Below are 57671 nucleotides of genomic sequence, written 5' to 3' on the forward strand. Positions count from 1 at the left end.
AAATGCCAATACATCAAGCAGAAAGTCACGTTAGCCGTGCTCATGAACATATAGCCCAGTTGAAAGAAAGATTCGATAATGTGAGTGATACCCGTGCTGACTTAACTCCCGTTTTTGAAGAATTCAAGACAGAAGTCTTTCTTGATGGTGACCAAAGTATCGTAGATATGGCTTTGGCTAACACCCGAGCGCGTTTACGAATGACTACATTATACTACTACGCAGGACTTTATAAGTTATTGGTAGCCGGAACAGGCAATAAAGTTGAAGATTTTGGAGTTGGTTTTTATACCAAATATGGCGATGGCGGGGTAGACCTTAGCCCTATTGCAGACTTACTAAAATCTGAAGTATACCAATTAGGAGATTATTTAAAAGTACCAGAATCTATTATGAAAGCGGCACCTAGTGATGGTTTATTCGGTGATGCCCGAAGTGATGAAGACCAAATTGGAGCTTCTTACCCTGAACTGGAATGGGCCATGCAAATGGATGAAGCGGGTAAAACAGAGGCAGATTTCACAGATCGAGAATTGGCCGTTTTTAAAATCTACAAAAGGTTTAATAATAGCAATAAGCACAAAATGATTCCTATACCAGTTTGCAATATTCCTAAAAATTTTAAGTAATCTTTGCAAAATATTCAGGAAACCATTACTTTTGTAGTTGCATATTCTCTCAAACTATAATTATCTCTCAAAAATAATTATGCAAAACAACCAAAATTATGATAAAGTTATTAATAGCAGACAATCATCCTATTACAAGGAAAGGGCTCGAGGTATTGTTCTCGGCCGCATCGAACATTAAAATTGTTGGAAGTGTTGAAGACGGCGATGCCGTTTTAGATTTCATCAAAAAAAATCCAGTTGACATTCTTTTAACTGAAGCAGACCTTCCTAAACTTAACGGTTTAACAATTTTAAGACATTTAAAAAATGAACATCCAGAAGTAAAAACCATTATCTTTAGTGGGCAACCAGAAGAGGTATATGCTATAAATGCCATAAAGGCAGGGGCTTCGGGTTACATTTCTAAAACTGTAAACGTTATTACCATAAATGAAGCCATCATGAAGGTATATGAGGGAGGTATTCATCTTAGCAATGAATTAACTCAACAATTAGCCTTTGGTAATCGCGTTGGAAAAAGCAGTGGTTCTTTCTACAAAAAATTATCAACTAGAGAAGCAGAAGTTCTCAAATTGTTAACTATTGGAAGAAAGAATAAAGAAATTTCTAAAGAGCTGGATATCAACGAAAAAACAGTTAGTACTTACAAGGCACGCTTAATGCGTAAATTAAAAGTAACTAATCTTGTTGATTTAGTAAACCAAGCTAAGCTTACAGAACAGTTATAAAACTCTATTGAGTTTTCTTGACAGTAACATTTTTAAGCCTGAATAGTCTTTTACTTCTTCGAGTATATCTTTATTTACAACAGTTTTGTTTTTTAAGGTTTCTTGTTGAAATCCTATAACCTTTTGGTCGATTAAAAAACAACGCAGGCTTAAAATTGTTTCACTGGTAAGCTGTGCTACACTATCTTCTTTATGCTTTGGATAGATATCTACTCTATTCCAGTCGGCTAAAGCATGTTTTTCATCCTCCATTAAAATAGTTGTTATTGCACCTGATGTTTCTTGATCTAGAGTATTTACAAATACTTTCAAATCAAAATCATCTTGCTGATTTAGTCGGTCTATTATAGTGTAATAAAGCGTTTTAAATTGGGAGTTAGAAAATTCCATTTCATCATCCTGAAGATCTAAAAACACCTTTTCGAAAACCTTAGCTTGTTGTATCACAGGCTCTAAAATCAATTCTCCATTATCATTTTCTTTTAAAACCAAATCCTCGAAATCTTCAGTTCGGTTACCGTATAACAATAAAATCTCAATAATTTTTCGCTCCAGAAGATATTGAACATTTACTTTCTCAACAGGTTCTTTACGTTGTACAACTTCAAAAGCTTTCTGTTGTTTTTTAAATTGCTTATTTTCCTCTTGGACTTCCTTTTTATTGATTTGCGCCAGAGTGCTAAAGAGCACTTCTTCGCTTATATCCATTATTCTAGCACATTCTTGTATATAGATCTCCTTTTTAATTTGGTCTGGAATTTTAGAAATACTATTTACAATGTCTCTTACTGTTTCGGCCTTTTTTATTGGATCTCCTTTAGTATCTTCGAATAATACAGAGGCCTTAAATTGAATAAAGTCTTGAGCGTTATCTTTTAAATAAATCGACAACTCTTCTAAAGTATTTTGTTTAGCAAAACTATCGGGGTCTTCGCCTTCTGGAAAAGAACAGACCTTAACATTCATACCTTGTTCCAAAATCAAATCAATCCCCCTTAGCGATGCTCTTATTCCAGCGGCATCGCCATCAAAAAGTACCGTAATATTTTTGGTAAGCCTGTTTATTAATCTTATTTGCTCTGATGTTAGTGCTGTTCCAGAAGATGATACAACATTTTTTATTCCCGTTTGATGAAATTGAATAACATCTGTATAGCCTTCAACCAAAAAACAATTATCTTCCTTGGCTATACTTTGCTTGGCATTGTATATACCATAAAGCACCTTACTTTTATGATAAATATCGCTCTCTGGAGAATTAAGGTATTTGGCAGCTTTTTTATCATTAATCAGAATCCGACCTCCAAAGCCTAAAACCCTACCGCTCATACTCTTTATAGGAAACATGACACGGCCTTTAAATCTATCGAAATGCTTCTCAGGTTTGACGATGGTTAGCCCCGTTTTTTCTAAATAATCGATATTGTAACCTTTTTTAAGAGCTTCGTCTGTAAAGGCTTGCCACTCGTCTAGCGAATATCCTAAATCAAATTTCTTAATGGTTTCATCTGTAAAACCACGTTCCTTGAAATAGCTAAGTCCGATAGACTTACCCTGATCTGTTTTATGAAGTATATTTTGAAAATAGGTGTTTGCAAATTCACTAACTAAATATAGACTTTCTCGTTCGTTGGCTGCTTCTTTTTGTTCGTTGCTCTGTTCGGTCTCTTCAATATCAATATTATACTTCTTAGCGAGGTACTTAATGGCCTCTGGATAGGTAAAGTGTTCGTGCTCCATTAAAAATGCCACAACATTGCCACCTTTTCCGGTACTAAAGTCTTTCCAAATTTGTTTTACAGGAGACACCATGAAGCTTGGTGTACGCTCATCGCTAAACGGACTTAATCCTTTAAAGTTACTCCCAGCCTTTTTTAAGTTTACAAAATCACCAATAACCTCCTCTACACGAGCAGTATCGAAAACTTGGTCTATGGATGATTGTGCTATCAATATGATTTGTAATTACTGCAAAAGCAGGGATTATCTTTATTTGCCTCAAAAATAATTTAAGAAATTCCCACTTTTGAGAGAATGAACTTGTAAATGTAATACTAATGAATTGAATACAAATATCAAAACCTAAAGGAATTATACAATTATAATAAACATTCTTAACAAACCTGATATTTCTCATTTGTTCAAACGTCCATTGACGATAGTTTTGCTCTCAAACAACAAGCAACTTTAAAATCGAAAATGAGCAATAACGGAAACAGCTCTTACAAGGAGCAAAGAAAAAAATCGAGTGAATTTGAAAAAAGAGAAGATTATCTTGAACACGAATTATCCATTATGCGGTTTAGGCGCTGGCGCGTGCATTTACCCTTCAGGGATTTTAATATTGAATTGGAAGATTGGGTTCCTGCCTTAGCTGCTACTATTGGAAAAGTAGTTATGGTTACCGCCATGGTTGCCGCCTTTGCAGCACAGTTCGGACTTTCTTCAGAATTTATCGCAGAAAATGTCAGATACGAGCTTTTAATAGCCGGAGGTATTTTTGTAATTATTTTTTCAGCAATACTTAATCCTCGAGCTAACTTAGCTGGTACTCACGGACCTATGATTCCACTAATTCCTATAATTGCCGCAGCTGGTGGTCACCCCTTGGCATTAGGTATTTTAATTGGTGTGTTTGGCCTCACTCTAAGTATAACAAAAGGAGGCTCAAAACTCATGGCGCTTACAGGTGTAGGAGTTCGTGGTGGCCTACTCATATATTTAGGAGCGGTTGGTCTTATAGGACAAATAACAAAACTGGAAACATGGGCTACCAACGTTGACAATAGCTCGGTATCTTTTGTAGTTATTGGAGTTACCATTATTATCTATGCTTATTTAGCAAGAATTAAGAAGCGGTGGTTAGCCATACCACTATGTTCTGCAATTGCTGGTATTATAGCTTTTTCTATGGGAGTTAACTTCGAATTCTCCACAAAACCAGGATTACCACACATGAATCCTTTATGGTGGTGGGGAGAAAACACTGGTTGGCAATTGGGCTGGCCCGATTTTGGTCATTTTGTTGCGGTTATACCTTTTGCGATTTTAGCAGTAGCTATGTGGTCTCCAGACTATTTAGGACATCGTGTTTTTCAGGAATTAAACTACCCCAAAAAAGCAAAAGATGTTTTGATGGATGTAGATGACACTATGACTGTAGCTTCCATTCGTCAGGTTGTTGGGACCTTTTTAGGAGGAGGCAATATCGCTTCTTCTTGGGGAACGTATATGATACCTGCTGCAATTGCTAAACGCCCCATACCGGGAGGCGCTGTATTAACGGCGCTCTTATGTGTATTGGCTGCTATATTTGGTTACCCTATGGATTTGGCCATGTGGGAACCTGTTTTAAGAGTAGCACTAATTGTCGGTGTCTTTTTACCTCTTTTAGAAGCGGGAATGCAAATGGTACGTGAGCACAACGACTCACTAAGTGCTGGTACTTGTATATTCGCTTGTGCATTTGTAAATCCCGTTTTTGGTTGGGCTTTAACCATGCTTCTTGACAATTTAGGGTTGATTGGTGATAGAGAACGAGCAAAAAAACTTTCGCTAAAAGAAAAGCTGATCATTCCTGGTATCATGTTTTTAGTTTGTATAATATCTTTGGCCCTGGTTGGGCAGCTACCTGGCATACCAGGAATATTCTAAAAAAATATAAGCCGTCTAGTGTAAACTTAGACGGTTTATTTTTTTTATTATACTACTTGAAAAAATAGGGCTTTTTGAGTAGTGCTCAGCTTAATTAAAATCTACTTTAAGGTGTAGAATTAGAAACTTGAAGTAATTTCCCGTTATAATATTTATTCCCGGTAAGTGAAAAATTGAAAATGTACTCTGCCATCTCTAATGCGGTTATTGGTGCCTTATAACCGGGAAAAGCTTCCTCTAACATTTCTGTTTGAACAGCTCCTAATGCTAGAACATTAAACGAAATACCCGTTTCTTTATACTCCTCTGCCAGTAATTCTGTTAATGTAATCACCGCTCCCTTACTAGAGCTGTAGGCCGCCAACCCTGGAAACTTCATGCTACCTTGAACACCTCCCATAGAACTTATGGTAACCACATGACTTTCTTTAGACATGAAAGGTAGACACGTGCGAATCATTTCAGAGACCCCAAAAACATTTGTTTTATAGACGTTTTCAAAGTCTTCCATACTTGTTTCAGTAAAAGGTTTGTTTAATAAAGTCCCTGCATTATTGATTAGAATATCGACTTGTTTAAATTTTAAGCTCAAAAAAGTTTCAACCCTCTTATAATCCAAAGGGTTGCTTAAATCGAAAGGCAAGGTAGAGACACCTTTTAAGCCTAGTTCAAAAACAGGCTTCTCGTTTCTCGATAAAGCTAGTACATTATGACCTTGTTTAGAAAACAGTTTAACAAGTTCGAAACCTATCCCTCTACTGGTTCCTGTAATTAGAATATTTTTACTCATTTTTTAAAAGAATTTCTTTCTCCGTAGTATTGGTCATTCCTTCCATTGCAGGAATTAAGGCCTTAATAAACGTTGTCATATGTTCATAATCCATTTTATCGGCTTCGTCATCAACATGATGATAATACTCGTAGTTAGTAAAATCGAAAGTAGATATGGCGTGTGCAGGAATACCAAATTGCTTATAAAATGGATAATTATCAGATCTTAGAAACAATTGATATGCTTTAGCCTGAGGCAAGAAGCCAATAACATCGAATCCTGCATAGATATTTAATTGTTCTGCTATGTTTGACTTATCATAACCTGTAATGTAACCAAGTGATTCACGCTCTTTCATGGGCACACCAATCATTTCAAAATTAATCATAGTGTACAACTCCAGATTTTCGTTCTTTAAACGCTCTGCTAAATGCTCTGAGCCTTTAAGCCCTATCTCTTCTGCTGAATATAAGGTAAACAACAAACTTCGCTTATTGCTTTTTACCTTAGCAAAATACTTTGCCATTTCCATGACCGCTACCGTACCAGAAGCGTCATCGTTAGCACCATTCGCGATTGAGTCACCATCAACCGCATTGGCCAGACCTATGTGATCATAGTGCGCCCCTAAGATTACAAACTCATTTTTAAGTCTCTTGTCATTTCCTGGAACATAACCAACCACATTATAACCTACTTTATCTTCTAAGTTGAAACTATCTCTGTAAGTTTTAAAATAAGGTTTCACCTTATTCTTCTTGAAAAAATCTTCGATAAATACCGCTGCCTTTTCTATTCCTTTAGAACCCGTATCTCGACCCTCCATTTCATCGGAGGCCAAACGCTCTAAACTTGACTTAATGCTTTCCTTTGAAATCAGATTTTGAGATAACGTTTTTTCAGAATTGTTTTCCTTGCAGGCGGTTAATAATACTAAAAATAAAAGAACAAATACCCTATACATAAAACTAGCCTTTGATAGTTAAAGATAAAAAAACCTGTTTCAAATGAAACAGGCTTTTAAATATATATCTTGAAAAGTATTCAATACGATATTACACCAACATGGTTACAGGGTTTTCAATATACCCTTTAAGTGTTTGAAGGAACTGCGCCCCGGTAGCCCCATCAACTGTTCTGTGATCACATGCCAAAGTCAGTTTCATAGTATTACCTACTACTATCTCTCCTTCTTTTACAACAGGTTTTTGAACAATAGCACCTACAGACAAAATAGCTGAGTTAGGTTGGTTGATAATAGATGTAAAATAATCTATACCAAACATACCTAAGTTAGATACCGTGAATGTACTACCAGACATTTCATCTGGAGTTAGTTTTTTATTTCTTGCTTTACCAGCCAATTCTTTAACCTCAGCACCAATTTGTGGTAAAGATTGCTCATTAGCGAAACGCACTACGGGAACTACTAAACCATCTGGCACTGCAACAGCCACACCAATGTGCACATGATTGTTTAAACGCATTTTATCATCGAACCACTGTGAATTTACTTGAGGATGCTCTTTTAAAGCTAAGGCACAAGCTTTCACAACCATATCGTTAAAAGAAATTTTAGTATCTGGAATAGAATTGAATTGTTTACGGAACGCTATAGCATTATCCATATCGAACTCAACAGCTAAATAATAGTGAGGTGCAGAGAATTTAGATTTCGTTAAAGACCTAGCAATTGCCTTACGCATTTGTGAATTAGGAACATCTTCGAAATCTTCTTGACCAGTTGGAACATATTTACCAACAGCTCCTGCTCCTGAACCTGGAACGAAATTCTCAATATCGAATTTTACGATACGTCCGTTCTCTCCTGTTCCTGTTATGTGAGCTAAGTTGATTCCTTTCTCTTCAGCCATCTTTTTAGCCAATGGAGATACAAATACACGCTCCCCTTTTACTGGCTTTTTTGGCTTAGATTCTTTTTTGGTTTCAGCTTTCGGGTCTTCTGCTTTAGGTGCATCAACGGCCTTTGGTGCTTCTGCTTTAGGAGCTTCAGCTGGAGCAGCAGCCACCTTAAAGTTTGCAGCAACACCAGACACGTCTGTTCCAGCAGGACCTATAATAGCTAACAACTCATCTACTTTCGCAGACTCTCCTTCGTCTAAGCCAATATGAAGCAGAGTTCCTGATTGAAAGGACTCGAACTCCATAGTAGCCTTGTCTGTTTCTATTTCGGCTAAAATATCACCTTCTTCAACTGCATCACCTACTTTCTTAATCCAAAGCGCTACGGTACCCTCTTCCATGGTATCGCTTAAACGTGGCATAGTAACTACTACAACACCTTCTGGTAATTCTTGTGTAGGAGCAGTTTCCTCTTGCTTTTCTTCAACAGCTGGAGTAGCTTCTGTAAAATCTACATCAGATACATCTTCATTGGTTTCTGCTGTTGCTGACGCTACACCTCCACTAAGGATTGCAGAAATATCTTCTCCTTCTTCACCTATAATGGCTAAAAGCTCGTCTACTTTTGTAGTTTCTCCTTCTTGAACACCTATATGAAGTAGTGTGCCTTCGTTAAAAGACTCAAACTCCATTGTGGCTTTATCTGTTTCAATTTCGGCTAAAATATCACCTTCTTCTACCTTATCTCCTACTTTTTTTAACCAACTCGCTACGGTACCTTCTTCCATGGTATCGCTTAAACGCGGCATATTTACTACTATTGCCATAGCTTATAATTTGTGTTGTATAAATGGATAATCGTCTTGTTCGTACACCATATCATATAATTGTTGTACTTCTGGGAATGGAGATTCTTCTGCAAATTTTTCGCATTCCAAAACTCTATCCTTAACACGTTTATCGATTACTTTTATTTCTTCTTCGGTTGCATATTTCTTTTCAAGAATAATGTCCTTTACTTGAGTAATAGGATCTATTTTCTTGTATTCTTCAACCTCATCTTTAGTTCTATAATGCTGAGCATCACTCATAGAGTGTCCTCTGTATCGGTAAGTCTTCAATTCTAAGAATGTTGGTCCTCCACCTTTTCTAGCTCTTTGAATTGCTTCATCGAACGCTTCTGCAACTTTTACAGGATTCATACCATCTACAGGAGCAGAAGGCATTTCGTAACCTAAACCTAACTTCCAAATATCGTCATGGTTAGCTGTTCTTTCTACCGACGTACCCATAGCATAACCATTGTTTTCACAAACAAAAACTACAGGTATATTCCAAAGCATTGCTAGGTTGAATGTTTCATGAAGTGAACCTTGTCTCGCCGCACCATCACCAAAGCAACATAAAGTCACAGCATCACTTCCGTGGTACTTATCACCAAATGCAATACCAGCCCCTAAAGGAATTTGCCCTCCAACGATACCGTGTCCTCCATAGAAACGATGTTCTTTAGAAAAGATGTGCATAGAGCCACCCATACCCTTAGAAGTACCTGTTGCTTTACCATACAACTCGGCCATAACGCGTCTAGGATCTTCTCCCATACCTATTGGCTGAACGTGATTCCTGTAAGCAGTAATCATTTTGTCTTTGGTCAAATCCATAGCATGTAAAGCACCAGCTAATACAGCCTCTTGACCGTTATATAAATGTAGAAATCCTCTAACTTTTTGTTGTATATAAACTGCTGCTAGTTTGTCTTCAAACTTTCTCCAGAACAGCATGTCCTCATACCATTTAAGATATGTTTCTTTAGTGATTTTTTGCATCGACTAATATATGGTTTTAATTATGCAGGATACAAAAGTAACACATTGTGTTTTATTGCAAAAACCTAATCTTAGGAAAGTCAAAAAAAATGTCAAAAAAAAGGCTCTAAACTTTGTCTATTGCTTATTTGTTAATTTTTTACGATTTATTGTATTAGATTCAAAATTCACCTTAACAGTAGGGTGATTACAATACAGATTTATCAAAAATAAGCGGTAGCAAATTGGCTAAAGAATTTGACTTGACCACTTTGCCTTTAAGCCCCATAAAATATATCTCGATAGGAGATTCTTGTTTTATCTCATATTCAGCTATGGCTTGTCTACAAGCTCCACAAGGAGGCACAGGTTGTTCTGTTAATTTGTTCTCTGAGCCAGCAATAATAGCCATTCTAAGGACCTTGGAATTTGGATATTGTGCACCTGCGTAGTATATCGCCGTTCGCTCGGCACATAAACCTGAAGGATAGGAAGCATTTTCTTGATTACTACCTGTTATAATTTCATCATTATCCAGAAGCAAGGCAGCACCAACTTTAAAATTAGAATATGGAGCATAGGCTTTTTCTCGTGCCTCTTTGGCTTTATTCATCAAATGGACAACATCTTGGGAAAGGGACTCTAGCCCATCGTAAACAAAAACGGTAGATTCTATTTTTATTTCCTTCATTCTTTTAATGCCCTTGAAAACTCTATTAGACAAAAAAACTATTGCCAAAGACAATAGTTTTCATTAAGCTGTTATTTATTTTTTTAATACTCATAATACTCACCCTCACCAATATTGAAGGTTAGGGAAAAACGCAACGTGTTCTCTAACGGACTCTGTACTTGGGACGCTGAGAACAAATATGATAAATCGATATTCACAACATTTGCCTTAAACCCTGCTCCCAAGGCTAAAAACTTCCTTGCTCCTTTGTCTTCACTTTCATTAAAATACCCAGCTCTAAAAGCAAAAGAGTCTTGATATAAATATTCAGCTCCTAAGGCCCAAGTGAATTCTTTTAGCTCTTCACTAAAACCATCAGGCGCATCTCCAAAGGACTGAAACATCCCACTTAAAAAGCTAACATCTGGATCTTTACCCTCTACGATAATTGTAGGTTCATCGGAATCTTGATTCCCATCTCCATCATTATCAATAAAACCTAAAACCGGAGGAGTAGGCACCAATAGTTTAGTCACTTCTGCCGTAACAGAAACCTTGTTATAATCATCAAATATAAAATCGAAACCTCCACCTAAACGTAAATTTGTGGGCTGAAAATTTTCTTGGCCTGCATCGTCATATTTAAAAGTTGGACCAATGTTTTGAATAGCAAAACCTGCACGCCACCTTCCGTTAAAGTCTGAATAGGCTTGTTCCTCTCCTTGATAGTACCCCGAAATATCAACTCCAAAAGTACTTGCAGCCGATATGTCTCCATCTACTCCTGTAAGCCTTAAATCAGACCTTAGATAACGCATGGCTACAGACATTCCAAACTGATCACTTAAACGTAAAGCATAAGAGGCATCTAGAGTTAACTCATTCGGTCTTTGAATTAAGGGTGAAGCAAATTCATCGGCAACAAACTCTATATCTCCGAGCGAGAAGTATTTTAAACTTACTGCGAATGCACTTTTCTCGTCTAGTCTATTAAAATAGGTTACGTTTCCTAGGAATATGTCATTAACCAATTTACTCAAATAAGGTGTGTAACTAACCCCAATACCAGATTTTGCTTCAGAAAACACATACTTTGCAGAATTCCATTGTTGTGAAAATGCGTCTACCGATGTTGCTACACCAATATCACCCATACCTGCCGCTCTGGCATCTGGAGCAATTAATAAAAATGGTACTCCTGTTGTGATTACACGTTTATCTTGATTAGGTAATATCACGGTTTCTTGGGCAGAAACCTTTAGTATAAAGGCTAGTGCTAAGACTAGAAATATTCGATTCTTCATGAAAATGTTTTTATTTAACAAATATAATTCTTTATTAGAGTATGACAAGTTTCTCTATTTTTTCTACTTTTTTATTCGATAAGCTGGAGCGTACCGTGAGTTTATAGACATATACACCTTTCCCTATTTTATCACCAAAATCATCTCTTCCATCCCAAACTAAATCCCTTGACAAGGAACTCGTTGTTTTGAATCCTCCAGAGGTTTGCCCATTTATCGTTTTGATAAGTTTACCTGATACTGTAAATATTTGTATTGAAACGTCTAAAGGCTCTGAACTATTGTGGTTGAACCAAAATTCTGTATAATCTACAAACGGATTGGGATAATTCAACACATTATTGATGACAAGTTCTTGATTTTGATTATGGACTACAAATTGAATTTCAGAAGTAGAGGAGTTATTATAAACATCCCATGCTCTCATTGACAACGTATGTAATCCAGGCTCAATATTCCTAAGGGGAAAACTTACCACACCTTTGGTATAGTCATCAACTTCTGCCTGGTAGTAATCATTCAAAACAATTGGATTGGTTTCATCACCATCAATAATAGCTAAAATATCATGCCCCACTCCACTAGATGTATTGATACCATTAGCATCTTCGAGCTTCGCCAACAACGTTGGTGATTCGTTGGTGATACCTCCCGACACAAAATTTTCGTCATTCATAAACAGATTAATGACAGGCCCTATGTTATCCTCTTCTGCATTATCATTAATCCCACCAATTCTTAACGTATTTAAACTAGCACCCGATTGGTTCTCTGATAAATCATCGTTTTGAGCATAAAAACTTATTTTTCCGAGTCCAACCGGAATACCGATATCTTTTGGCACTACAAATTCGAACTCAAAATCTCCATCGACCACAGATGCCTGACCTCTAAAAACAACCTCACCTAAAGTTCTAAAGTCTAACTTCACCACATTTCCACCAACACTAACACCATCATTGGCCAATGTTTGCCTCTCTAAAAATTTATCATATATAGTCGCCGAGAGCACACCGCTATAGTTATTTAATTTATTGCCAGAAAGATCTGCAACCTCACCTGTTAACTTCACTTTACTTAAAGCTTTTAACGTATCGGTAGACTGACCAATTGGGACATCATTAAGTCTTGTTAAGCGTATGTTAGGCTCAGGGAAGGCTAACTTCATTGCTGGATCACCAATAAAGAACACCAAACGTTTTTGAGGATTATTGGCAACAATAGGGTCGTTCTTAGCCAACCTCAAAGCCTCTGCCATTGAAGGGTATTCAAAATCTGAAAAATTATCGTTGTCGCTGTATGAAAAAAGATATTGCCCAAACTCTCTATTGAAATCTACCCCAAAATTAACAAAGACTTGTCTTGTTGTGGTTATGAGCGCTATTGCTCCTGCCTGTTTGTTCCAATACGTAAATTCTCCTGCAGTTTCCCTAAATGGATTATCGAAGCGTGTAAACTCACAGGTCACAGTTACAAAACAGTTGAGTTTGCAAAAATTCCGTAAACCATTAATATCGGTCTTAAGAAAAATTCTTTCAGCTGCTAGACCATCCTCTCCTCCATGTCCAAAGTAGTTAACCACCAAAGCACCACTATCTATGGCGTTGACTATTTCATTTGTAACCTCGGGATACCTATCTCCTCCTGCAGAGGTTTCTTGTTCAAAGGCATCAGAGTGTATCTTTTTCACATTGATAAAGGACTTTTCTTGTTCTACCCTATTACCAATTTCATCGGTAGTCTCCTGAAGACCTATGGGTATTTCGTTATCAGGGTCATCAGAAACAACTACAAAATTATTTCTCCAACTACCAAAGGATTCTTTGGAGTAATACGATTCTATTTTATCTACTAGTTCATTAGCTCTTTGAGGTGTATCGGCTAAAATTCTTCCAACTGCAATATCTAGCCTATCACTCGTTCGCATAGTCCCTTCATTTTCGTCCATCATACCATAGAAGTCATCAGACACAAAAGATGCAGCGAAGTTAAAACTATTATAGGAGTGCCAGGAAGGCACAATATTGGTGTTATTGGGAACGCGATTTTTGTAATCAAAAGAGCCATCACCAAATAAACAAAGATATTTTATCCTATTCTCAGGGCTACTCGCATTATCATATACATATTTAACCAAATTCCTTATTGCTCCTATATCCTGATTCCCAGTACTGAATTCATTATAAATTTCATCTAAACCCAGAACTTTCACATTTAAATCATACTGTTTTCTATTAATTGATGCTAAACGATTTGCTTGATTCAACATATTATTAGGCGCCACTATCAAATAATCTATATCACCAAATCCACCTTCTTCATCTTGAAAAATAGTGCCTTTTATATTTTGATTGGCTAAAGTTGTCTTCGAATCGAATTTAGGTGAATAAAAATCCTGAGGTGTTACCGCAACAAAAGTTTTAAGACTTCCTAATTCTGAAGTGAAATTAATTTCGCTGTTTGATTCACTATTAATGAAACTTGCAACATTATATATGTCTGTGACATCCCAAATTTCTGACACATCGGCGGTATTAGAAATATTATACTGCCCAATACCAGACGCTGTTACAACATTATTATTACTAAACTGAAACTGAGTACCACTAAAACGAAGTGCCCGCTCTACCTCTATGGATATGTAATCCAAGTACCCTATTGCACTTGGGTTCCCATTGTTATTGTAATTGAGGGTTATTTCCACTTTGGGGTTGTTAATTTGGATATCCCTATTTAAAAAAGCCTCTCCTCCAACGGTTAAATTTGTTGCACCAAACAATGTCAAATCGGCTATATTAGAACCATTAACAGACACTCCCACAGAACTGTTTGTAGATGAGGCAGCAGCAAAATACACCTTCAATCTTGCTGGTTGTGAAACTACGAGATCTGGGAAATTAAACTCGAACGTCTTAGTGTTATCCACATCAAATAAATCACCGAACCAGCGCCTTCCCAAGGAAGCTATGTTGTGTACATCTAATTCATGATATTTGTAATCATGAAATGTATCTATGTTTGAATCTATATTTCCTTGCGGCTGAGAAAAAGGTTGTATTCGCTTACCGGCACCTGAACTTACGTTAATAAAATAATATGTTCTATCTGTATATGCATTTATGTGCGTATTACTCTCTGCAGTAAAACCTTTTGGCCCACGACCATAGAACATTATATAATCGTCATTATCAAAAACACCATCTTCCTCTCCAATAAATTTTATGGCATTTTCCACAACATCAAAGGGATAAGGTTCCGAATTGGAATAAGGAATCATAGCTCCTCCATTACCATAAAGCTTTATAGTTCTTGGATCTACATTATTCACATTGACACCTAGTCTTTGTAAAAAACTCTTAGTTAATTTAAAAACACCCGTAGTATCAATGTAAAACCTATACCAGTTTCCAGAACTCAACACCGAATTAGAAACTACTTTAGAGGTCTTGAAATTTCTACTAGATTTTACACCCTTACCAGTTTTATTGGTAGTATATCTAATTTCAAAAGATTCAAGTTTTTTGTAAGCGCCATTAGAATCTTTGATAAATGGTGAAGTTTGAAAAAAAGCATATAACTTACTTCTTGTTTTCGAATTGGTTAGACTGTAGTTAAATTTATTGGGTATTTTAGAAGTATCTAAATCGAATAATTCAGTTTTCGAAATTGGAGTATAAACTATATTTTCGACCCGAACGCTACTTTCATTAATTGGTCCTACTACTTCCCATTGATCTACAAAAAGTAAGCCTTTTTCTGGAGTACAAACACCATATTGACCATCTAGTCCCGGAAATTTTAATTTTAGCTTTCCTGAGACCATAACTCTTGGCTCACCCCATTGTAGCTTGTAAGATTTTTGCTGAGAAAAACCAACAAATGTCGTGATTAAGCAAAGTAGCAATATTTTCTTTTTCATCAATACAGTAACGCCTCGAACTATCTGTATATTATAGTTTAAAGGGCAATTTTTCATATGCTCACAAAAATACAATAATAAATTAGTAAAACATACGTTATTACTTCACAAATAATAGGTTGAAAACCGCAAAATCATCGATAAAAAGCATCAAAAACAAGTTGAAATACACATTTTTTTGGTTAAAATGCAAAAAATAGCTTGCGTTATTGGGTTAAATTCTTATATTGCAGCTCCAAAATATTATTAGCTTACTTAAACTTATGTATATGAAAAAAGTAGTAGTATTCAAGATTTTGTTAGTTTCTGCACTAACAATTACTACAACTAGTTGTAAAAAATCTTCGAGTTCAAAAAATACTTCAAGAGCTACCGGATGGCAAATAAATTCCAGAGAAGGTGGCTTTCAGTACAATACTAACTTCAGTGAACAAGAAACCTCTCCTGGGCTTGTTTTCATTGAAGGAGGAACTTACACTAAAGGTAGAGTTCAGGATGATGTTATGCATGATTGGAACAATAGCCCAACACAGCAGCATGTACAATCTTTTTACATGGATGAAACTGAGGTTACCAATTTAATGTATGTTGAGTACCTAGATTATATGAAAAAATTATACCCACCTTCTGAAGATGGTTATCAAAACATATACACAGGTTGTCTCCCTGACACGCTTGTTTGGAGAAATCGTTTAGGTTACAACGAGGTTATGACAGAAAACTATCTGCGTCACCCAGCATATGCAGAATATCCTGTTGTTGGTGTTAGCTGGATACAAGCCACCGAATTTGCTAAATGGCGTACAGATAGAGTTGCGGAATTAAGCCTACAAAGAGAAGGCTTCAGAACCATAGACCCCAACAATACCGACCCAGACAGTAACTTTACGGTTAACAGATATGCACACGACCCAAGTTCTCTTGACAACAGCGATATTGAAGATGGAAGAGGTAGAACAAGAAGAAACACAAGAGTTGATGCCGACGGAAATGAAATAAATGTTTATGCTACTAAAGAATCTGGTATCATTGGCCCAAAGTATAGACTTCCCACAGAAACAGAGTGGGAATACGCTGCTTTAGGTTTAAGTGAATTAAGAAGCTATAATTTATACAGAGGTAGAAAAAAATACCCATGGGATGGTCAATACACACGTAACGGAAGCAGAAAGTATCGTGGAGACCAGTTGGCCAACTTCAAACAAGGAAAAGGTGATTATGGCGGAATCGCAGGATGGTCTGACGATGGTGCTGATATCACAAATGCTGTAAAATCTTACGCACCAAACGACTATGGTTTATATGATATGGCAGGAAATGTAGCAGAATGGGTAGCTGATGTATACAGACCTATTGTTGACGATGAATTTAATGACTTTAATTACTACCGTGGAAATGTTTACACCAAAAATGCTATCAACGATGACGGTTCTGTTAAAGTTGTAACTGTTGACGAGATTGTTTACGACACACTTTCTAACGGAAAAATAGTTGCCAGAAATTTACCTGGAGAAATTGCTCAAGTTCCAGTTGATGAAAACGAAACCTATCTTCGTACAAACTTTGATAGAAGTAACGAAATCAACTTTAGGGATGGTGATAGACGTTCATCACGTTACTACGAAAGCTTTAACGAAGAAGAAGGAGAAGACGGAACTAGCGGTTCTGCAACAAGAAAAATGTACAACTCTCCTAAACACACAATTACCAGAGATGAAGATGGTAATATTGTTAGAGAGTATGACAAGGACAATAACAGAACGTCTTTAATAAACGACAAAGTAAGAGTTTATAAAGGTGGCTCTTGGAAAGATAGAGAATACTGGCTAGACCCAGCTCAAAGACGCTATTTCCCACAAGATATGGCAACAGACTACATTGGGTTTAGATGTGCGATGTCTCGTGTTGGCTCTAAGAGTAAAGCTAAAAATAAAACCAAGAACTAGTTAATCGTTCTTCCTAATGATACAAATTAAAAGTCCTAGCTAGATGTTAGGACTTTTTTAATACATTTAACCGAAAACTCTTTTACATTAAACACATTGAATACAGAACAATTACATCAGCTTTTTTTAACATGTCGCACAGCTTGTACAGATACACGAAAAATCCAAGCAAACGATATGTTTTTCGCCTTAAAAGGTGATAATTTTAACGGTAATACGTATGCTGCTCAAGCTATTGAGAAGGGTGCTAAATATGCTATTGTTGATGAAGAAGAATTTGTAACTCAAGAAAATATTATTCTATGCGATAATGTTCTGGACTCACTCCAAAAACTCGCCTCTTTTCACAGAGTTTATTTAAAGACTCCCATTATTGCTCTTACTGGCAGTAATGGCAAAACTACTACCAAAGAACTCATTAATGCTGTACTATCCCAAAAATTCAAAACTACTGCCACAATTGGTAATTTAAACAATCATATTGGCGTGCCTTTAACATTACTTTCTATGAATAAAGAAACAGAAATTGGCATAGTTGAAATGGGAGCAAACCATCAAAAGGAAATAGAATTTCTATGTAATATTGCTAAGCCAGATTATGGACTCATCACCAACTTCGGGAAAGCCCACTTAGAGGGTTTTGGTGGTGTTGAAGGTGTTATAAAAGGAAAAAGCGAAATGTACGGCCATATTATAGCAAACGATAAACTGTTGTTCGTTAATGCTGAAGACAAAATTCAATTAGAAAAATCTCAACATGGCAATAAGTTCACCTTTGGAAAAGACAACCAGGATGTAAACATCGAAATATCAAGCACCAATCCGTTTGTAAACTTGACTTACCACAATCTACAAATAAAAAGTCAATTAATCGGCGATTACAATTTTACAAATATTGCTTTCGCTATTAGTATTGGCAATTATTTTAAAGTTGAAGACACAACAATTAAATCGGCCATAGAGAATTATATCCCCAGCAATAACAGATCGCAAATTATAGAAAAAGAGAATATTAAAATCATTTTAGACGCTTATAATGCTAATCCAACAAGCATGAAAGCAGCACTTTCTACTTTTGAAAAGTATTCAGGAAAAAAAGTTGCTGTTTTAGGAGATATGTTTGAGCTGGGCTCAGATTCTGAAACTGAACACCAAACTATTGTTGATTTAGCCTGTAGTCTCAACATAGACAACTTATTTTTTATTGGTGAGAACTTTTTTAATTCTGATTTAAAATCAAATAAGGCCAGTAAGTTTAAGTCTTTTGAAGATTTTGCTTCACAGATAAAATCGTTAAACTTAAACAAGAATACCATATTAATCAAAGGGTCAAGAGGCATGGCCCTGGAAAGAACACTGTACATATTATAAAAAAAGAAAGTGCCACAAAGCAAAAGCTTAAAAGTGACACTTCTTGTAAGTTCTCCCTAAGAACTAATTAATAGCAGTATAAAGGTCTTGAATTAATAAAAAATGAGCAATACTCAATTTGAGTATTTTAAACTTAAAATAAATTAAATGATAGTTCCGTGTGTTTTTATGTGGGCCATAAGCTCACCTGTTGAAGATAATTGAAGTTTCCTCAATATATTTCTTCTGTGTGTATCTACTGTATGAGAACTAATATTGAGTAGCTCTCCTATTTCTTTACTCGACTTATTCAACAATAATAGTCTGATAACATCTCGCTCTCTGTTACTTACACCTTCAGTTAACAATTTCTGAGAGAAATTATTAAAATATTTAGTTTCATATTCGCCGTTGTCATTTAAGAGTTTTGCTGAAGCCGTAACATCAAGTTTGACGTTAGAATCTAGTACAGTGTAATGTGCTAAACCAATGATTGGTTTTGAGTCGGCATCTAAGCCTAGAGGAGTTGTATTTTGAATAATATTAAGGTACTTGTCTTGAGCATTTTTAAAACGATAGTTCCATGTATAACTCATTTTAACTCTATCATTCTGTGAAATGGAGTCCATTGTAAAACGCATCAAATCATTCAAAGCTGCCAACCATGGCTCAATATCATCAGGATGAATTCTACCCCAAAAATAGCGCATTCCCCCATTTAGTAATTCTTTTTTATCAATACCTAAACAAGACCCCATGTTTTTACTAACATACTCAAAAGAGAGTTCTTGGGTATTAGTAATACAAAAAAAGGTAGAATTATAAGGCCAGTAAGCATCTAGTTCTATTATTTTCTGAATATGCTTCTCGAGAGAGGGGTTATCGTAAGATTTAAATATATCTTGATAGACTAGTTTTATATCTTTTATGATCATCTTTTTCAATACAATTCAACATAAAATTAAGAAAAAGGAATTAAAAAGTTACTCTTGGAGCAAATATAAAACTGACGGTAAATAAAAAATCCGACTTGAAATTCAAATCGGATTTTAACTGTTGTGGGCGCGAAGGGATTCGAACCCCTGACCCCTTGGGTGTAAACCAAGTGCTCTGAACCAACTGAGCTACGCGCCCTTATTAGGCTTTACAATCATCACTCTGATTGCGGATGCAAATATAACCTAGTTTTTAATATTGCAAAAACTTTTTTAAATAAAATTTAAATTATTTCAGCGACTACAAAAGTACTCCCTCCTACAAAAACAAAATCTGCAGAAGACACATTCTGCAATGCATTTTTATAAGCCTCGTTTACAGAGCCGTATGCATCACCTCGTAACCCATTATCATTAAAAAACCGTTTTAACTCTTTAGCCGGTAGCCCCCTAGATATCTCAGGTTTACAGAAATAATAAACAGCTTGTTTAGGTAATATGTCTATTATTGAATCGAGATCTTTATCATTAACTACACCAAAAACAATATGAAGCGTTTTAAACGTTTCTTTTTTTATTTGCTCCATAACATAAGTCAACCCTTCTCGGTTATGACCTGTATCACAAACTACTTTAGGGTTTTCCTTTATAACTTGCCAACGCCCTAGCAACCCTGTGTTTTTTGTAACATTGAGTAGACCACTTTTCAGACATTCTTCGGGAATAGCCCACCCTTTAAAAGTTAATTCTTTTATGGCCTGTATGGCTGTTTTTATATTTTTGAATTGATAAGACCCTTTCAAATCACTTTCCAATACAAGCTCAACTTCATTATCAGCAAATGTGATATTAGAGTTATTTTGCGCTGCTATTGTCTTGAAAACATCTTTTGTTTCATTCTGTGTCTCCCCAATAACGACTGGAACCTGAGGTTTTATTATACCTGCCTTTTCACCAGCAATCTTTTTAAGTGTATTCCCTAAAAACTGAGTGTGATCTAGCCCTATATTAGTTATAACGGAGAGCTCTGGAGTTATTACATTAGTGGAATCTAATCGTCCTCCCAATCCAACTTCAACAACAGCAATATCGACTTTCTGCTTTGAGAAATATTCGAAAGCCATTCCAACGGTCATTTCAAAAAAAGATAATTGATTTTTTTCGAAAAACCCTTTATTCCGCTTAACAAAGCCCATGACAAATTGTTTGTTTACAACTTGTCCGTTAATTTTAATTCGTTCCCTAAAATCTTTTAAGTGTGGTGATGTGTATAATCCAACCTTATAACCAGCTTCTTGTAAAATCGAAGCCAACATGTGGCTGGTGGACCCTTTGCCGTTAGTCCCAGCAACATGAACAGACTTGAAATTTAAATGCGGATTATTTAAATGCTCAACAAGTAAATACGTATTACTTAAATCGGCCTTATATGCTGATTTTCCCTGACGCTGATACATAGGAAGTTGTGCAAACAACCAATTAAGAGTATCTTGATAGGTCATTCTATTGCCCTAATTTAAAATTAACCGTAACAAAACCTATCTGTCTTGCCGGTGCCTTAGAATCAGGTCGCCATTTATGCGATTCGGCTATTTTTTTAGCAGGATCAAGTAGACACTGAGCTGTATTTGTGGTTCCTTTAACACCAGGTGTTGCCTTAATGACATTACCATTTCTATCTACTTCAATTCTAACTACAACTCTACCAGATTGATTACAGTCTTGCTTTAGTATTTTAAATGTAGCGCTACCCCTTCCATTTAATCCATAGCCAATACCTCCACTTCCAGAACCCGGGTCTCCAAAATAACTAGGCGCATAAGGGTTTCCATCTAATTGTCCCTTGTCACCAGGACTATTATCATTGCCTTCGCCACCGGTTTCAGACCCTTCAGATTTATTTATACCCCCGAATAAGGCATCTATTTTTTTCTTCTTTTCCTCTTTCTCCCGCTCCTCTTTAGCCATACGCTCAGCTTCAGCCTTAGCTTTTGCTTCTGCTATAGCTTTGGCCTTGGCTTCAGCCTCCTTTTGTTTTTTAATAGCAATAGCCGCTTCATCTTCTTGAGTTAACACCTCTTCTTTCACCTCTTCGGCTTTAGCAGGCTGGGATTCTACAGCTTGGTCTTGAGGTTTCTGTTCTATTTGTTTAGGTTCTGATTTTATGGGTTCTTTGGGTTGAACTCTCCCCTGTCCTGTGTTGGAAGTACCAAAATTAACGGCTACACCATATTCTTCGGGCGGATCCATATACTGGGGACCTAACACGAAAATCATTAACAACAAAATCAAAGTAATCAGGAAGGTGATTTTCGCTGAATCTTTTTCATGCTTTGTTTTTAAATATTTCATGTGTATTGATTTGGTATCTTGAGATTAGATGCTATCTCGATGATTTTACTGCCAAAGTAGATTTTATTTTATTCCTGTTGGCAATGTCCATAATATAAACTACATGTTTCATCTCCACATCCCTATCAGACCTTATAGTAATCGAAGATGTACTACTACCCTGCATAGCCGTTAAAATAGCATTTTCTAACTGACTTTTGGGCACCATCTTCATATCAACGAAGTATTGATGCTTCTTATTAACACTAACAGATATATTTTTAACCTGTGTAGTTTTGCTGGAAGATTTAGGTAATAATAAATCAATAGCTTCAGCAGAAACTAATGTGGAAGCAATCATAAAAAAAATCAAAAGCAGAAATACAATATCCGTCATAGACGACATATTGAACTCTGGCGTTACTTTATTTCTTCCTCTAAAATTCATATTAAGTAGGCTCGTTTAAGTGATCCAAAAACTCTAACGAATTAGCCTCCATTTGGTAAACCACTTTATCTGTTCTAACGACCAAATGGTTGTAAGCTATGTAGGCCACAATACCTACAATTAAACCACCTACCGTGGTTGTCATTGCGGTATACAAGCCGCCTGCTAATACATCCATTTGAATAGAGCCTCCTGCATTGGCCAACTCGAATATTGCCAATATCATACCAACAACCGTACCAAGGAAACCAATCATTGGCGCTGCACCAGATATTGTTGCAAGAATACTAACATTCTTTTCTAAACCATAAATCTCTAACCTACCTGCATTTTCAATAGCTGTATTAATATCGGCTAAAGGTTTACCTATTCTCGTAATGCCTTTTCCTATTAATCTAGATACTGGTGAATTGACTTGAGCACACAACATTTGAGCCGAATCTATCTTACCGTTACTTACATGATCTTTGATTTGATTCATGAAATTCGCATCTACTTTCGAAGCAGCCTTTATTGCAAATAACCTTTCAAAATAGATGTAAATAGCAAAGACCAATAATAGAAACAATATGGCTATAATAACCTGACCAGCAACACCGCCGCTAGTTATAAGCTCAATTATTGAAAGTGTTTTTTCTACAGATTCTCCTTCAGAAAGCGCTTCAGTTGCTTCTTGAGTATTTTGTAAAATCATAAATTTATTTTTGCTTTATTAACTAACGAAAGTATAAAGATAAAATTATACTAGAATTAATTTAACCATTAAATAGCCTAATCCTCCTAGCACAATAGTGTAAGGCAAAGCCATTTTCACCATTTTACCGTAAGAAAGATTAATTAAAGGTGCTAACGAAGAGGTTAATAAGAACAAGAAAGCGGCTTGTCCATTAGGTGTTGCTACACTAGGTAAATTAGTTCCCGTGTTAATCGCTATAGCTAATTTCTCAAAATGCGCTCTGTCTATAGCCCCACTCTTAAAGGCTTCTTGTACTTCACCAATATAAACTGTGGCTACAAAAACATTGTCACTTATTGCTGAAAGCACCCCATTAGCCAAATAAAACAAACCAGGTTGTGTGTCAGGACTTTGCTCCAAGGCCCAGTGAATAATTGGACTAAACAAGTGCTGATCATGAATCATGGCTACTATAACAAAGAAAACCACTAAAAGCCCCGTAAACGGTAATGCTTCCTCAAAAGCATGACCTAATCTATGTTCCTCGATAATACCCATAAATGCTGTTTGGACTATTATAAGAGCCAAACCAATAAAACCTACTGGTGCTACATGAAGTGCCAAACCGGCAATTAATAAAATTGCTGCTACCGCTTGAACAATCAATCCATACTTCTCCTTATCTGATCTTTTAGCATCTTCTTCTAAAGTATAGTTTTCTATTATCTTAGCAGCTACTTCAGGTAATTTAGCGCCAAAGCCGAACGAACCTGTTAACTCTAACACTACTGTAGTTAGCATTCCTGCTACTAAAACCGGCAGGGTTATCGGTGCCATTTGCAAGAAGAATTGAATAAAATCCCAACCCATTCTTTCACCAATCAGTAAGTTTTGTGGTTCTCCCACCAAAGTACATACGCCACCTAAGGCCGTCCCTACAACACCATGCATTATTAAACTTCTCAAGAAACTACGGAACTGCTCCAAAGTTTCTCCGCTTAATTCTTTTCTATCAACAACACCACTCTTATCATAATCGGAATCTCCAGAATGGATTTTATGATAAACACCATAAAAACCAACTGCAACACTAATTAGAACGGCTGTTACTGTTAAAGCATCTAAAAAGGCTGATAATATCGCAGACAGAAAGACAAACAGTAAAGACAAAACCATTTTCGACTTTATTTTTGTGAACACTTTACTAAAAATGAACATGAGTAGCGGTTTCATAAAGAAAATACCTGCTACCATAAACACCAATAATAAGACCACCTCTAGGTTTTGATCTACTTCATGGTAAGCATTATGAGGTGTTGTCAATCCCAAAGCCATTACTTCTATAGCTAATAAACCTCCAGACTGAAGTGGATAACATTTTAACGCCATCGCCAATGTGAAGATAAATTCCCCTATGAACAACCAAGATGTTACCGTTTTACCTAAAAGGAAAAAAGAAAAGATATTGAAAATTAAAAACCCAACTATTGTTAGTTTGAACCATTTGGGACTATTCCCCAAGAAATACTTTAACATGAAATTTGTTTTAGATAAGTTGATTTAATGCAATTTCGAAAGCTGTAGCGCTCAAACCTGTTTTCGATTGGTTTTCACGATGTACTTTTTCAATTGCTTTTTTTATTGTTTTTGATATATCGTTAAAAATGGCTTCGTCCGTCATTTGCACTTTACGTTCCATAAAATATGCAAATACCCTTGCTATACCACAATTTGAAATAAAATCCGGAATGAGACTAACACGCCCATCGGTATGTTCCATGATAGGACCAAAGAAAATTTCCTTATCTGCAAAAGGCACATTTGCCCCGCAAGAAATCACTTCTAATCCACTATCAATCATTGTGTTGATTTGATTTAGGGTTATTAAACGTGAGGCCGCACATGGTGCGAAAATCTCAGCATTTATTTTCCATATCATCTCATTAGCCTCCTCAAACGGAATTCTATTTTCAGCTGCTAATGTATTACCCTTTTTGGATAGAAAAAAATGACTTATATCATCAAAAGAAAAACCAGCTTCATTTATTAGGCCTCCTGTAGAATCTATTATTCCAACAACTTTTACTCCCATTTGGGATAAATAATATGCGGCGGCGGCACCAACATTTCCGAACCCCTGAACAACAGCTCTTTTTCCACTTACACGCCCACCATAAACTGAATAATAATGTCTTACAGATTCTGCGACACCGAATCCCGTAGCCATATCGGCTAAAGTATACTTCCTGGAAACGTCTGGTGTGTAGCTTGGGTTTTCAATAACTTTAACAACCCCTTGCCTTAATTGTCCTATTCTATTGATTTTATCAGCTTCCGAAGGTTTAAAATGCCCGTTAAAAACACCCTCTTGAGGGTGCCAAACCCCTGATTCTTCTGTTATTGGAATGACCTCATTAGTTTCACTTACGTTCATATCGCCCCCAGTTCCATAATAACTTTTCAGTAATGGGGAAACAACAGCATACCAACGCTTTAAAACTCCTTTTTTTCTTGAATCTTGAGGATTGAAGTTAATACCAGACTTGGCTCCTCCTATAGCAGGACCAGAAACGGTAAATTTAATTTCCATTGTTTTAGCCAAAGATAACACCTCATTCATATCTAACCCCTTTCGCATTCGTGTACCACCACCTGCAGCTCCGCCCCTTAAAGAGTTTATCACCACCCATCCTTCTGCATCTGTTTTGGAATCTTTCCAATGAAAAACTATTTCTGGTTCTTTATTCTCGTATCGTTTTAATAATTCTTTCACATCTTTAAATTTTACATAAAATGATTTTCAACTTTGCACTCATGCACTTATTCCTAATACTTATCGTCCTAGAATAGCTATAGCTGAGTCATTTTATAAAAATGTTAGAATTACCTGAGTAACAAATATAAAAAACTAAAAGTCTTAAATATTAATTTTAAATTAATTTTATGGCATATAAACTTTACCCGAACTATGGCTCTTAGCGGCACCTGTGACGCTTTGTAAACAGTTAATTTCATCCCTAAGTTTTAAAACACCCAAAAAACCAAATATGAGTGCTTCCTTAAATTCAACAATTTCGTTCGAAGGTACTATGATATCATTTCCTGAAAGTTCTCTAATTCGCTCCATTAAAAACAGATGGTAAGCGCCTCCTCCTGTAATCAAAACAGAGCTTTGAGGTTTTCCTGAAATACTATTTGCTATCTGAATTACAATGTGCTCTACAAAGGTTCTGAGAATATTGTGTAGGTTCCTTTCATGTTTATCAATTAAAGGCAATATATTTTCTTGAACCCATTCCAAACCCAGAGACTTGGGAGGTGGTTTTTTATAGAATGCCAATTCATTAAGCGCTTCTAATAAAACGGTATTTACATCTCCCGAAGCGGATAAACTACCTTTATCATCATACTCTAGCCCTATACTCTTAACGTAATGGTTTAAAACTATATTTACAGGACAAATATCATATGCAATACGCTCATTATCAATTTCGGTTGAAATATTCGCGAAGCCCCCTAAGTTGATACAATAGTCATAATCTGAAAAGAGCAACTTATCTCCAATAGGCACCAGAGGCGCTCCCTGACCACCCAATTCTACATCTTGAACTCTAAAATCACAAACTACCAATTGATTTAACAAGGTTGCTAATTTTGGCAGATTCCCAATCTGATAGGTTAGTTTTAAATGCGGCTGATGCAATGCCGTATGACCATGGGAGCATACCGCATCAATATCAACTATGTGGTTATCTTTTATAAAACCATTGATAACCTTGGCTAAATAAGCCGTATAAGCTTCATCAATGTGCTTTAATTCTTCTTTCGTGTTGTTTACCAAGTTACCTAGATCCTGTTTCCAATGTTTATTATAGGACTGATTTTCAACATCATTAATTTTGAAACTCCATTTTTCTTTAAACGAAAAAGTAGCATAAACAAGGTCTATACCGTCGAGTGAAGTCCCTGACATTAGCCCAATAACATTATAGGTCGATTTTATCATATTCACAAAAATAGAGATATCCATTAAAAATATTACAACAAATATTTATATTTGTTGTAATTCCACTAAACAAATAATACGCATCAATTATGAATTTTAAGCTTTCTGAAGAACACATTATGATTAGGGATGCTGCCCGAGAATTTGCTAAAACAGAATTATTACCCGGAGTTATAGAACGTGACAACAAACAAGAATTTCCTGATTCATTAGTTAAAAAAATGGGAGAATTAGGGTTCATGGGCGTTATGGTAGACCCAAAATATGGTGGAAGTGGTATGGATACTATTTCTTATGTATTAATTATGGAAGAGCTTTCTAAAATAGATGCGTCTGCATCTGTAATTGTTTCTGTAAATAATTCCTTGGTATGCTATGGACTAGAAGCCTATGGTACCGAAGCTCAAAAAGAAACATATTTAACACCTCTGGCAAGTGGCGAAAAAATAGGCGCTTTCTGTTTAAGTGAACCTGAAGCCGGTAGTGATGCCACATCACAACGAACTACAGCGATTGACAAAGGAGACTACTATCTACTAAATGGCACCAAAAACTGGATTACCAATGGTGGTCGTGCCGATATTTACCTGGTGATAGCACAAACCGATAAGGAAAAAGGCTCGCACGGCATTAATGCGTTTATAGTCGAAAAAGGCATGAAAGGTTTTGATATTGGGCCAAAAGAAGACAAACTTGGCATTCGTGGTAGTGATACACACACCCTACAATTTAACGACGTAAAGGTGCCCAAAGAGAATAGAATTGGCCCGAATGGTTCTGGGTTTAGATTCGCGATGAAAACCTTATCTGGCGGACGTATTGGTATCGCTGCGCAAGCTTTGGGCATTGCTCAAGGCGCTTATGAATTGGCGTTAAAATACAGTAAGGAACGGAAGGCCTTTGGCACCGAAATTTCCAACCACCAAGCCATTGCTTTTAAATTGGCCGATATGTATACAGAAATTGAAGCCGCCAGACTATTGGTAATGAAAGCAGCCAATGATAAGGACATTGGAAACAACTACGACCGCTCTAGTGCTATGGCTAAACTATATGCTTCTGATGTGGCTATGAAACACACCGTTGAAGCCGTACAAATTCATGGCGGTAATGGGTTTGTGAAAGAATACCATGTAGAACGCCTTATGCGTGATGCCAAAATCACCCAGATTTATGAGGGTACTAGTGAAATTCAAAAGATTGTAATCTCAAGGAGTATTCTGAGAGATTAACGTCATTCTGAGCGAAGTATGAGCGTAAGAATCTTTTAAATAATATTGACAATTTATTCAGGCCTGTTCTTGAACAAAAAGATTGTCACGTCGCTGCTCTCCTCACAATGACGGTTTATTTGGTATATCGCGTCATTCTGAGGGAGGAACGACCGTAAGAATCTGTTAAATAAAAATCCCTAAATTCCAATCATGAACCAATCAAGCGTGTACATCATAACAAACAAAAACAACACGGTTCTATACACAGGTGTCACAAGCAATTTGGTTAAGCGTATGTACGAACATAAATCAAAAGCTTTTAAAGGCTTTGCTACCAAGTATAATTGCGAAAAATTAGTCTATTTTGAAACTTTCGACTCCATTGAAAGTGCCATTACAAGAGAAAAACAGATTAAAAAATATAAACGCTATAAAAAGATTAACCTTATTGAAAAGGAGAACCCAGATTGGAATGATTTGTCTGATGGCTGGTTGTTTTATTTTGGTTAGCGACTTAGACGTCATTCTGAGAGGTATGAGCGTGAGAATCTTTTAAATAATATTGATAATTTTATTCAGGCCTGTTCTTCAATTAAGAGATTGTCACGTCTCTGCGCTCCTCACAATGACGACCTACTTACCACGTTCCGTCATTCTGAGCGAGGAACGAGCGTAAGAATCTGTTTAATAAATTGACTGTTTTTATTAAGACCGGTTCTTTTACAAAAACACTTAATTCCAAAATCACTTTTACTAATTGAAAAGAACAGTTCACTCAATCTCGATTTTCGAAATAATGAAACCAATCTAGTTTTGCCTTTAAATAAACAACTGCAAAACATTTCTCAAAATGGTAAAAAACATCATACTTCTGCTGATAATTTTAACTCCCCTGTCTTACAATCTAAATGAAAAACCAAAAATTGACAATGACTATTTTTTAATTGGAACACTGAGAGATTACATGGGGCGTGAAAAATATAAAGACATTGAAGAACGGGTTGACAAATACTATAAATCGGAAAAGAAACTCTGTAACTCCATTGATTCGATGTTTAAAAACAAGTATACTGACTTAAAATTGAGTTCGCTTAAATACAAGGTTTCAAAACAACGCGTATTTGAATTGCACTCTAAAACACTCTGCAAAAGAATAGAATCATTTTACACTTACGAACCCTCTGGCAGGGGTACTTTTACAGGGGATATGGCTTTTAAAAAGATAAATTTTGATACCATTGCAGATTTACCCAATTTTATAAAAACACATTACGACACCATCTACCAAGGCAATCTGAGACCAGAAAAGTTCAACACAGAAATACAAAAACTTTCTTTTGTAACTGGAGCATATGTAAGGTATGGGTGGAAAAAAGATTCCTTGTACCAAATAAGTGTTGCTAATTCTACAAGTAAGGTTAAGCTATTAGACACTTTGCTAAAGGAGTTAGGATGTGATGATGTGAATTATGAAATGAGAATGGCGATTCCGGCATCTCATAAAGTTAGTTTTAAGCCAACAAACCAATTAAAAGCCTACTTTAAAGCATACAAGCCATTAAAATAAAAAACAGACTAGCAAACATCTAACTTATCTTTTTTGTTAGGATACTTGTACTAAAAGATTGTAACATCGTCACCCTTTTATAATGAATAACTATTTGCTATGCTTTGTTATTCTGAACTCGTTTAATGTCATTATAAGATAGTTATCAAAAAGAAAAAATAGACCCTGAAATAAATTCAGGGTTGCGTTAGCTATTATTCAATTCATCCAAAACCAATCGCAACTCCCCATAACTATATTTTTCATCCAACTGATGTTTTAAATCCGATAGGTTTTCAAAAGTTTTTTCTGGGATTAAGGTTTTGAGTTCTTCGTAGTGGGATTCAGAAATTAAATCCGTAATCGCTACTTCACCGTTAGAAATAAAACTGGCTAGGTGTCCAAAAATGGTATTTTCATTCAGTTCTCGAGCATCGGCAATTTCTTGGATAGTCTTCCCCGACTGAAATAAGGCCAACGACTCTTTTTTGGTATCGCCTTTCTTACGTTTGGTTTTGGATTCTGCCTCCTTAAAAAAGCCTTCATCGGCTGCCATTTCAATATCGTGTTCTTCGCAATAGGCTCTAATTACTTTTAAAATAGCAGCACCATACTTTTCTACTCGAGTTTTCCCCATACCATTTACCGTTAACAATTCCTTGGTTGTGGTCGGTATGGTTTCACACATCTCGTATAAGGACTTCTGTGTAAAAATCTGGAAATGCACCAAACCTTTCTCCGCTGCCAAATCGTTTCTTAAAATTCGTAGCTTTTCAAATAATTCTACATTGGCTGTTCCATCAATAACCGCTTTTCGTTGTTTCTTAGGTTTATCTTTACCCGAGAAAACAGCCTTCGCTCGTAATTCTAAAAATTGTTTCGCTTTAAAACCATCCGTCGAACCTTTAAAATAAGTCATTTTTATGGTGAGCAAATCCTCAAAAGCATCCAAGTGTTTGGTAATTTCAGAACCTACAGCCTGATTATCCGTAGTAAAGGCAAAGGTTTTTAAAGGTTCTAAAATTTTGGTTTCCGTTTCGGTTCTATAATACCCTACAGCCTTATTAAAACGCTCTTGAATTACTTCACTGTCTTCTGCCAATATATCGTCTTCAGAAAGCTGTTTTAACTGAGTATTAAATCCGTTAGCCACCTTTAAAAAATTAGCCACACAGTCTTTTATGGGCACAAAAGTGGTTTCAACGGGACCCTCAATAACCGTTCTGTTTTTATAGTAGATATCCAGAATACGGTTTACAGGATATAAAAACTCATAAAACTCAAATATTTCGGCAATCAAATCCAACTGAAAGCCTTTTTGTGAATCTTTCAGCACCGCTTCATCGGGTGCGTTCTCTTCGGCTCGTTCATTAAAATCAAGCACATTGGCATCGCTAATAATCTGATTGGATTGGATTTTACTTTTCAGCACCAAACCTTCCAACGATTTACATCTACTCAAGGCCACATAAGTTTGTCCGTGAGCAAAAGCCCCACCTGCATCAATAATGGCTTTTTCAAAAGTCAACCCCTGACTTTTATGTATGGTAATACTCCAAGCCAATCGCAACGGAATTTGAGTATAAGACCCTATTTTTTCTTCGGTAATCGCTTTGGTATCTGGATCTACCGAATAATTTATGTTTTCCCAAATTTCGGGTGTCACGTTAATATTAAAATCGTCGTCAGGGCAATGCACTACTACCTCATCAGGGTCTAAATGAATGACCTTGCCTATTTTCCCATTAAAATAACGTTTCTCTGGGCTACTATCATTTTTAACAAACATCACCTGTGCCCCTACTTTCAGTTCTAAACGTTCCTTATTGGGATACGCATACTCCGGAAATTTACCATCCACCTCAGCATTATAAGTTTTGGACTTAGTTTTCAACTTTGCCAACTCGGCATTATTGGTCGCTTCCGCCTTATTATTATGTGTAGTTAATGAAATATAGCCTTCATCAGGTTCTGGCGTAAAATCGGGAATAAATCGTTTGTTCAATTCATTGGCTACGGCATCCGTAAGCGCATTATTCCTAATGGCATTCAGAATATCAATAAACTTCGGGTTTTCCTGCCGGTAAATATGTTTAAGTTCAATGGTAATAGCGTTACATTGCGCAAACGCTTGACTACTAAAAAAGAACCCGTTTTTATACACATGGCGCAATAAATCCCATTCCTGTTCCTTAATTACGGGGGAGAGCTGTTGTAAATCCCCAATCATCAAAACCTGAACGCCGCCAAACACTTTATTCCTATTCCTAAAACGGCGCAGCGTTCTATCAATCCCATCCAGCAAATCGGCACGTACCATACTAATCTCATCAATCACCAAAAGATCCATAGACTTGATAATATTAATCTTGGTCTTGCTAAACTTTCGGTTAAAACTTTTACCAGCATTCAGATCCGTATCCGGTAAAATAGGTCCAAAAGGCATCTGAAAAAAAGAATGAATCGTCACACCCTTCGCATTAATAGCGGCCACGCCCGTAGGTGCCACCACCACCAAACGCTTTAAGCTGTGCATCTTCAAACGGTGCAAAAAAGTAGTCTTACCAGTCCCAGCCTTCCCTGTTAAAAAAATGGAACGGTTGGTATGATTCACAAACTGCCACGCTAATTCCAACTCCCTATTTTCAATCATGCTTTAGGTAAATTTAGAAATCGGAATATACAAATTCCCACATTCTATTTGGGCGGGTTTTTAAGAAAAATAAAAACCGTGCTTTCCGTTACTAGTTTTGTAAAACCATAGGTAAAAGTTTTACAAAAGCTATCCTCTACAATCACTCCCGCTCTTACCTGCTAAAAGCAGTTCTACTCTAAAACAATTGCCTACTAGCTAAATCCTATGAAAAAACTTAAAAACTTCTGTTAAGAAAGCTACTTATAGCCGACTTAAAACCTTAGATTTTCATATTTTAGACTAAAATATAAACAATGAGCAAGACATATTACGACCCAGCCGACTTAAGGAAATTTGGTAAAATCACAGAATGGAGTGAGGAACTAGGAAACAAATTCTTTGATTACTACGGAAAAGTTTTTGAAGAAGGCGCCCTAACAGCAAGAGAAAAATCTTTAATAGCTTTGGCTGTTGCTCATACAGAACAATGCCCTTATTGTATAGACGCCTACACCAAAGATGGCTTACAACGCGGCGTAACCAAAGAAGAAATGATGGAGGCCATACACGTGGGAGCCGCCATTAAAAGCGGTGCTACCTTGGTTCACGGCGTACAAATGATGAATAAAGTGAATAAATTAGATGGGTAGAGAAGCCCCTCCTAACCTCCCCTAAGGGGAGGAACCCTACTCATACTTTGAAAGACAAAATATAAGTTGGGTGAAAAAAAGTAAACAATAGAAAGTCAAGTCCCAAATTCCGACGCAGTCGGAAGCATCAATCTGCAGAAATAATGAGCGAAGGAATGAAGATGCAAAGCGAAGCTTTAAGCACGAAATTCCGAAAGCGAATGTTCCGAAGGAATTTCCTCAGATTGATTTGATTTTTTGGTTCGTTTTGCATCAAGGCAAAATGAACAACAAATAAAAAAGGTATTTTTAAAGAGTACTATGACAAAAGTAAAAACACAATCGCTTCATAAAAGAGAAAGCCAATTAGCAAACAGCAAAAGGCAATTAGAAATTTTATCTAATGGTATTTTCCAAAACGGGGAATTACCAACCTTTAAAGATAAAATTGCCGAAAGCAACCAATTCCCTTTGAAAGCAAAAAAACTTGAGGTTCTACAAATCAATGTAGGATACATGTGCAATCAGGTTTGTGAGCATTGCCATGTAGATGCAGGCCCCGACCGAAAAGAAATCATGACCAAAGAAACCATGCAACAATGTTTAGAGGTCATTAAAAATACAGGCGCTCATACTTTAGACTTAACAGGTGGCGCACCAGAAATGAATCCTAATTTCAGATGGTTTGTTGAAGAGGCTTCCAAAGCAGGTATTAAAGACTTTATTGTTAGGTCTAACCTCACGATTATACGAGCCAATAAAAAATATTATGATTTACCAGAGTTTTTCAAAAAACACAACGTACATGTGGTAAGTTCTATGCCACATTGGACCCGTGGCAAAACTGACAAACAACGTGGTGATGGTGTTTTTAACGCATCGATAGAAGCGCTTAACATGTTAAACGCTGTTGGCTACGGTATGCCAGATAGTAATTTAAGACTCGATTTGGTTTATAATCCCTCAGGTGCTTTTCTACCGGGTGACCAAGCTTCTATGGAAAAAGACTTCAAAAAAGCATTACTTGAAGATTTTGGAATTCAGTTCCACAATTTATTCGCAATAACAAACCTTCCAATAAGTAGGTTTTTAGATTATTTAATCGCTTCAGAAAACTACGAAGATTACATGTACGCCCTAGTAGAGGCTTATAACCCTTCAGCTGTAGCCAACGTTATGTGCACCAATACGCTTTCCGTAAGTTGGGAAGGCTATTTATACGACTGCGATTTTAATCAAATGCTAGAGTTGCCCGTTAACAGTAAAGCAAAACATATTTCTGAATATAACGAAGAACTACTTGAAGGCAGGAATATTGTAATTTCTCAACACTGTTATGGCTGTACCGCTGGTGCCGGGAGTAGTTGTCAAGGCACCGTAGCTTAATTTATGCCTATGCGAAATATATTTCTATTTATTTGTTTACTAAGTGCTGCTTTTGGTTTTTCCCAAAAAAAGTTAGAAAAACTACTTGAGAAACATAATACGGAAGAAATTCCTTATATTTATGTAAAGGATTTGAAATCATATCCAGAAGATGTCATTCTCTTAGATGCTCGTGAACCAAAAGAATATGCAACTAGTCATTTAAAAGATGCCATTCCTGTTGGGTATGATTTCTTTAGTTTAGACTCTACTACACAAAAAATCCCAAATAAAGATTCCAAAATTGTAGTGTACTGTTCTTTGGGTATTCGATCGGAAGATATTGCAGAAAAGCTCAAAAAAGCGGGTTACAAAAACGTTTTTAATCTTTACGGTGGTATTTTTCAATGGAAAGACAACGACCAAAAAGTATATAATTTAAAAGAAAAAGAAACCGACAGTGTACATACCTTCAACAAAGATTGGAGTAAGTGGCTGGAAAAGGGTGTGAAAGTTTATGAATAAAGAACTCGTTATTGTTTTTGTGAAAAACATCAAACTGGGCAAGGTAAAAACCCGCCTTGCAAAAACCATAGGAAACCAAGGAGCTTTTGAGGTTTATAGCGAATTGGTTAAAATCACCGAAAAGGCTTTAGAACAACTAAACACCGACAAGCGTATCTATTTTTCTGAAGCAGTGGTTGAAACCAAATGGCCTGGACAATACAAAACCGTACAGCAAGGAGTAGATTTAGGAGAGCGCATGAAAAATGCTTTTTTGGACGGATTTAATGATGGCTATGAGCGAGTTATTTTAATCGGTTCAGATTTGCCCGATATTCAAACAAAACATATTCAAAACGGCTTTACAGCATTGAATGAAACCGATACGGTTTTCGGTCCTGCAGAAGATGGCGGATATTACCTCGTAGGCATGAACAACATGCATGAGTTGGTTTTCGATAACAAACCTTGGAGCCAATCTAATCTACTTCAAGAAACACTTAAAGAACTAGAAAACAACAAAATAACTTATAAAACCCTAGAAACTCTTAACGACATAGACACCTTTGAAGATTTAATAAAATCAAAGTTTTATCAGAACAATGCGGACTTACAACACAAAATAGAGCAATTAAACAACGAACCTTTTTAGTTTCTTCTGAAATTTTTCAAGATTTTAAGCGACTATGATTAAATATTCGTTTCAAAAGACTTCTATGAAAAATATTTTACTTGTTTTAATTCTATTTTCCGCCTACCAGATATCATATTCGCAGTGCTCTACTACTGCTACAAATTTTGGAAATAACACGGTTGGTTCCTACGAGGTTACTGGAGACGTAACGGTAACTTATAACGCCAATAATACCGTAACATTAGATTTAGGGTCTAATTTCATGACAGCCAGTGGTCCAGATATTAGAGCATATTTAATTAATTCGAACGGCTTATCTGATTCGGCTCTGCAAAGCACACCTGTAACCAGTTTAATTAATATTGAATTCGGACTTGTGGGATGTACAGGGTGTACTCCAGCAATTCCTGCCAATGGCGCTAAATCGTTTACTGTAGCCATCCCAAATGGGCAAGACATCAGAGATTATGATAAAGTATTCTTTTATTGCCTAGAATTTAATGCTTTTTGGGACTTTGGTAGTTTTACCTCATTTTCAAATTTAAATTGCAACCTACTAAGCATTAACGATATCGAATTAGAGGCCTTGGTTAAAGTATATCCAAACCCTGCAAGCGATAAAATAACCATTGATAACAGCACACAATTACCTGTTTCGGTTAGTATTTTTTCTATTTTAGGAAAAGAAATCCTTAAAACAGAAAATTTTAGCATTTCCAATAAAAAAATAAATTTATCTTCTCTAAAAGCTGGCGTATATTTGTTGAGAGTTACATCTGATAATAAGACGTATACATCGCGACTTATAAAGCAATAACATATGATAAAATATATTGAAGAAACAGTTGACTACCTTAAAGAAAAAGGGTTTGAAAACCCAGAGGTGGGCATCATTTTAGGAACAGGTTTAGGACAATTGGTTAATGACATAGAAATCATTACACAGGTAAGCTACAACCACATTCCAAATTTCCCAACAGCAACGGTCGAGTTTCATAAAGGAAAACTTATTTATGGTGTATTAGGCGGAAAAAAAGTAATTGTAATGCAGGGCCGTTTTCATTTATATGAAGGCTACACGTTACAAGACGTTACGTTTCCTGTTAGAATTATGGAAAAGCTAGGAATAAAAACGCTCTTAGTGTCTAATGCAGCCGGAGCTATAAATCTAGATTTCAAAAAAGCAGAGCTTATGCTCATCGATGACCATATTAACCTGCAAGGCAAATCACCTTTAGCATTTAGAGGTGTGGAACAATTTGGCGAACGTTTTACCGATATGAGTGCGCCCTATGATGCCGAAATAAACTCTAAATTTGAGTCTATTGCTCAAGAAAACAACATAAAATTACACAAAGGAGTTTATGTTTCTGTTCTCGGCCCTCAGCTGGAAACTCGGGCAGAATATAGAATGCTAAAATTAATTGGGGCAGATGCTGTAGGTATGAGTACTGTTCCAGAAGTGATTGTCGCTAATCATTTAAATTTAAAAGTGGCTGCAGTGTCAGTTTTAACAGATGAATGCGACCCAGACAACCTTGAACCTATAAACATTGAAGATATCATAGCTAGTGCCACCAAGGCAGAACCTAATATGATAACCTTATTTAAAGAATTGATTAAAACATTATAACGTCATTCCGAGTAACGTGAAGGAATCTCTTCAACGAGATTAACACGTCATTTCATTCCTCGCAATGACAAAGAAATAAAAAATATGAGCAACTACTTAGAGACCACAAAAGACGTTTACAAAGAAGCGGCATTAATACCAGATGTTGGACTGTGCTGCACCACTAATCCTATTTGGGAATTACCGGGTTTAAAAATCCCGAAAATCATGCAGGAAATGAATTATGGTTGTGGCTCTACGGTACACGCCAGAGATTTATCCAATAATCCTAAAATGCTATATGTAGGCGTTGGTGGTGGAATGGAACTTTTACAGTTTTCTTATTTCAATCGTGAAAAAAGTGGTGTAATTGGGATAGATGTGGTCGATGAAATGTTAGAAGCCTCTAGAAAAAACTTTAAAGAAGCCGAAGCACAAAACCCTTGGTTTAAAAGCGAATTTGTCGACTTAAGAAAAGGAGATGCCTTAAACCTTCCTGTTGAAGACAATAGCATTGATGTTGCTGCTCAAAATTGTTTGTTCAACATATTTAAGGAAGAAGATTTAAAAAAGGCCATAGCTGAAATGTATCGCGTCTTGAAACCTCACGGACGTTTAGTAATGAGCGACCCAACCTGCGAACAACCCATGAGTGAAGCTCTCAGAAATGACGACAGGTTAAGAGCTTTATGCCTCAGCGGTAGCTTACCCATTAAAGAATACGTTAAGATGCTTACCGATGCTGGCTTTGGTACCATTGAAATTAGAGCGAGAAAACCCTATCGTATTTTAAGCCCTAAACATTACGAAACCGAAGAGCTAATCTACATAGAGTCTATTGAAGTAGCTGCGATCAAAGACCCTATGCCCGAAGACGGTCCTTGTATCTTTACAGGTAAAGCTGCTATCTATTTTGGTTATGATGATTATGTAGACGACAATGCCGGACATATTCTCTTAAAAAATCAACCTTTAGCTGTTTGCGACAAAACAGCTGGTAATCTGGCCGCATTAGGTAGAGACGATATTTTTATTAGTGAATCCACCTTTCATTACGATGGTGGCGGATGTTGTTAAAATACTATAAACAAAAAGGGCTTTTTTAAGCCCTTTTTTAATTGTTATAATTAAAGTTATTGTAATAGTTGAACTAATTCTTATCACATTAAGTAAGTAATACCCCAATACAAAGACTAACCTAACCATTAATCTACAAGTTATGAAAATAGCATATCTCTTTGGTATATGTCTCGTATTAACATCGTGTGTTGGCACAAAAAAAGTTGCTTCAAACACTTCTCAAAAACCCCAAAATATAGAAAAGAATGGTAATGAGCTTCTGGAAAAAGAGGCATCGCAAACAGTATCTTCAAAAGATTCATTAATTATTAGCCAACAAAACCAAACTATTGAAACCTATGAAGAGCCCATAGTAGAACACGAAACGACTTTATACTTCCCAGAAAAAATCAGTCATGATTCTTGGAACGGCCTTCTGGCAAAACACGTTTCGGATAAAGGTCATGTTAATTATAAGGGTTTTAAAAAAGATAAAACCAAATTAAACGAATACATCAAACTTCTAGGAAATAATCTCCCAAACAGCGAATGGCCCAAAACCCAGAAATTAGCATACTGGATAAATGCCTACAACGCTTTTACCATCGATTTAATTCTGAGACATTATCCTCTAGAAAGTATAAAAGACATTAAAAACCCATGGAAACAACGGTATTGGAAATTAGGCAACAAATGGTACAATTTAGATGAAATTGAGCATGAAATTTTACGCAAAATGGATGAGCCCAGAATTCATTTTGCTATAAATTGCGCTTCTATATCTTGTCCTATTCTCCTAAACCAGGCTTATACTCCAGAATCTCTCGAAGAACAACTCACCACCATGACGAGGCGTTTTATTGCCGACAGTACTAAAAACGACCTTTCCAAAGACCCTATAGAGCTATCAAAAATATTTAAATGGTTTTCAAAAGACTTTCAAAATGGAGATAGCACATTGGTTGAGTTCTTGAACACATATTCAGACAACACCATATACAGCTCTACAAAAAGAACTTTTAAAGATTACAACTGGAACTTAAATGAATAAGATTTCTATCATTATACCTACTTTAAATGAAGAAGACCATATTGAGACTCTTCTCGAACACCTAATCGCTAATACTTCTAAAAGAAACATTAAAGAGATTATTGTTGTAGATGGTGGCAGCAACGACAACACAGTTGCGTTAGCTAGGTCGTTCAAGGAAGCCACGCTCATAAACTCACCAAGAGGGCGAGCGAAACAGATGAATCTTGGCGCAAGACAAGCTTCTGGGAGTGTTCTGTATTTTTTACACGCAGACTCTTTGCCTCCAAAACACTTCGATACCTTAATACTCAATGAAATTGACAAAGGGAATCTCGCAGGGTGTTTTAAAATGAAATTTAACACTAATCACTGGTGGCTTAAACTAGCGGGATGGTTCACTCAATTTTCTTGGAGAATTGCACGAGGAGGCGACCAAAGTCAGTTTATAACAACAGCGCTATTCAACAGTATAGGTGGATTTAATGAAGATTTTAAAATCTACGAAGACAACGACCTTATTGCTAAATTGTATAAACGAAAACAATTTGTAGTTATTCAGGAATGGCTAATCACCTCATCTAGACGCTACAAAACTAGGGGTATGTGTAAATTACAATATCATTATTGGAATATTCACTTGAGAAGACTACTGGGTGCAGACGCCCAAACGTTAAATAAATACTACTTAAAGTACGTTCTTGTTAAAAAATGATAAAACTGTTGTAACAAAAAGTTAATTAATCGGTCGTGTTTTTGTAATGATTTATTTTCATCGTCAAATCAAAAAACATGAAATCAATTTTAGTCACAATCGTTTGCATTATTACAGCAACGTATTCCTTTTCTCAACAATCCATTAGTGCCAAAATAACAGATTCCACTACACGCAAACCTATTCCATTTGCAACGATTAGCTACGGAAAAAAATCTGGTGTAATCAGTAATTCCAATGGGGACTTTCAAATGTATTTAAAAAATCTTCCCTCGAAAGAAGATTCACTTTCTATAAGCTGTCTTGGCTACAACACTAAACAGATACCCGCTTTACATTTTAGAGATAGTATTATTTTGCTAAGTCCGAAATCCATCGAGCTAGATGAAGTTCTGGTTTCTAACAAAAACTATAGTGCAGAGGAAATAATTGAAAAAGCACACGAAAATCTCTCTGCGAATTATCATTTTAACTACAACAAAAGTAAATTGTTCTATCGCGAATCTTATTTTAATCACATAACCAAAAACAGTATTAAAGTAAAAGAAAGTACTATCCCAGAATTTAACCAGCAATTTATGGATAGCATCATGGCTATTATGCCCAAAGAAGCAGACGATTATACCGAACTATTGGGTACACTTTACACAAAGACCAACCCAGAAGAAAAACATAAACTAGACATTATAAAGGCATCTCATTTGTACGACAAGAAAAAAGAAGTTTCTTTTGATGGACTTGAAGAACGTTTCAATACCATATTCAGAAAACACGTAAAAAGAGATTCTTATTTTAAGATAAAGTCAGGTATTTTTGGAACAAAGGAAGATATAGATTCATCTCTGTTTGATAGTGCAGATGCCAAAAAGGAAAAAGAAAAAACAGATGCGTTTGTAGAAGAACAGAGAAAAAAAGAAGAAAAACGTAAAAAGAACTTTTTGAAGCACAGAAAAAACACCATTGCCCGCCTAGAAAAAAGCAGTTTTATTTTTGAGGATTCTCATCTAAATTTTCTGGACAAACCCAACAAATACAAGTTCGAGATTTTAGATTATATGTTCTTAAACGGTGATTTTGTTTACAAGATAAGTTACGAGCCAAAACGCAGTGCAGATTATAAAGGCACACTATATATTAGCACCGATAATTTTGCTATTGTTAGGGTAGATTTCCAAAATGTAAAAGCTCTAAAAAACTTTAAACTTTTGGGTATTTCGTATCAAGAAAAGCTCCACAAAGGTACCTTTATTTATGCCAAGAACGAAGAAACAAATATCTACACCTTAAAATACGCTGAATCGGAAACCGGAAATGATTTCGGGATAAAAAGGCCTTTAAAGGTTATAGAGAAAAACAAAAACGTAAGGGGTAGGCGTAAACAGAACGAGCTATCTACAGATTTACATTTTGTAATGTCTAACGTTACTAAAAAAGAGCTTGTAGTATTCGAAAGCAGTGCAACAACAAGCAATGACTATGATGCCTTTCAAGAAAAACCCAACGTTATTCCAACCTATTTACCTGCTTACGACCCTACATTTTGGGAAGGCTACAATGTCATAGAACCTAATCAGGCCATTAGAGATTTTAAGAGTATTGAGTAAATAAACCCTAAGTTATTTCTTTGTTTTCGGAAGAGTTGACCACAATACATTTATCTAAAAGCAGTTTTTGTCAACCTGAACTCGTTTCAGGTTCTCTTAAACTAGAAAAATGCAGTTGAGATTCTGAAATAAATTCAGAATGACAGCGTAACTTATTTATTCCGTCCCGTTTCATTTGGATAAAGCGATGGCAGATTATCACTCTGCCAAAACTCTTTGGTATCAATATTCATAGCGCACACTTTTCCTTTAAAAGCGGCTCCAGTATCAATATTCCAAACGTTTACTGCATTCATAGGGACTGCAGAATTAAAATTTGTAGTTGGTGTATGGCCTATGTAAATTTCGTTGTAGTGCTTTAATCGCTTTGGGTATAACTCTGAGTTTTTTTCGATACGCTTATCCATAGTTAAAGCCATTTCCCAAAGTGTTCTGTCAAAATAAAGCGTTTGTTGAAAAACTTCCCTTTCAACACCATGCATTGAGGTGAAACCAGCATGCAAGAACAAACGGTTTTGGTCATCGATATGATACATTAGCATGCTTTCAAAAAAGGCCAAGTGACTTGCTTTATCGGCATTAGAAAACCCCTCATAACTTTCCATAGTTTCTTTACCGCCATGCATGTACCATGTTGGGTGTACCTCGCCACTCCTTAACCATTCTTCTGCCCAAACATCGTGGTTTCCTTTAATAAAAGTACAATCAATAGTTTTAGACAACTCCATTAAAAACTGAATGACCTGAGCAGCTTCGCTCCAACCATCTACATAATCGCCAACAAAAATTAATTTGTCATTGTCTTTAACCTCAACCTTATTTAAAACTTGAACTAAGGCCTTTAAACCGCCGTGGATATCACCAATTGCTATTGTACGCGTCATCAAAAAAATAATTTTGTGCTAAACTAAAACGGAATATTAGAATAGAAAAGGATTTGCAAGTTAAGTTTAACATAAAAAAGTCTACGCTCTTCCGTTGGGCAAAATTGTACTCACAGAATTTCCTTTGATACTGAACCCTAACCTAAAGTAACAATTTCCACCATCTCTAACTGCATACCATTCATTCAGGGACCACCATTCGTCTTCATCACTGTCAAAACAATAGGCATATACGAGAACACACCGCTCGTTTTGATTATTCAAAAAAGGAATAATAAAAAACCTGTAATCGTTGATATCAATTTTATCATCATAAACAACTTTCTCGTTATATTGCTTAATGCTAATAAGTAATTTATTTTCAATTATAATTATATCATTTTCTTCTAATTTCGAAGGTGTTTTATTTTGTCCGAAGGAGCTATCTAAGATTATAGATTCCCTCCTCTCAGAAACAGCTTCTTTTAAATCTATTACCCTATACCGAAATCTATCCTCCCCTTTACAAGTATTCAAAAGAATAAAACCTATTAGTATAAAACTTAACTTTTTCACCCTAAATAAAACTTAAAAATACTGCCCAATACCAAACACAAAACCTTTGGTGGCATTTTCAGAAATACCGTAACCATAATCTATTCTAAAAATAGCATTGTATATTTTTTTGTTTATAAAACGAAGCCCCAAACCGGGATATATCTTTACATTATCTGCCCTACTAAAATCCCCGAAATCCCCTCCCGGATTGCGCCATGTACCCGCATCTATAAAAGCATTACCTTGTAAAACAAACCAATCCTTCTCGTAAAGGGTATGTCTGTACTCAGAATTTAGAACAATAACCCCTGTTCCTCTATCGATGGTATTTCCAACGCCTCTAATATTCAAGTTGTTATCTACAGAAAAAGGAGCAAAGGGCGTATCGTCGTTAGAGGACAAGCCCATTCGTAATCTATTAGCCCAATTTCCTTTATCTCCTACCCTCGCAAAATAGAAGAAATCGTTCCACCCTATAAAAAAATCGGGGAGTGCCGCATTGGTAGATGTTACGTATTGAAAATTAAACGTACTTCTAAACCCAGAAACATATTGATAATCGTAGTTTAGATTATTATGCTCGTAAATACCTTTAACCAACCATTTGTGTACATTAAGTTCTGGTCTGTTGTTGATGTTTTCTCCTCTGTAGCGATAATCTTCGGTAAAATAGTTTACCCCCAACTCTAATCTGTTATGAAAATCGAAGCGATAAAGTCCCAGAACCTCATAGCTTTTATTGTTGTAGCGGTATTGCGCTGTTTCACCTTCAAAGAAAACAGGTTCTAAGGTTGTTAAATCTTGGTAATTTACGGCCAACCCCAAATGCTTAGAAAATAAAAAAGGCGCCCTAAAGTTAAGCGCATGAGAATCAAAAACATCTTTTTGATAAAACCCACCAAAAATAATATTCCTACCCAGGGCATTAAACTCGTAAAGCCCTAGCCTATATGCAAATTCGTCGTTATCTGTAGTATAAAAATTAACAGATGGAATTAATGTAAAATTCTCTTCAATGTTGTAGAAAATATTGTAACCACCATCTTCCGAAGGAAACACTTGGTAATACGCATGAGAAACAGAAGGTAATCGCTTTATGAGCTTAATATCTTCTTCAATTTTTAAGGAATCTAAAGCATCGCCAGATTTTAGAGAAGCCAATTTCTTTATGAAGGATGATTTTATTTTCTTGTTTCCTTGAACTTTAAGATCTGATATGCGCTTTTGCTGTGCTCCTACCGAGAAAAAAGCAAACAGCAACATGCATAGCAACAATTTTATTTTCATTATTCGACTGTAAAAGGTGAAACAATGACATGGTTTACCCAATTATCCAGACTCACGTCCATGAGTGTAAAGATATAAGTTTCTCCCTTAACTAAGTCTGGTGGTGTCCTTGGAGTTACATTCAAAACGACATTATCCAGATTATAATATTGAAAATGGTTGTCCTGTGTATAAGTCCCAGATAGTAGTTCAAGTGCTTCTGTTGCCAAAACCTGAAAAAAGATAGCATTATTTTCTTCTGAAAGTGTACTCCAAGAAAAACGTGGCATCAACGTATTAGACTGGTCTATTGTTAAATCTGAAGTCCAAATTGTTGGCTGAAATGCCATTTTCATTCTAATAGGAGTAGAAATTTCTGTTTTACCTTCCTTCTCAAAAATCACTACTGTCCATTTACAATCAGAACGCAACTTAAATACCTTTAAAGCACCCTGAAAGAAAGGTTCTGAATTAAGAGGAACAAATTGGTAGGTAGAAAAATCATCTCCGTCGTCTGCCCAAGATTGATACAGTCTAAAATCTGCCGACCCTTCTTCTGGGTAGAAATAAACATTATTGATGTCTAACTTTTCGTTGTCACTGGCAGCACAAGCGATTACTTGGTTATTCACAAAAGTTTTATCTGCAATAAAATCTGCTAAAATAGTTTCATTATCAAAAGCTATAAGTGCACTATCGTCTTCCAGACAGGAAACCAATATTAAAAACGACACTAAAGTCAACAACAACTTCTTTATTCTAATCATAATATTTTTTTATCAGGGCTTCTGTAGGTTTGTTTTGTGGTGTAAACCTTGAATTATTTTCACCTCCGGCCGTTTCGTGGTTATGAAACCATTTCCATACAAAACCACCAGCAAACCATTCCTCTTTCCAAAAAGTTTCAAACAAGGCTTCTGTGGCATTATACTGAGCTTTTAGGTTTACCTCTGTCATGGACCTATCGCTTCGCCATGGTTCTTTACCCGCAAAATCTACACTTCGGTATCCAAATTCTGTAAACAATATAGGTTTACCATAGTTTTCAAAATTCTTTTTAATAGAAATTAAGTGCGGTTTCCAACCTTTCAAACATTCTTCTAGTGTTGGCGTTTTACTATTACTAACCGGAAAATAGGCATCTATCCCAACGAAATCTAGTGCGCCCCAAAAAGGAGTACGTTTAAACTCGTCCCAATTCGCTGCATAAGTAAGTTTTCCGTTGTAAATGGCTTTTATTTTTTTAATTAAATCGAACCAATAAGCAGGCCTATTAGCAATAAATCGCTCCAACTCGGTGCCTATGCAGAGTATGTCGACATTTAATTGCTGCCCTAACATAGCATAGTCCAAAATAAATTTAGAATACGAATCTTCAAGTTGTTTCCAATCGGTTTCATTTTGCATTTCAATAAATCCTGTAAACTCACCTCGCCAAACCCAAATTTGAGGTTTCAACATTATTTTAAGGTGCTGTTTCCGTAACTCTGCCACATATTGCTTTACCCCTTGAGCCGTTTCACCAAACCATTGGCGCTGTGTGTTGTAGACTATTTCTGGGTGTTTTAAATCTCTTATAAATCCAAAAGGCATAACTGCCGCATAATTGACATTTATTGCAGTTACCGGTTTTACATGTGCAGTAGTTATTTTTGCTCTCGATGCTACAAAACTTACCCCATTTATTTTTTGAGTTTGTGCATTACAGGAACAACATAAGCACACAAAAAAAAGGAGTTTAAAATGCTTCATACCTTAGCTTTTAAACTCCTAATTTAGTGTTTATTGTTAAAACAGTGCTCTTAAACCTAGGCTAAAAGTTTGGCCTAACCCTTGGAAATTATGGCCCCTTACAATTTTATTAAAAGACGCCTCTACATTTAACACATCTGTTAGTTGATATTTCCCACCAAAACCAAAAGCTGTAGAGTTCTGTGCAAAATCATTCCCTAAATCAACCAAAAATACTTGTTGAGTATTAATAAACACAGTAGACTTAGATGAAGGAAAATAACTTAAAAAAGCACTTAAAGGAACTCCAAGGCTATTATTCGCAAATCTTTCAGTTCTGTTTTCGTTAGCGCTAGCCTCAGAGCTTTTTTCTCCAAAATTATATTTGAAATCAATCTCGGTAAACAATTGCCAATTATTACCTCCAAATGTTTTATCATAGAAGAATTTAGTTTCCCAAGCATAACTTCTAAAATCTAAATAAGAATTTATGCCATCAGCCACGGTATCTGCCTTATCCTTAAATACTGGAATATAAAACGAACTTGTAAATGAGAAATTTGGCACATCTCTAAAAGGTTGAACTCTGATCGAAGGAGCTAGAGTTGTTAAACCAGACCTTCTATCATTTCCATTATCCTTAAAGTCAAAAACTTCAAAAACGGATTGTCCTCCTAATGTATTTGACCTTATTTGAAAAATTAAACCAACATTCACTCTAGCATTATCACTTACCCCAGTAAATATCTCCGTTGTATTTGTAAAAAAACTTTGTCTTGCTATTTTTTGAGATTCACTACCCCCATCTGTTTGCTCAGTTTGAGTGTAGATACTATTAAAGAATTTTATATCCCATTGCCCTTTCTTTAAAAGCTTAGAGGGCGTATAAGTTTGAATAACACTTCCTTGAGATTCTTCGTCTTCTTGAGCAAAACCAGTAAATGATAGTGCTGTTAATAGTGCTAATGTTATTGTTTTTTTCATCTTTCTTGTTGATTTTTAGTTTGTAAATTTTATTTCGGAACTATACTGAAATATGTTGTATTAATCTTGTTATTGTTTATTTATTTTCCAATCGTAAGGAAAGTAACTTAGCTTGTATTTCCCTTCTAATTTTTCTGTTCTATATGTATTTATAAAGTCGATTTCGTCGCCTCCATTCATTGTAAAATCGCCTTTGTACCATTCCATAATCTGAGAAACCTGAACACGTTTTTTCTTTGTATTCACTACTATAAAACTACCATTAATGGCTTTTTTTGTTTGCGTGTCTAACTGAGCGTTCAAGGTATCTGGCAAGTAAGCCTTATTAATTAATGGTGGACACCCCACAGCCCCACAGACCAAAACAAAATGAAAGCGTGCATCGTTAAACTGAGCGCGTAAAAGTTTATGCTCTATATCATTAAGGGTAATGTTCTTACCAGCTATATTATGGGTAGTTTTATCAAAAAAGCCACTATTATCTAAAGGGGAATTTGTCGGATAATTATCGATAAGTCCTTTAATTACAGATAAATTGTAAGCATTTATCCAAAACGCCTGATAATTTTCAGCATCGCTTTTTGCTACAGAAATACCTTCAGCAACTTTAAGTACGTCATTTAATTTTGAAGGATCTTTATGTAAAGCATCATAAGCGACCTTGCCATTACTAACATAAGTGTTAAAGAACACATCGGCTTTTTCAAAAAAGACATCGATGGATTGGGCACTTCCTGTAACCCAAGTAAAAGCAACTAATAGTATTAATATTTTTTTCATTTTTTTCGTTTTAAATTTTCAAAGTAACAACACCTCTGTCGAACGAGATTTTAACTAATTACACATTTTTCAAAAAGATTTCGCCGTCTTAACTAAGCTCACTTCCTTACAAACTAAAGTTAATTTGAATCGATTCTAATTAACTAAATCACATTAAGTTATTATCTTTATTTACGACCCATAACCAACTAATTTATAAAAATGGAACACATTGTCATAATAGGAAACGGCATTTCTGGAGTTACTGCTGCTAGGCATATAAGAAAGCTTTCAGATAAAAAAATAACAATAGTTTCCGCAGAGACCGATTACTTTTTTTCTCGTACTGCACTCATGTATATTTACATGGGACACATGAAATTCGAACACACCCAACCTTACGAAAAATGGTTCTGGAAGAAAAACAGAATTGAACTAAAAAAAGGGTACGTAAAGCAAATAGAAACTACTACTAAAACACTTCATTTTGCTGAAGGCGACACCTTAAATTACGATAAATTAATAATCGCTACAGGAAGCAAACCCAATAAATTTGGATGGCCCGGACAGGATTTGGATGGTGTTACAGGCATGTATCATAAGCAAGATCTAGAAAATCTGGAAAGGTACGCGCCAAACAACAAAGTGTGTAAAAGAGGTGTAATTGTTGGTGGCGGATTAATAGGTATAGAATTGGCAGAGATGTTAAGTTCCAGAGGCATCCCTGTTACCTTCTTAGTGCGCGAAAACAGCTTTTGGAATGGTGTTTTACCCGAAGGTGAAAGCGCTATGATTAACAGACATATTAAAAACCACCATATAGACTTACGCTTGGGGGTTAACCTCAAAGAAATTAAGGCCGATGAAAACGGTAAAGCTAAATCTATAGTTATTGCAGAAACTGGCGAAGAAATACCTTGTGATGTTGTGGGATTGACCGCTGGGGTATCACCCAACATTGGTTTTATAAAAGATTCTGAAATTGAAACTGGTAGAGGTGTTAAGGTAAACCGCTATTTAGAAACCAACATTCCTGATGTCTATGCCATTGGCGATTGTGCCGAACAACATGAAGGCATTGACCAACGTAGACCCATTGAAGCGGTTTGGTACACAGGAAGAATGATGGGAGAAACTGTAGCTCAAACCATTTGTGGTAATCGCATTGCCTACAAACCCGGACATTGGTTTAATTCGGCTAAATTTTTCGATATAGAATACCAAACCTATGGTTGGGTGTTTTCGAAACCTAGAGAAAACGAAGCACATTTTCATTGGAAACATAAAGACGACACCAAATGCATCACGGTATGTTACGACACCAGAAGTAATAAATTCTTGGGCATTAACACCTTTGGTATACGCATGCGCCATGAAGTTTTCGATAAGTGGCTCACAGAAGAACGTGACGTAGATTTTGTAATGCAAAATTTGGCTAAGGCAAATTTTGACCCCGAGTTCTTCAAGCATTACGAAACAGACATTTTAAACGCATTTAAAAACAATCTTATTACAGCATAACATGGCAACTATACAACGTAACATGTCTCTTACGGGAGATGCTTCAGACTATTTAAACCCTTTGCAAAAACTAGGCACCATAATAGGTTTAGGTGGCTTGGGCATATTAACATATTCACTTTTTGGCAATCTTGAAAACAAAGCGCTTTGGCTTACAATAGCCCTTGTTGCCCTAGCTGGTGGCATTCTTTTGTTTTCGAAAGGTTTGTATAATGACAAACTAAAAGGTATTAAAAACCACGGTGTTTGGTTTAAAAGTATTTCCAGCAGAGGTTTTTGGGGATGGGTAGCAGGTATTTCTTTAACAGGTTTTTATGTAATCCTCTACTTTTATGAAGGTCTTTTAGGCGCAAACCCAAATGGAAACACGGGACTCATAGTACTTTTTGACCCTTTGAGTATATTTTTAAGCGGTAATCCTGCCAGCCAATGGTTTGTTTATGGTACACTTTATACTGTTGCCATATTAGCTTTCGGCATCAAATTTATCTGGAAGTATAAACATAACCGCTACGAACAATTACGAACTGTAAGCGTTATGTTTTTTCAAACTGCTTTTGCCTTTATTATTCCGGAGTTAATGGCAAGATTAAATAGCGATACATTTTCACTACCCTATAATGATTTAAAGAACATGTGGCCATTAAACTATTATGCTTTCGATGGCTGGCGTGTTGATCAGTTTATTAATGCGGGCAATATAGGTTTGGCATTTTTAATCTTTGGGATACTCACTGTATTTGTAATCTCTCCGTTTTTAACTTATAAGTACGGAAAACGTTGGTACTGCTCTTGGGTGTGTGGATGTGGTGGCTTAGCTGAAACAGCCGGAGACTCTTTCAGGCAATTAAGCGACAAAAGTGTATTTGCATGGAAAGTAGAACGCTGGGTAATCCACTCTGTTCTTGTGTTTTCGGTGGTGATGACTACAGCGGTAATTAGCACCTATTTAGGTTACGACTCCGAAAAATACTGGTTAACAAAGGATAAGTTTTTAATTGGTGTCGCTGTATTTTTAGGTTTACTATTTGCAGTAATCTGGTACTTTAAAAAAGAAGAGTTGAAAAAGGATGCGCGTTATGGCGCGATTGGATATTTAGTTATTGTACTAGCGTTAGTTGGAATACACTATTTCTCTGGTACTGCTAACAATAAAATATTCATTTTTGAAGCTGCTGGCCTGCGTAGTTTTTACGGTTTCTTAATAGGCTCTATATTTTCTGGGGTTATAGGTACAGGCTTTTATCCTATTCTTGGCAACCGTGTGTGGTGCCGAATGGGCTGTCCAATGGCGGGTATTTTAGGCCTCCAACAGCGTTTGTTCTCGAAGTTTAGAATAACAACAAATGGCGGACAATGTATTTCCTGCGGTAATTGTTCTACATATTGCGAAATGGGTATAGATGTACGTTCGTATGCTCAAAAGGGAGAAAATATAGTAAGAGCTAGTTGTGTAGGCTGTGGAATATGTTCTGCGGTTTGCCCAAGAGGTGTTTTAAAGTTAGAAAACGGTCCTTTAGAAGGCAGAATAGATGCAAACCAAGTACTTTTAGGCAATGATGTGGATTTAATGGATTTGGTAAACAAAAAGTAAAACATATTGTTTTTACCTTTAATTTGAACAACCTCATCACTTATTGTATTTTTGCAACCTAAGAAATAGTCATGCCCAAAATTAAGGTTATTATCCCAGCTTATAACGAAGCTGATTCTATCGCTTATGTTATAAAGGATATTCCGAAATTAGTTAACGAAATTATTGTTGTTAGTAACAATTCCACAGATGATACCGAAATTAATGCGCGTAATGCTGGGGCTACGGTTTTAACTGAAAAACGTAAAGGATATGGCTATGCTTGCTTAAAAGGCATGGATTATATTGCGAATCAATCTGACCAGCCAGATATTATCGTTTTCCTAGACGGGGATTACTCAGATTTCCCCGAAGAACTAACGCAAATAGTTTCACCTATTATAGACGATGATTTCGACTTTGTAATTGGTGCAAGGGTAAAACAACTAAGGGAAGCTGGCTCAATGACCTTTCCTCAAATTTTCGGGAATTGGCTCGCTACTTTTCTTATGAAACTTATGTTCGGATCAAAGTTTACAGATTTAGGCCCATTTAGAGCTATTAAATACAATAAGCTCCTAGCCCTTGAAATGGAAGACAAAACCTATGGCTGGACCGTAGAAATGCAGTTAAAAGCATTGAAGAAAAAACTGCGTTATAAGGAAGTCCCCGTGAACTACAGAAACCGAATTGGTGTCTCTAAAGTTTCAGGTACCGTAAAAGGTGCTATATTTGCAGGCATAAAAATATTGGGTTGGATCTTTAAATACAGCTTTAAATAATGATTATAGAAACTATCGTTATTGTTATCTACTCTTTGGCAATTTTGCTGATTTTCTTGTATGCTCTGGCACAATTGAATTTATTGTTCAATTATGTGTCTGCTAAACGAAAAGATAACGACCCTAAATTCGATTTAGATAAGCCCGAGGAAGTTCCCTTTGTAACTATACAGTTACCTGTATATAACGAAATGTACGTTATGGAACGTTTGTTGGATAACATTGCTAAAATAGATTATCCAACAAACAAATTGGAGATTCAAGTACTTGACGACTCTACCGATGAAACGGTTAAATCAACCGCAGCTCATATAAGCGAACTCCAAAAAACGGGACTCGATATTAAACACATTACTAGAGTAAATAGGGTTGGCTTTAAAGCTGGCGCTCTAAAAGAAGGGTTAGAAATAGCAAAAGGCGAATTTATTGCCATCTTCGACTCCGATTTTTTACCAAAACCAGATTGGTTAAAATTAACGGTTCCTTATTTTAAAAATGAAGCCATAGGTGTGGTTCAAACACGCTGGGGTCATATCAATAGAAATTACTCTTTACTCACAAAAATACAAGCTTTCGCCTTAGATGCTCATTTTACGCTCGAACAAGTTGGGCGAAACAGTAAAGGTCATTTTATCAATTTTAATGGCACGGCTGGTATTTGGCGAAAACAATGTATTATAGACGCTGGGAACTGGGAAGGAGATACCCTAACAGAAGATTTAGACCTTAGCTACAGAGCACAGCTAAAAAACTGGAAATTCAAGTATCTCGAGAATGTGGAAACACCTGCAGAATTACCCGTGGTTATAAGCGCTGCACGCTCTCAACAATTTAGATGGAACAAAGGCGGTGCCGAGAATTTTAGAAAAATGCTATGGCGCGTTATTAAGAGCAAAAATATTTCGGCTAAAACCAAAGTACATGGATTATTGCATTTGCTTAACAGTACTATGTTTTTAAATATTCTCGTTGTTGCGGTTTTAAGTATCCCAATGCTGTACATAAAAAATGAATATGCCCATTTAAAAGATTACTTCTTAGTCATGAGTTTCTTTGTTATGAGTACGGTGATATTCTTTATATGCTATTGGGTGATGTACAAAAATATTTATGGAAGAGGCATTAAAAACTTCTTTGGTTATATTGGCATGTTTTTCATGTTTTTCTCCATTGCTATGGGATTCTCACTCCACAACTCAATTGCTGTTTTAGAAGGACATCTTGGAAAAAAGAGCGCCTTTATCCGTACGCCTAAATTCAATATTAATAATCTTAAAGATTCTTGGAAAAGCAATAAGTATATTAAAAAGAAACCTTCAATTCATGTTATTTTCGAAGGGGCACTTATGCTTTATTTTGGTTTTGGTATGTATAGTGCTTTTATAGTTGGTGATCAAGGGGGAGATTTTGGTTTGTTTCCTTTTCACGCCATGTTATTTGCAGGTTTTGGGTATGTATTCTTTAAATCGCTTGCACCTCGAGTTTAAATACGTTTTTAAGTTTAGACTATCCCTCCTTTGTAGCCTCAATCAAATTGTTCAAGTATAGTGTTGCTTCGGGTGTATTTTCTTCTGGAGACCAACTTGCAAATCCTTTGTCTTGCTTTTTAACATAAGGGCCAGGTTTTACCTCAAACAAAACTGTATCCGCTTCTAAGGCATAGAAAGCATGAATAACATGTGGCTCTATATCTACCCCAAAAACCTCTGAACCAGCATATAACTTATGATGGGATGTGATTTCTCCTTCTGTATTAAATGCCATAAAACAAATGCCACCTTGTAATACAATTATGGATTCTGCTTTTTGATCCATTTCATGACTATGAGGTCTTATATAGCTACCTGGTTGCACAACATTAATCATTCTATGTAAAGTATCTGATGCTTCTTTATGTAGTGGTGAAATAATACGTTTACGGGGACTTTGCCTAGAAAGTTCGATGGCAGTTTCAACTATATTGTTTTGAATAAGTGTAATATCTGTTTTGGGCGGATTAGTTGCTAAAGGAAAATTGGACACGGTAGCGCATGTTTTAGGTTACGCTACAAATGTAGTGTATTCTCAAAAACATAAGGCCGGCAAAAACCCTAATCAATAATCTTAAGTTCGCCAGACATCATTTTATGGTATTTACAAACATAATACAATACATCTGGCGCATCTTTTGGTACAGTAAATAAAAGTTCTGAATCATTAGCGCCGTTATTGGTTACACCTTCATCAAAAGTACTCACAGCACCTTGAATCTTTTCTGTTTTTATGAAGAATGGGTGTCCAAAAGCTTTTACAATAAATTTATAAGTCTCTCCTCGTTTTAAGGTTAAGGTTGGATTCTCAGCTTTTGGAAAATCGGCTGCCTCTATAGTATATTCTTTGTTGGTTAAAGCATCAACTGTGTAAACAGCAATAGGTTCTTTGGGCTTCTTATCACCACAACTTAAGATTAAAATTGAAGATAACGTAATGGCTAAGGAAAGTACTCTAAAAAGCTGTTTCATTTCTATTGGTTTTCAACAAATTAAGAATTTATTGAATTCCAATCAATTTACTACAACATTATTACCAAGTTCATTTTTTTGAATATCATCTTTTTATAGATAGCGAAAATTAAATATACATTTTCATCAATTTCGCAAACTGTTTTTCTTTTAGTATTCGATACAATTGGCAATGGAGTCAAAAAAAAGCCCTCTTCAAAATCGAAAAGGGCTTCTAATTTTTATTAAAAAAGTGAACTACATACCTTTTAACTCAGACACCAAATCGGTGAGAGCTGCTTTGGCATCTCCAAACAACATAGATGTTTTAGAATTGTAAAATAATTCGTTTTCAATACCAGCATAACCAGCCTTCATACTTCGCTTATTAACTACTATATGTTTAGCATTCTCCACATCTAGAATTGGCATACCGTAAATTGGACTCGACGAATCGTTATGTGCTGCAGGGTTTACAACATCATTAGCACCAACAACTAATACCACATCGGCGTTAGTAAACTGAGGATTAATATCATCCATTTCAACTAACATGTCGTATTCTACATTAGACTCGGCAAGTAGCACATTCATATGCCCAGGCATACGTCCTGCAACAGGATGTATGGCATACTTTACGTTAACTCCTTTACCTGTTAAAATCTCTTCTAACTCATGAATAACATGTTGTGCCTGTGCAACCGCTAATCCGTATCCAGGAACAATAATAACATTGCTTGCATAATTCATCATTATTGCGGTATCACTAGCAGTAGTTGTTTTTATCGAACCAAGTGTTTTATTAGCGCCTTCTGGTCCACCACTAGCTGTAAATGAACCAAAAATTACAGATGCTAAAGTTCTATTCATCGCTTTACACATGGCTACGGTTAAAATAATACCTGCAGAACCTACTAATATACCACCAACCAACATAACCATATTATCATATAGTACACCCGTAATGGCTGCAGCAATACCTGTTAAGGAATTCAATAACGAAATTACCACAGGCATATCGGCACCACCAATGGGCATTACAAATAAAATACCGTAAACTAAACCGCCAACTAATAAAGCATACAAAAACACAGGTGTATCTACACCAACTGCTGTCATATATCCCGCTAAACCAACCACGACTATTATGAATAAGTTATTTACTATGTTGTACTGAGGTATCTTTATAACGCTCTTCACCTTACCATTTAGCTTTCCCCAAGCCATTAAACTACCTGAGAATGTTATAGCTCCAATAATTACTGCCGCTAAAACTGTAGCTACCATAGAAGCACTAGTCGTTGAAATGTCTGTGTTTCCAAACTCTACAATACCGATAAGGGCAGCACTTGCGCCACCAAAACCATTAAACAACGATACTAATTCTGGCATTTTGGTCATCTCTACCTTTACCGCAATGAGCCAACCAATAATGGCTCCCACTGCAATAGCAATCCCTATCAAAACATAAATGATGGTGGGTACTTCTAAATCATGTATAAAAATAGTCCCTACTATGGCCAGCCCCATACCTCCTGCTGCAATTAAGTTACCAGATTTAGCAGAATCGGGATGCCCTAGTTTTTTTAAGCCAACAATAAACGTAACTGTGGCTATTAGATATATTATACTTAGTGTTACACTCATTATTTCTTCTTTTTAAACATTTCTAACATTCTGTTGGTGACCGCAAAACCGCCAACAACATTTAAAATTCCTAAAACCACTGCTACAAAACCTAGAGCTAAGGCTAAATAATCTGTTGGATCTGAATGTAGCATTACCAATATAGCTCCAACGATAACCACACCACTTAAGGCATTGGCTCCAGACATTAATGGTGTGTGCAATACTGCTGGGATACTTTTAATAAGTTCTACCCCAACAAAAGTTGCTAAAATAATGATGTAAACAATCTGAAGATTGTTGTTTATAAATTCTATAATCTGTTCCATTTTAGGTTAGTTTTTACGTTGAACGCCGTCTTGAACAATAAGGGTTTCATCGGTAATTTCTTCCTCCAAATCCCATTTAAAATTTAAGTCTTCTGTTAAGTGTGTAATAAAGTTGTACATGTTCTTAGCGTACAATTCACTGGCATTGGTGGAAACACTCTCTGGAGAAATCTTTGTTCCAATAACTTTTACCCCATTAACCACAACAGTTTCGTTTAGTTTACTAACCTCACAGTTTCCGCCTTGAGCGGCTGCTAAATCAACAATAACCGCACCATTCTTCATTTGTTTAACCTGCTCTTCGGTTATTAAAAGTGGTGCTTTTCTACCAGGCACATTAGCTGTTGTTATCACCAAATCTGCCTTAAACAACGATTCTTCAACTGCTTCTTTTTGTCGTTTTTTATAATCTTCGGAAGCTTCTTTGGCATAACCACCTTCAGATTCTTCACCTTCATTATCTACGGAAATAAATTTCGCTCCCAAGGATTCTGCTTGTTCTTTAGTCTCGGTTCTAATATCTGTAGCTTCAACAACAGCTCCTAAACGTTTAGCTGTAGCAATGGCTTGTAATCCTGCTACTCCAACTCCAAAAATAAGCACTCTTGAAGGTGTAATAGTTCCAGCAGCTGTCATCATTAAAGGGAAAATCTTGGTCATTTCATAAGCTCCTAAAATAACAGCTTTATAACCTGAAAGGTTGTTCTGCGAACTCAATACATCCATATCTTGAGCCCTAGAAATACGCGGCATAGCATCCATAGAGAACGCTGTAGCGCCTTTTTCTGAAATAGCTTTAATTAAATCTGGACTTGATTTGTGGTACAGTTGACTCATTAAAATATGTCTTTTTTGTACCAAACTTAGGTCGTTTTCGTCAAAAGGATTGATTTTGACAAGTACCTGAGCGTTTTCAAAAATCTTTTCTCTTGTAGCAGTAGAAGCTCCTGCGTTTACATAATCCGAATCTTTATACATCGAATTTTCTCCCGCACCTTCCTCTACAAAAATCTCAAAACCTTTATCGACCAGCTTTTGAGTAATTAAAGGCGACAATGCGACTCGCCGTTCACCTTTGTGACTCTCTTTTAAAATTCCTATTTTCATTTTTTGTTGGTTAGTTTATTAGTTTTAAAGAATTGACTATTTAACTATGATACACAGTTTTAATAATTCAAAGACACAAAGAAAGTCCTTTTGTCCCTAACAAAACCTGTGATTTGTCATTTTATTTAATTTGTATATTTTTTTGACCTCGTTGATTCATTCCATATATCTGTCCTAAAAGAAGACACAGGTAACATATTACCACCATATAAAGTTCCTCTCACCCAATTTTTCCATGCATAACGTGCCGCTTTTGGCTCTATAACATAATCACTTTTTACAAAAACACCCTTACCTCTTATAATTTTTGCTTCACACGGATAAAATACTTTATCTGCTCCTGCTATTTCAAAATTTGACAACGGTCCTTTTGAAAACAATCCCGATTTGGCATTCTTGAATTTTAATAAGACACCTCCATCTTTAATTTCAAAAGCATCATAAACAGGTGCTTCAAATTCAATTGAAGTGAATCCATAAGTTTTATGTAAGGCATTGAA

52 protein-coding genes and 1 tRNA gene (2 of these 53 cut by a window edge) are annotated in these 57671 nt (G+C 36.1%); 22 read left to right on the top strand and 31 right to left on the bottom strand.

All coding sequences use genetic code 11. The features are described 5' to 3' along the window. Both nadE and M0214_RS03495 read left to right on the top strand, forming a co-directional pair. Positions 1-629, top strand: the 3' portion of a protein-coding gene (gene nadE / locus M0214_RS03490) for an NAD(+) synthase (protein ID WP_248724082.1). It extends 160 nt beyond the left edge of the window; the window shows 629 of its 789 coding nt (coding positions 161-789); its start codon lies beyond the left edge, outside the window; the stop codon is at positions 627-629. A 98-nt stretch (positions 630-727) separates the two neighbouring features. Then, the gene (locus M0214_RS03495; protein WP_248724083.1) at positions 728-1360 is read left to right on the top strand and encodes a response regulator transcription factor; all 633 of its coding nucleotides are present in this window, start codon (positions 728-730) and stop codon (positions 1358-1360) included. Here the strand turns inward: M0214_RS03495 and dnaG are convergent. Further along, entirely contained in the window at positions 1355-3313 is a 1959-nt protein-coding gene (gene dnaG, locus M0214_RS03500) for a DNA primase (protein ID WP_248724084.1), read from the bottom strand. The two genes, M0214_RS03495 and dnaG, sit on opposite strands and share 6 nt — an antisense overlap. A 246-nt stretch (positions 3314-3559) precedes the next feature. On the opposite strand from dnaG, the gene M0214_RS03505 reads away from it, so the two are divergent. Further along, positions 3560-5014, top strand: coding sequence for a DUF3360 family protein (locus M0214_RS03505; protein WP_248724085.1), 1455 nt, complete (start codon positions 3560-3562; stop codon positions 5012-5014). Between the two features lie 106 nt (positions 5015-5120). On the opposite strand, the gene M0214_RS03510 is transcribed toward M0214_RS03505, so the two are convergent. The 7 genes from M0214_RS03510 to porU all read right to left on the bottom strand — a co-directional run bounded on the left by M0214_RS03510 (position 5121) and on the right by porU (position 15353). Continuing rightward, positions 5121-5804, bottom strand: a complete 684-nt coding sequence (locus M0214_RS03510) for an SDR family oxidoreductase (protein ID WP_248724086.1) — start codon at positions 5802-5804, stop codon at positions 5121-5123. Next, entirely contained in the window at positions 5797-6750 is a 954-nt protein-coding gene (locus M0214_RS03515; RefSeq protein ID WP_248724087.1) for a M20/M25/M40 family metallo-hydrolase, read from the bottom strand. Before M0214_RS03515 ends, M0214_RS03510 begins: the two co-directional genes overlap by 8 nt. Before the next feature lie 91 nt (positions 6751-6841). After that, a complete protein-coding gene (locus M0214_RS03520) occupies positions 6842-8476 on the bottom strand; it encodes a pyruvate dehydrogenase complex dihydrolipoamide acetyltransferase (protein ID WP_248724088.1) in 1635 nt (544 codons plus the stop codon). 3 nt (positions 8477-8479) lie between these two features. Continuing rightward, entirely contained in the window at positions 8480-9478 is a 999-nt protein-coding gene (gene pdhA, locus M0214_RS03525) for a pyruvate dehydrogenase (acetyl-transferring) E1 component subunit alpha (protein WP_248724089.1), read from the bottom strand. Between the two features lie 187 nt (positions 9479-9665). Then, positions 9666-10148 carry a cytidine deaminase gene (cdd, locus tag M0214_RS03530; protein WP_248724090.1) on the bottom strand — a complete coding sequence of 161 codons (483 nt, stop codon included), beginning with the start codon at positions 10146-10148 and terminating at the stop codon, positions 9666-9668. Between the two features lie 83 nt (positions 10149-10231). Next, complete coding sequence (gene porV / locus M0214_RS03535; RefSeq protein WP_248724091.1) at positions 10232-11434, bottom strand: type IX secretion system outer membrane channel protein PorV; 1203 nt, start codon at positions 11432-11434, stop codon at positions 10232-10234. A gap of 34 nt (positions 11435-11468) precedes the next feature. After that, a complete protein-coding gene (gene porU, locus M0214_RS03540) occupies positions 11469-15353 on the bottom strand; it encodes a type IX secretion system sortase PorU (protein WP_248724092.1) in 3885 nt (1294 codons plus the stop codon). A gap of 263 nt (positions 15354-15616) precedes the next feature. Here porU and gldJ point away from each other — a divergent pair, with 263 nt between their 5' ends. Then, positions 15617-17299: a gliding motility lipoprotein GldJ gene (gldJ, locus tag M0214_RS03545; protein WP_248724093.1), complete on the top strand. Its 1683-nt coding sequence runs from the start codon at positions 15617-15619 to the stop codon at positions 17297-17299. Positions 17300-17395: 96 nt separating this feature from the next. Then, the gene (gene murF / locus M0214_RS03550) at positions 17396-18670 is read left to right on the top strand and encodes a UDP-N-acetylmuramoyl-tripeptide--D-alanyl-D-alanine ligase (protein WP_248724094.1); all 1275 of its coding nucleotides are present in this window, start codon (positions 17396-17398) and stop codon (positions 18668-18670) included. A 143-nt stretch (positions 18671-18813) separates the two neighbouring features. Here the strand turns inward: murF and M0214_RS03555 are convergent, their stop codons facing one another. The 9 genes from M0214_RS03555 to M0214_RS03595 all read right to left on the bottom strand — a co-directional run bounded on the left by M0214_RS03555 (position 18814) and on the right by M0214_RS03595 (position 27069). Continuing rightward, entirely contained in the window at positions 18814-19584 is a 771-nt protein-coding gene (locus tag M0214_RS03555) for a LuxR C-terminal-related transcriptional regulator (protein ID WP_248724095.1), read from the bottom strand. Positions 19585-19708: 124 nt separating this feature from the next. Then, a tRNA-Val gene (locus M0214_RS03560) sits at positions 19709-19783 on the bottom strand. An 85-nt stretch (positions 19784-19868) separates the two neighbouring features. Next, positions 19869-21086 carry a folylpolyglutamate synthase/dihydrofolate synthase family protein gene (locus M0214_RS03565; protein WP_248724096.1) on the bottom strand — a complete coding sequence of 406 codons (1218 nt, stop codon included), beginning with the start codon at positions 21084-21086 and terminating at the stop codon, positions 19869-19871. Position 21087: 1 nt separating this feature from the next. Continuing rightward, positions 21088-21936, bottom strand: coding sequence for an energy transducer TonB (locus tag M0214_RS03570; RefSeq protein WP_248724097.1), 849 nt, complete (start codon positions 21934-21936; stop codon positions 21088-21090). A gap of 31 nt (positions 21937-21967) precedes the next feature. After that, a complete protein-coding gene (locus tag M0214_RS03575; protein ID WP_248724098.1) occupies positions 21968-22363 on the bottom strand; it encodes a biopolymer transporter ExbD in 396 nt (131 codons plus the stop codon). Position 22364: 1 nt separating this feature from the next. After that, a complete protein-coding gene (locus M0214_RS03580; protein ID WP_248724099.1) occupies positions 22365-23057 on the bottom strand; it encodes a MotA/TolQ/ExbB proton channel family protein in 693 nt (230 codons plus the stop codon). Between the two features lie 45 nt (positions 23058-23102). Next, positions 23103-24575, bottom strand: coding sequence for a sodium/proton antiporter NhaB (gene nhaB, locus M0214_RS03585; RefSeq protein ID WP_248724100.1), 1473 nt, complete (start codon positions 24573-24575; stop codon positions 23103-23105). Between the two features lie 10 nt (positions 24576-24585). Next, positions 24586-25812 (bottom strand): Glu/Leu/Phe/Val dehydrogenase dimerization domain-containing protein, encoded by a 1227-nt coding sequence (locus M0214_RS03590; protein ID WP_248724101.1) that lies wholly within the window; start codon positions 25810-25812, stop codon positions 24586-24588. A 168-nt stretch (positions 25813-25980) separates the two neighbouring features. Beyond that, on the bottom strand, positions 25981-27069 hold the full coding sequence (locus M0214_RS03595; RefSeq protein WP_248724102.1) for an anhydro-N-acetylmuramic acid kinase: 1089 nt from the start codon (positions 27067-27069) through the stop codon (positions 25981-25983). A gap of 65 nt (positions 27070-27134) precedes the next feature. Here M0214_RS03595 and M0214_RS03600 point away from each other — a divergent pair, with 65 nt between their 5' ends. From M0214_RS03600 to M0214_RS03610, 3 genes are all read left to right on the top strand, one after another. Next, on the top strand, positions 27135-28277 hold the full coding sequence (locus M0214_RS03600) for an acyl-CoA dehydrogenase (RefSeq protein WP_248724103.1): 1143 nt from the start codon (positions 27135-27137) through the stop codon (positions 28275-28277). 192 nt (positions 28278-28469) lie between these two features. Continuing rightward, positions 28470-28769 (top strand): GIY-YIG nuclease family protein, encoded by a 300-nt coding sequence (locus tag M0214_RS03605; RefSeq protein WP_248724104.1) that lies wholly within the window; start codon positions 28470-28472, stop codon positions 28767-28769. A 340-nt stretch (positions 28770-29109) separates the two neighbouring features. Then, entirely contained in the window at positions 29110-29826 is a 717-nt protein-coding gene (locus M0214_RS03610; RefSeq protein WP_248724105.1) for a hypothetical protein, read from the top strand. A 187-nt stretch (positions 29827-30013) separates the two neighbouring features. Here the strand turns inward: M0214_RS03610 and M0214_RS03615 are convergent, their stop codons facing one another. Further along, entirely contained in the window at positions 30014-32458 is a 2445-nt protein-coding gene (locus M0214_RS03615; protein WP_248724106.1) for a helix-turn-helix domain-containing protein, read from the bottom strand. Between the two features lie 296 nt (positions 32459-32754). On the opposite strand from M0214_RS03615, the gene M0214_RS03620 reads away from it, so the two are divergent. The 10 genes from M0214_RS03620 to M0214_RS03665 all read left to right on the top strand — a co-directional run bounded on the left by M0214_RS03620 (position 32755) and on the right by M0214_RS03665 (position 41592). Further along, positions 32755-33090, top strand: coding sequence for an arsenosugar biosynthesis-associated peroxidase-like protein (locus tag M0214_RS03620; protein ID WP_248724107.1), 336 nt, complete (start codon positions 32755-32757; stop codon positions 33088-33090). Positions 33091-33390: 300 nt separating this feature from the next. Then, a complete protein-coding gene (gene arsS, locus M0214_RS03625; RefSeq protein ID WP_248724108.1) occupies positions 33391-34455 on the top strand; it encodes an arsenosugar biosynthesis radical SAM (seleno)protein ArsS in 1065 nt (354 codons plus the stop codon). Positions 34456-34464: 9 nt separating this feature from the next. Then, positions 34465-34959, top strand: coding sequence for a rhodanese-like domain-containing protein (locus M0214_RS03630; RefSeq protein WP_248724109.1), 495 nt, complete (start codon positions 34465-34467; stop codon positions 34957-34959). Beyond that, a complete protein-coding gene (locus M0214_RS03635) occupies positions 34952-35590 on the top strand; it encodes a TIGR04282 family arsenosugar biosynthesis glycosyltransferase (RefSeq protein WP_248724110.1) in 639 nt (212 codons plus the stop codon). The genes M0214_RS03630 and M0214_RS03635 overlap by 8 nt, the downstream gene beginning before the upstream one ends. Before the next feature lie 64 nt (positions 35591-35654). Next, entirely contained in the window at positions 35655-36389 is a 735-nt protein-coding gene (locus M0214_RS03640) for a DM13 domain-containing protein (protein ID WP_248724111.1), read from the top strand. 3 nt (positions 36390-36392) lie between these two features. Then, positions 36393-37205, top strand: coding sequence for a purine-nucleoside phosphorylase (locus tag M0214_RS03645; RefSeq protein WP_248724112.1), 813 nt, complete (start codon positions 36393-36395; stop codon positions 37203-37205). Between the two features lie 84 nt (positions 37206-37289). Beyond that, a complete protein-coding gene (gene arsM, locus M0214_RS03650) occupies positions 37290-38261 on the top strand; it encodes an arsenosugar biosynthesis arsenite methyltransferase ArsM (RefSeq protein WP_248724113.1) in 972 nt (323 codons plus the stop codon). Positions 38262-38403: 142 nt separating this feature from the next. Next, positions 38404-39294, top strand: coding sequence for a DUF547 domain-containing protein (locus M0214_RS03655; RefSeq protein WP_248724114.1), 891 nt, complete (start codon positions 38404-38406; stop codon positions 39292-39294). Further along, the gene (locus M0214_RS03660) at positions 39287-39988 is read left to right on the top strand and encodes a TIGR04283 family arsenosugar biosynthesis glycosyltransferase (RefSeq protein WP_248724115.1); all 702 of its coding nucleotides are present in this window, start codon (positions 39287-39289) and stop codon (positions 39986-39988) included. The genes M0214_RS03655 and M0214_RS03660 overlap by 8 nt, the downstream gene beginning before the upstream one ends. Before the next feature lie 77 nt (positions 39989-40065). Continuing rightward, positions 40066-41592, top strand: coding sequence for a carboxypeptidase-like regulatory domain-containing protein (locus tag M0214_RS03665; RefSeq protein WP_248724116.1), 1527 nt, complete (start codon positions 40066-40068; stop codon positions 41590-41592). Between the two features lie 152 nt (positions 41593-41744). Here M0214_RS03665 and M0214_RS03670 read toward each other — a convergent pair whose 3' ends face one another. The 7 genes from M0214_RS03670 to M0214_RS03700 all read right to left on the bottom strand — a co-directional run bounded on the left by M0214_RS03670 (position 41745) and on the right by M0214_RS03700 (position 47774). Next, positions 41745-42476: a metallophosphoesterase family protein gene (locus M0214_RS03670; protein ID WP_248724117.1), complete on the bottom strand. Its 732-nt coding sequence runs from the start codon at positions 42474-42476 to the stop codon at positions 41745-41747. Between the two features lie 81 nt (positions 42477-42557). Then, positions 42558-43031 (bottom strand): hypothetical protein, encoded by a 474-nt coding sequence (locus M0214_RS03675; protein ID WP_248724118.1) that lies wholly within the window; start codon positions 43029-43031, stop codon positions 42558-42560. A 12-nt stretch (positions 43032-43043) separates the two neighbouring features. Then, on the bottom strand, positions 43044-44300 hold the full coding sequence (locus tag M0214_RS03680; RefSeq protein WP_248724119.1) for a POTRA domain-containing protein: 1257 nt from the start codon (positions 44298-44300) through the stop codon (positions 43044-43046). Next, positions 44300-45046, bottom strand: coding sequence for a hypothetical protein (locus M0214_RS03685; RefSeq protein ID WP_248724120.1), 747 nt, complete (start codon positions 45044-45046; stop codon positions 44300-44302). Before M0214_RS03685 ends, M0214_RS03680 begins: the two co-directional genes overlap by 1 nt. Next, positions 45039-46031: a glycoside hydrolase gene (locus M0214_RS03690; protein ID WP_248724121.1), complete on the bottom strand. Its 993-nt coding sequence runs from the start codon at positions 46029-46031 to the stop codon at positions 45039-45041. The genes M0214_RS03685 and M0214_RS03690 overlap by 8 nt, the downstream gene beginning before the upstream one ends. Before the next feature lie 36 nt (positions 46032-46067). Further along, positions 46068-46994: a hypothetical protein gene (locus M0214_RS03695; RefSeq protein ID WP_248724122.1), complete on the bottom strand. Its 927-nt coding sequence runs from the start codon at positions 46992-46994 to the stop codon at positions 46068-46070. A 69-nt stretch (positions 46995-47063) separates the two neighbouring features. Beyond that, positions 47064-47774 carry a DUF547 domain-containing protein gene (locus M0214_RS03700; protein ID WP_248724123.1) on the bottom strand — a complete coding sequence of 237 codons (711 nt, stop codon included), beginning with the start codon at positions 47772-47774 and terminating at the stop codon, positions 47064-47066. A 201-nt stretch (positions 47775-47975) separates the two neighbouring features. Here M0214_RS03700 and M0214_RS03705 point away from each other — a divergent pair, with 201 nt between their 5' ends. The 4 genes from M0214_RS03705 to M0214_RS03720 all read left to right on the top strand — a co-directional run bounded on the left by M0214_RS03705 (position 47976) and on the right by M0214_RS03720 (position 53116). Beyond that, on the top strand, positions 47976-49274 hold the full coding sequence (locus tag M0214_RS03705) for an NAD(P)/FAD-dependent oxidoreductase (protein WP_248724124.1): 1299 nt from the start codon (positions 47976-47978) through the stop codon (positions 49272-49274). 1 nt (position 49275) lies between these two features. Then, positions 49276-50868 (top strand): 4Fe-4S dicluster domain-containing protein, encoded by a 1593-nt coding sequence (locus M0214_RS03710; protein ID WP_248724125.1) that lies wholly within the window; start codon positions 49276-49278, stop codon positions 50866-50868. Between the two features lie 71 nt (positions 50869-50939). Next, on the top strand, positions 50940-51629 hold the full coding sequence (locus tag M0214_RS03715; protein WP_248724126.1) for a glycosyltransferase family 2 protein: 690 nt from the start codon (positions 50940-50942) through the stop codon (positions 51627-51629). Then, positions 51629-53116 (top strand): cellulose synthase family protein, encoded by a 1488-nt coding sequence (locus M0214_RS03720; protein WP_248724127.1) that lies wholly within the window; start codon positions 51629-51631, stop codon positions 53114-53116. The genes M0214_RS03715 and M0214_RS03720 overlap by 1 nt, the downstream gene beginning before the upstream one ends. A gap of 19 nt (positions 53117-53135) precedes the next feature. Here the strand turns inward: M0214_RS03720 and M0214_RS03725 are convergent, their stop codons facing one another. From M0214_RS03725 to M0214_RS03750, 6 genes are all read right to left on the bottom strand, one after another. After that, positions 53136-53651, bottom strand: a complete 516-nt coding sequence (locus tag M0214_RS03725) for a WbuC family cupin fold metalloprotein (RefSeq protein ID WP_248724128.1) — start codon at positions 53649-53651, stop codon at positions 53136-53138. A gap of 68 nt (positions 53652-53719) precedes the next feature. Next, on the bottom strand, positions 53720-54130 hold the full coding sequence (locus tag M0214_RS03730) for a hypothetical protein (RefSeq protein WP_248724129.1): 411 nt from the start codon (positions 54128-54130) through the stop codon (positions 53720-53722). A gap of 237 nt (positions 54131-54367) precedes the next feature. Then, positions 54368-55756 (bottom strand): NAD(P)(+) transhydrogenase (Re/Si-specific) subunit beta, encoded by a 1389-nt coding sequence (locus M0214_RS03735; RefSeq protein ID WP_248724130.1) that lies wholly within the window; start codon positions 55754-55756, stop codon positions 54368-54370. Next, positions 55756-56064, bottom strand: a complete 309-nt coding sequence (locus M0214_RS03740) for an NAD(P) transhydrogenase subunit alpha (RefSeq protein WP_248724131.1) — start codon at positions 56062-56064, stop codon at positions 55756-55758. The genes M0214_RS03735 and M0214_RS03740 overlap by 1 nt, the downstream gene beginning before the upstream one ends. A gap of 6 nt (positions 56065-56070) precedes the next feature. Next, entirely contained in the window at positions 56071-57171 is a 1101-nt protein-coding gene (locus M0214_RS03745; RefSeq protein WP_248724132.1) for a Re/Si-specific NAD(P)(+) transhydrogenase subunit alpha, read from the bottom strand. 125 nt (positions 57172-57296) lie between these two features. Further along, on the bottom strand, positions 57297-57671 hold the 3' portion of the coding sequence (locus M0214_RS03750) for a sialate O-acetylesterase (RefSeq protein ID WP_248724133.1). 1095 nt of this gene lie beyond the right edge of the window; the window shows 375 of its 1470 coding nt (coding positions 1096-1470); its start codon lies beyond the right edge, outside the window; the stop codon is at positions 57297-57299.

The sequence above is a fragment of the Seonamhaeicola sp. ML3 genome (assembly GCF_023273855.1).
Lineage (GTDB): Bacteria > Bacteroidota > Bacteroidia > Flavobacteriales > Flavobacteriaceae > Seonamhaeicola.

Excerpts from the sequence above, each read along its gene's own strand:
- M0214_RS03745 (WP_248724132.1), bottom strand. The coding sequence starts at position 57,171 with ATGAAAATAGGAATTTTAAAAGAGAGTCACAAAGGTGAACGGCGAGTC.
- M0214_RS03630 (WP_248724109.1), top strand. The coding sequence starts at position 34,465 with ATGCGAAATATATTTCTATTTATTTGTTTACTAAGTGCTGCTTTTGGT.
- M0214_RS03555 (WP_248724095.1), bottom strand. The coding sequence starts at position 19,584 with ATGATCATAAAAGATATAAAACTAGTCTATCAAGATATATTTAAATCT.
- cdd (WP_248724090.1), bottom strand. The coding sequence starts at position 10,148 with ATGAAGGAAATAAAAATAGAATCTACCGTTTTTGTTTACGATGGGCTA.
- M0214_RS03595 (WP_248724102.1), bottom strand. The coding sequence starts at position 27,069 with ATGGATATCTCTATTTTTGTGAATATGATAAAATCGACCTATAATGTT.
- M0214_RS03565 (WP_248724096.1), bottom strand. The coding sequence starts at position 21,086 with ATGACCTATCAAGATACTCTTAATTGGTTGTTTGCACAACTTCCTATG.
- M0214_RS03605 (WP_248724104.1), top strand. The coding sequence starts at position 28,470 with ATGAACCAATCAAGCGTGTACATCATAACAAACAAAAACAACACGGTT.
- M0214_RS03685 (WP_248724120.1), bottom strand. The coding sequence starts at position 45,046 with ATGATTAGAATAAAGAAGTTGTTGTTGACTTTAGTGTCGTTTTTAATA.
- gldJ (WP_248724093.1), top strand. The coding sequence starts at position 15,617 with ATGTATATGAAAAAAGTAGTAGTATTCAAGATTTTGTTAGTTTCTGCA.
- M0214_RS03710 (WP_248724125.1), top strand. The coding sequence starts at position 49,276 with ATGGCAACTATACAACGTAACATGTCTCTTACGGGAGATGCTTCAGAC.
- M0214_RS03610 (WP_248724105.1), top strand. The coding sequence starts at position 29,110 with ATGGTAAAAAACATCATACTTCTGCTGATAATTTTAACTCCCCTGTCT.
- M0214_RS03640 (WP_248724111.1), top strand. The coding sequence starts at position 35,655 with ATGAAAAATATTTTACTTGTTTTAATTCTATTTTCCGCCTACCAGATA.
- arsM (WP_248724113.1), top strand. The coding sequence starts at position 37,290 with ATGAGCAACTACTTAGAGACCACAAAAGACGTTTACAAAGAAGCGGCA.
- M0214_RS03635 (WP_248724110.1), top strand. The coding sequence starts at position 34,952 with ATGAATAAAGAACTCGTTATTGTTTTTGTGAAAAACATCAAACTGGGC.
- porU (WP_248724092.1), bottom strand. The coding sequence starts at position 15,353 with ATGAAAAAGAAAATATTGCTACTTTGCTTAATCACGACATTTGTTGGT.
- M0214_RS03575 (WP_248724098.1), bottom strand. The coding sequence starts at position 22,363 with ATGAATTTTAGAGGAAGAAATAAAGTAACGCCAGAGTTCAATATGTCG.
- M0214_RS03665 (WP_248724116.1), top strand. The coding sequence starts at position 40,066 with ATGAAATCAATTTTAGTCACAATCGTTTGCATTATTACAGCAACGTAT.
- M0214_RS03615 (WP_248724106.1), bottom strand. The coding sequence starts at position 32,458 with ATGATTGAAAATAGGGAGTTGGAATTAGCGTGGCAGTTTGTGAATCAT.
- M0214_RS03505 (WP_248724085.1), top strand. The coding sequence starts at position 3,560 with ATGAGCAATAACGGAAACAGCTCTTACAAGGAGCAAAGAAAAAAATCG.
- M0214_RS03580 (WP_248724099.1), bottom strand. The coding sequence starts at position 23,057 with ATGATTTTACAAAATACTCAAGAAGCAACTGAAGCGCTTTCTGAAGGA.
- M0214_RS03700 (WP_248724123.1), bottom strand. The coding sequence starts at position 47,774 with ATGAAAAAAATATTAATACTATTAGTTGCTTTTACTTGGGTTACAGGA.
- M0214_RS03680 (WP_248724119.1), bottom strand. The coding sequence starts at position 44,300 with ATGAAAATAAAATTGTTGCTATGCATGTTGCTGTTTGCTTTTTTCTCG.
- M0214_RS03655 (WP_248724114.1), top strand. The coding sequence starts at position 38,404 with ATGAAAATAGCATATCTCTTTGGTATATGTCTCGTATTAACATCGTGT.
- M0214_RS03660 (WP_248724115.1), top strand. The coding sequence starts at position 39,287 with ATGAATAAGATTTCTATCATTATACCTACTTTAAATGAAGAAGACCAT.
- M0214_RS03670 (WP_248724117.1), bottom strand. The coding sequence starts at position 42,476 with ATGACGCGTACAATAGCAATTGGTGATATCCACGGCGGTTTAAAGGCC.
- M0214_RS03740 (WP_248724131.1), bottom strand. The coding sequence starts at position 56,064 with ATGGAACAGATTATAGAATTTATAAACAACAATCTTCAGATTGTTTAC.
- nhaB (WP_248724100.1), bottom strand. The coding sequence starts at position 24,575 with ATGTTAAAGTATTTCTTGGGGAATAGTCCCAAATGGTTCAAACTAACA.
- M0214_RS03645 (WP_248724112.1), top strand. The coding sequence starts at position 36,393 with ATGATAAAATATATTGAAGAAACAGTTGACTACCTTAAAGAAAAAGGG.
- M0214_RS03705 (WP_248724124.1), top strand. The coding sequence starts at position 47,976 with ATGGAACACATTGTCATAATAGGAAACGGCATTTCTGGAGTTACTGCT.
- M0214_RS03690 (WP_248724121.1), bottom strand. The coding sequence starts at position 46,031 with ATGAAGCATTTTAAACTCCTTTTTTTTGTGTGCTTATGTTGTTCCTGT.
- porV (WP_248724091.1), bottom strand. The coding sequence starts at position 11,434 with ATGAAGAATCGAATATTTCTAGTCTTAGCACTAGCCTTTATACTAAAG.
- M0214_RS03695 (WP_248724122.1), bottom strand. The coding sequence starts at position 46,994 with ATGAAAAAAACAATAACATTAGCACTATTAACAGCACTATCATTTACT.
- M0214_RS03730 (WP_248724129.1), bottom strand. The coding sequence starts at position 54,130 with ATGAAACAGCTTTTTAGAGTACTTTCCTTAGCCATTACGTTATCTTCA.
- M0214_RS03570 (WP_248724097.1), bottom strand. The coding sequence starts at position 21,936 with ATGAAATATTTAAAAACAAAGCATGAAAAAGATTCAGCGAAAATCACC.
- M0214_RS03510 (WP_248724086.1), bottom strand. The coding sequence starts at position 5,804 with ATGAGTAAAAATATTCTAATTACAGGAACCAGTAGAGGGATAGGTTTC.
- M0214_RS03620 (WP_248724107.1), top strand. The coding sequence starts at position 32,755 with ATGAGCAAGACATATTACGACCCAGCCGACTTAAGGAAATTTGGTAAA.
- pdhA (WP_248724089.1), bottom strand. The coding sequence starts at position 9,478 with ATGCAAAAAATCACTAAAGAAACATATCTTAAATGGTATGAGGACATG.
- M0214_RS03735 (WP_248724130.1), bottom strand. The coding sequence starts at position 55,756 with ATGAGTGTAACACTAAGTATAATATATCTAATAGCCACAGTTACGTTT.
- M0214_RS03515 (WP_248724087.1), bottom strand. The coding sequence starts at position 6,750 with ATGTATAGGGTATTTGTTCTTTTATTTTTAGTATTATTAACCGCCTGC.
- M0214_RS03520 (WP_248724088.1), bottom strand. The coding sequence starts at position 8,476 with ATGGCAATAGTAGTAAATATGCCGCGTTTAAGCGATACCATGGAAGAA.
- arsS (WP_248724108.1), top strand. The coding sequence starts at position 33,391 with ATGACAAAAGTAAAAACACAATCGCTTCATAAAAGAGAAAGCCAATTA.
- M0214_RS03600 (WP_248724103.1), top strand. The coding sequence starts at position 27,135 with ATGAATTTTAAGCTTTCTGAAGAACACATTATGATTAGGGATGCTGCC.
- M0214_RS03715 (WP_248724126.1), top strand. The coding sequence starts at position 50,940 with ATGCCCAAAATTAAGGTTATTATCCCAGCTTATAACGAAGCTGATTCT.
- M0214_RS03720 (WP_248724127.1), top strand. The coding sequence starts at position 51,629 with ATGATTATAGAAACTATCGTTATTGTTATCTACTCTTTGGCAATTTTG.
- M0214_RS03495 (WP_248724083.1), top strand. The coding sequence starts at position 728 with ATGATAAAGTTATTAATAGCAGACAATCATCCTATTACAAGGAAAGGG.